At 60.5% G+C, this 56433-nt stretch carries 55 protein-coding genes and 3 pseudogenes (1 of these 58 only partly in view); 30 read left to right on the top strand and 28 right to left on the bottom strand.

Features of this window, described 5'->3' with window-relative positions; all coding sequences use genetic code 11:
- From repC (C8N42_RS16895) to C8N42_RS16880, 4 genes are all read right to left on the bottom strand, one after another.
- Positions 1-959: the 5' portion of a plasmid replication protein RepC gene (gene repC / locus C8N42_RS16895; protein ID WP_074854998.1), read on the bottom strand. Its footprint begins 322 nt before the window's first position; the window shows 959 of its 1281 coding nt (coding positions 1-959); its start codon is at positions 957-959; its stop codon lies beyond the left edge, outside the window.
- Positions 960-1119: 160 nt separating this feature from the next.
- Complete coding sequence (gene repB / locus C8N42_RS16890; RefSeq protein ID WP_038069770.1) at positions 1120-2115, bottom strand: plasmid partitioning protein RepB; 996 nt, start codon at positions 2113-2115, stop codon at positions 1120-1122.
- Positions 2116-2218: 103 nt separating this feature from the next.
- Positions 2219-3430: a plasmid partitioning protein RepA gene (gene repA / locus C8N42_RS16885; RefSeq protein ID WP_038069768.1), complete on the bottom strand. Its 1212-nt coding sequence runs from the start codon at positions 3428-3430 to the stop codon at positions 2219-2221.
- 494 nt (positions 3431-3924) lie between these two features.
- Positions 3925-4263 (bottom strand): DUF736 domain-containing protein, encoded by a 339-nt coding sequence (locus tag C8N42_RS16880; RefSeq protein ID WP_017470241.1) that lies wholly within the window; start codon positions 4261-4263, stop codon positions 3925-3927.
- 636 nt (positions 4264-4899) lie between these two features.
- Between C8N42_RS16880 and C8N42_RS16870 the strand changes: the two genes are divergently transcribed.
- Complete coding sequence (locus C8N42_RS16870) at positions 4900-5241, top strand: type II toxin-antitoxin system RelE/ParE family toxin (RefSeq protein ID WP_038068091.1); 342 nt, start codon at positions 4900-4902, stop codon at positions 5239-5241.
- A complete protein-coding gene (locus C8N42_RS16865) occupies positions 5238-5531 on the top strand; it encodes a helix-turn-helix domain-containing protein (protein WP_038068090.1) in 294 nt (97 codons plus the stop codon). Before C8N42_RS16870 ends, C8N42_RS16865 begins: the two co-directional genes overlap by 4 nt.
- Positions 5532-5539: 8 nt before the next feature.
- On the opposite strand, the gene C8N42_RS16860 is transcribed toward C8N42_RS16865, so the two are convergent.
- The 11 genes from C8N42_RS16860 to C8N42_RS16810 all read right to left on the bottom strand — a co-directional run bounded on the left by C8N42_RS16860 (position 5540) and on the right by C8N42_RS16810 (position 17690).
- Positions 5540-6451 carry a DUF2493 domain-containing protein gene (locus tag C8N42_RS16860; protein WP_038068089.1) on the bottom strand — a complete coding sequence of 304 codons (912 nt, stop codon included), beginning with the start codon at positions 6449-6451 and terminating at the stop codon, positions 5540-5542.
- Between the two features lie 298 nt (positions 6452-6749).
- Positions 6750-7796, bottom strand: coding sequence for a DUF7146 domain-containing protein (locus tag C8N42_RS16855; protein WP_038068088.1), 1047 nt, complete (start codon positions 7794-7796; stop codon positions 6750-6752).
- Positions 7793-12190 (bottom strand): strawberry notch-like NTP hydrolase domain-containing protein, encoded by a 4398-nt coding sequence (locus tag C8N42_RS16850; protein ID WP_107817725.1) that lies wholly within the window; start codon positions 12188-12190, stop codon positions 7793-7795. Before C8N42_RS16850 ends, C8N42_RS16855 begins: the two co-directional genes overlap by 4 nt.
- A gap of 126 nt (positions 12191-12316) precedes the next feature.
- Positions 12317-12616 carry a type II toxin-antitoxin system RelE/ParE family toxin gene (locus C8N42_RS16845; protein WP_038068086.1) on the bottom strand — a complete coding sequence of 100 codons (300 nt, stop codon included), beginning with the start codon at positions 12614-12616 and terminating at the stop codon, positions 12317-12319.
- Entirely contained in the window at positions 12609-12860 is a 252-nt protein-coding gene (locus C8N42_RS16840; protein WP_009827037.1) for a type II toxin-antitoxin system ParD family antitoxin, read from the bottom strand. The genes C8N42_RS16845 and C8N42_RS16840 overlap by 8 nt, the downstream gene beginning before the upstream one ends.
- 50 nt (positions 12861-12910) lie before the next feature.
- The gene (locus C8N42_RS16835; RefSeq protein WP_107817724.1) at positions 12911-13555 is read right to left on the bottom strand and encodes a hypothetical protein; all 645 of its coding nucleotides are present in this window, start codon (positions 13553-13555) and stop codon (positions 12911-12913) included.
- 105 nt (positions 13556-13660) lie between these two features.
- Positions 13661-14137 carry a DUF6915 family protein gene (locus C8N42_RS16830; protein ID WP_107817723.1) on the bottom strand — a complete coding sequence of 159 codons (477 nt, stop codon included), beginning with the start codon at positions 14135-14137 and terminating at the stop codon, positions 13661-13663.
- Between the two features lies 1 nt (position 14138).
- Entirely contained in the window at positions 14139-14522 is a 384-nt protein-coding gene (locus tag C8N42_RS16825; RefSeq protein ID WP_038068105.1) for a DUF6878 family protein, read from the bottom strand.
- A gap of 77 nt (positions 14523-14599) precedes the next feature.
- A complete protein-coding gene (locus tag C8N42_RS16820) occupies positions 14600-14896 on the bottom strand; it encodes a hypothetical protein (RefSeq protein WP_038068079.1) in 297 nt (98 codons plus the stop codon).
- Between the two features lie 115 nt (positions 14897-15011).
- Positions 15012-15392, bottom strand: coding sequence for a DUF3768 domain-containing protein (locus tag C8N42_RS16815; protein WP_038068078.1), 381 nt, complete (start codon positions 15390-15392; stop codon positions 15012-15014).
- 126 nt (positions 15393-15518) lie between these two features.
- Positions 15519-17690: a ParB/RepB/Spo0J family partition protein gene (locus C8N42_RS16810; RefSeq protein WP_107817722.1), complete on the bottom strand. Its 2172-nt coding sequence runs from the start codon at positions 17688-17690 to the stop codon at positions 15519-15521.
- Positions 17691-17795: 105 nt separating this feature from the next.
- Here C8N42_RS16810 and C8N42_RS16805 point away from each other — a divergent pair, with 105 nt between their 5' ends.
- Positions 17796-18737: a hypothetical protein gene (locus C8N42_RS16805; RefSeq protein WP_245739654.1), complete on the top strand. Its 942-nt coding sequence runs from the start codon at positions 17796-17798 to the stop codon at positions 18735-18737.
- A gap of 57 nt (positions 18738-18794) precedes the next feature.
- Here the strand turns inward: C8N42_RS16805 and C8N42_RS16800 are convergent, their stop codons facing one another.
- Complete coding sequence (locus C8N42_RS16800; protein WP_038068073.1) at positions 18795-19211, bottom strand: MerR family transcriptional regulator; 417 nt, start codon at positions 19209-19211, stop codon at positions 18795-18797.
- Between the two features lie 156 nt (positions 19212-19367).
- Between C8N42_RS16800 and C8N42_RS16795 the strand changes: the two genes are divergently transcribed.
- The 4 genes from C8N42_RS16795 to istB all read left to right on the top strand — a co-directional run bounded on the left by C8N42_RS16795 (position 19368) and on the right by istB (position 21124).
- Positions 19368-19676: a mercuric transporter MerT family protein gene (locus C8N42_RS16795; protein WP_236016736.1), complete on the top strand. Its 309-nt coding sequence runs from the start codon at positions 19368-19370 to the stop codon at positions 19674-19676.
- A gap of 18 nt (positions 19677-19694) precedes the next feature.
- Complete coding sequence (locus C8N42_RS16790) at positions 19695-20000, top strand: heavy-metal-associated domain-containing protein (RefSeq protein ID WP_038068071.1); 306 nt, start codon at positions 19695-19697, stop codon at positions 19998-20000.
- Between the two features lie 4 nt (positions 20001-20004).
- Positions 20005-20190, top strand: coding sequence for a mercury resistance system transport protein MerF (merF, locus tag C8N42_RS16785; protein WP_107817721.1), 186 nt, complete (start codon positions 20005-20007; stop codon positions 20188-20190).
- A 169-nt stretch (positions 20191-20359) separates the two neighbouring features.
- A complete protein-coding gene (gene istB, locus C8N42_RS16780; protein WP_038068069.1) occupies positions 20360-21124 on the top strand; it encodes an IS21-like element helper ATPase IstB in 765 nt (254 codons plus the stop codon).
- A 430-nt stretch (positions 21125-21554) separates the two neighbouring features.
- Here the strand turns inward: istB and C8N42_RS16775 are convergent, their stop codons facing one another.
- Positions 21555-22073, bottom strand: coding sequence for an Lrp/AsnC family transcriptional regulator (locus C8N42_RS16775; RefSeq protein ID WP_419247628.1), 519 nt, complete (start codon positions 22071-22073; stop codon positions 21555-21557).
- 130 nt (positions 22074-22203) lie between these two features.
- On the opposite strand from C8N42_RS16775, the gene C8N42_RS16770 reads away from it, so the two are divergent.
- Both C8N42_RS16770 and C8N42_RS16765 read left to right on the top strand, forming a co-directional pair.
- Positions 22204-24576: a 1-deoxy-D-xylulose-5-phosphate synthase N-terminal domain-containing protein gene (locus C8N42_RS16770; RefSeq protein ID WP_038068067.1), complete on the top strand. Its 2373-nt coding sequence runs from the start codon at positions 22204-22206 to the stop codon at positions 24574-24576.
- A gap of 72 nt (positions 24577-24648) precedes the next feature.
- A pseudogene (locus tag C8N42_RS16765) lies at positions 24649-24966 on the top strand (transposase); the annotation flags it as partial.
- 117 nt (positions 24967-25083) lie between these two features.
- On the opposite strand, the gene C8N42_RS16760 reads toward C8N42_RS16765, so the two are convergent.
- The 6 genes from C8N42_RS16760 to C8N42_RS21775 all read right to left on the bottom strand — a co-directional run bounded on the left by C8N42_RS16760 (position 25084) and on the right by C8N42_RS21775 (position 30165).
- Complete coding sequence (locus tag C8N42_RS16760; protein ID WP_038068065.1) at positions 25084-26535, bottom strand: aldehyde dehydrogenase; 1452 nt, start codon at positions 26533-26535, stop codon at positions 25084-25086.
- A 127-nt stretch (positions 26536-26662) separates the two neighbouring features.
- A complete protein-coding gene (hcaB, locus tag C8N42_RS16755; RefSeq protein WP_038068063.1) occupies positions 26663-27496 on the bottom strand; it encodes a 3-(cis-5,6-dihydroxycyclohexa-1,3-dien-1-yl)propanoate dehydrogenase in 834 nt (277 codons plus the stop codon).
- 31 nt (positions 27497-27527) lie between these two features.
- The gene (locus tag C8N42_RS16750; protein WP_107817719.1) at positions 27528-27833 is read right to left on the bottom strand and encodes a non-heme iron oxygenase ferredoxin subunit; all 306 of its coding nucleotides are present in this window, start codon (positions 27831-27833) and stop codon (positions 27528-27530) included.
- Between the two features lie 10 nt (positions 27834-27843).
- A complete protein-coding gene (locus tag C8N42_RS16745; protein WP_038068060.1) occupies positions 27844-28401 on the bottom strand; it encodes an aromatic-ring-hydroxylating dioxygenase subunit beta in 558 nt (185 codons plus the stop codon).
- An 86-nt stretch (positions 28402-28487) separates the two neighbouring features.
- Positions 28488-29852 carry an aromatic ring-hydroxylating dioxygenase subunit alpha gene (locus C8N42_RS16740; protein ID WP_170109352.1) on the bottom strand — a complete coding sequence of 455 codons (1365 nt, stop codon included), beginning with the start codon at positions 29850-29852 and terminating at the stop codon, positions 28488-28490.
- A gap of 67 nt (positions 29853-29919) precedes the next feature.
- A complete protein-coding gene (locus C8N42_RS21775) occupies positions 29920-30165 on the bottom strand; it encodes a hypothetical protein (RefSeq protein ID WP_211309210.1) in 246 nt (81 codons plus the stop codon).
- Here C8N42_RS21775 and C8N42_RS16735 point away from each other — a divergent pair.
- The 8 genes from C8N42_RS16735 (at position 30065) to C8N42_RS16700 (ending at position 38973) form a co-directional block, all read left to right on the top strand.
- A complete protein-coding gene (locus C8N42_RS16735; protein WP_207020159.1) occupies positions 30065-31003 on the top strand; it encodes a TAXI family TRAP transporter solute-binding subunit in 939 nt (312 codons plus the stop codon). The genes C8N42_RS21775 and C8N42_RS16735 overlap by 101 nt on opposite strands.
- Before the next feature lie 81 nt (positions 31004-31084).
- The gene (locus C8N42_RS16730; protein WP_038068056.1) at positions 31085-33025 is read left to right on the top strand and encodes a TRAP transporter permease; all 1941 of its coding nucleotides are present in this window, start codon (positions 31085-31087) and stop codon (positions 33023-33025) included.
- 59 nt (positions 33026-33084) lie between these two features.
- Positions 33085-33795: a fumarylacetoacetate hydrolase family protein gene (locus C8N42_RS16725; RefSeq protein WP_038068055.1), complete on the top strand. Its 711-nt coding sequence runs from the start codon at positions 33085-33087 to the stop codon at positions 33793-33795.
- Entirely contained in the window at positions 33792-34439 is a 648-nt protein-coding gene (maiA, locus tag C8N42_RS16720) for a maleylacetoacetate isomerase (RefSeq protein WP_038068054.1), read from the top strand. Before C8N42_RS16725 ends, maiA begins: the two co-directional genes overlap by 4 nt.
- 66 nt (positions 34440-34505) lie before the next feature.
- Positions 34506-35750: a CaiB/BaiF CoA transferase family protein gene (locus C8N42_RS16715; RefSeq protein ID WP_038068053.1), complete on the top strand. Its 1245-nt coding sequence runs from the start codon at positions 34506-34508 to the stop codon at positions 35748-35750.
- Positions 35747-36655 carry a hydroxymethylglutaryl-CoA lyase gene (locus tag C8N42_RS16710; RefSeq protein WP_107817718.1) on the top strand — a complete coding sequence of 303 codons (909 nt, stop codon included), beginning with the start codon at positions 35747-35749 and terminating at the stop codon, positions 36653-36655. The genes C8N42_RS16715 and C8N42_RS16710 overlap by 4 nt, the downstream gene beginning before the upstream one ends.
- 126 nt (positions 36656-36781) lie before the next feature.
- Positions 36782-38026, top strand: coding sequence for a cytochrome P450 (locus C8N42_RS16705; RefSeq protein WP_107817717.1), 1245 nt, complete (start codon positions 36782-36784; stop codon positions 38024-38026).
- Positions 38027-38115: 89 nt separating this feature from the next.
- A complete protein-coding gene (locus tag C8N42_RS16700; protein ID WP_038068048.1) occupies positions 38116-38973 on the top strand; it encodes a fumarylacetoacetate hydrolase family protein in 858 nt (285 codons plus the stop codon).
- A 58-nt stretch (positions 38974-39031) separates the two neighbouring features.
- Here C8N42_RS16700 and C8N42_RS16695 read toward each other — a convergent pair whose 3' ends face one another.
- Positions 39032-39556 carry a MarR family winged helix-turn-helix transcriptional regulator gene (locus tag C8N42_RS16695; RefSeq protein WP_107817716.1) on the bottom strand — a complete coding sequence of 175 codons (525 nt, stop codon included), beginning with the start codon at positions 39554-39556 and terminating at the stop codon, positions 39032-39034.
- Between the two features lie 383 nt (positions 39557-39939).
- Between C8N42_RS16695 and C8N42_RS16690 the strand changes: the two genes are divergently transcribed.
- From C8N42_RS16690 to C8N42_RS16655, 8 genes are all read left to right on the top strand, one after another.
- Positions 39940-40263, top strand: coding sequence for a 2Fe-2S iron-sulfur cluster-binding protein (locus C8N42_RS16690; protein ID WP_107817735.1), 324 nt, complete (start codon positions 39940-39942; stop codon positions 40261-40263).
- Between the two features lie 45 nt (positions 40264-40308).
- Entirely contained in the window at positions 40309-41373 is a 1065-nt protein-coding gene (gtdA, locus tag C8N42_RS16685) for a gentisate 1,2-dioxygenase (RefSeq protein ID WP_107817715.1), read from the top strand.
- 84 nt (positions 41374-41457) lie between these two features.
- Positions 41458-42453 carry a dihydrodipicolinate synthase family protein gene (locus C8N42_RS16680; RefSeq protein ID WP_037209924.1) on the top strand — a complete coding sequence of 332 codons (996 nt, stop codon included), beginning with the start codon at positions 41458-41460 and terminating at the stop codon, positions 42451-42453.
- A complete protein-coding gene (locus C8N42_RS16675) occupies positions 42450-43046 on the top strand; it encodes a 2-hydroxychromene-2-carboxylate isomerase (protein ID WP_107817714.1) in 597 nt (198 codons plus the stop codon). Before C8N42_RS16680 ends, C8N42_RS16675 begins: the two co-directional genes overlap by 4 nt.
- 33 nt (positions 43047-43079) lie before the next feature.
- Positions 43080-43985: a VOC family protein gene (locus C8N42_RS16670; RefSeq protein ID WP_107817713.1), complete on the top strand. Its 906-nt coding sequence runs from the start codon at positions 43080-43082 to the stop codon at positions 43983-43985.
- Between the two features lie 100 nt (positions 43986-44085).
- The gene (locus C8N42_RS16665) at positions 44086-45291 is read left to right on the top strand and encodes an NAD(P)/FAD-dependent oxidoreductase (protein ID WP_037209922.1); all 1206 of its coding nucleotides are present in this window, start codon (positions 44086-44088) and stop codon (positions 45289-45291) included.
- Between the two features lie 76 nt (positions 45292-45367).
- Entirely contained in the window at positions 45368-46030 is a 663-nt protein-coding gene (locus C8N42_RS16660; protein ID WP_107817712.1) for an OmpW/AlkL family protein, read from the top strand.
- A 67-nt stretch (positions 46031-46097) separates the two neighbouring features.
- Positions 46098-46706, top strand: a complete 609-nt coding sequence (locus C8N42_RS16655; protein ID WP_038068037.1) for a glutathione S-transferase C-terminal domain-containing protein — start codon at positions 46098-46100, stop codon at positions 46704-46706.
- Between the two features lie 45 nt (positions 46707-46751).
- Here the strand turns inward: C8N42_RS16655 and C8N42_RS16650 are convergent.
- Positions 46752-47069 (bottom strand): annotated as a pseudogene (locus C8N42_RS16650) (DDE-type integrase/transposase/recombinase); the annotation flags it as partial.
- A 30-nt stretch (positions 47070-47099) separates the two neighbouring features.
- Here C8N42_RS16650 and C8N42_RS21930 point away from each other — a divergent pair.
- Genes C8N42_RS21930 through C8N42_RS16635 form a run of 3 tightly spaced genes read left to right on the top strand, consistent with a single transcriptional unit; the run spans position 47100 to position 49884 of the window.
- Positions 47100-47270: a hypothetical protein gene (locus C8N42_RS21930; protein ID WP_081856365.1), complete on the top strand. Its 171-nt coding sequence runs from the start codon at positions 47100-47102 to the stop codon at positions 47268-47270.
- Between the two features lie 15 nt (positions 47271-47285).
- A complete protein-coding gene (locus C8N42_RS16640; RefSeq protein WP_038068035.1) occupies positions 47286-47552 on the top strand; it encodes a VirB3 family type IV secretion system protein in 267 nt (88 codons plus the stop codon).
- Positions 47542-49884 (top strand): VirB4 family type IV secretion system protein, encoded by a 2343-nt coding sequence (locus C8N42_RS16635; protein ID WP_107817711.1) that lies wholly within the window; start codon positions 47542-47544, stop codon positions 49882-49884. The genes C8N42_RS16640 and C8N42_RS16635 overlap by 11 nt, the downstream gene beginning before the upstream one ends.
- Here C8N42_RS16635 and C8N42_RS16630 read toward each other — a convergent pair.
- A complete protein-coding gene (locus C8N42_RS16630) occupies positions 49846-52737 on the bottom strand; it encodes a Tn3 family transposase (protein ID WP_096873666.1) in 2892 nt (963 codons plus the stop codon). The genes C8N42_RS16635 and C8N42_RS16630 overlap by 39 nt on opposite strands.
- A gap of 120 nt (positions 52738-52857) precedes the next feature.
- Here C8N42_RS16630 and C8N42_RS16625 point away from each other — a divergent pair, with 120 nt between their 5' ends.
- Positions 52858-53469 carry a recombinase family protein gene (locus C8N42_RS16625; RefSeq protein WP_038148987.1) on the top strand — a complete coding sequence of 204 codons (612 nt, stop codon included), beginning with the start codon at positions 52858-52860 and terminating at the stop codon, positions 53467-53469.
- A gap of 142 nt (positions 53470-53611) precedes the next feature.
- Complete coding sequence (locus C8N42_RS16620; protein WP_107817710.1) at positions 53612-54637, top strand: tyrosine-type recombinase/integrase; 1026 nt, start codon at positions 53612-53614, stop codon at positions 54635-54637.
- A 12-nt stretch (positions 54638-54649) separates the two neighbouring features.
- Here C8N42_RS16620 and repC (C8N42_RS16615) read toward each other — a convergent pair whose 3' ends face one another.
- Together repC (C8N42_RS16615) and C8N42_RS21770 are read right to left on the bottom strand one after the other, a co-directional pair.
- Positions 54650-55930 (bottom strand): plasmid replication protein RepC, encoded by a 1281-nt coding sequence (gene repC, locus C8N42_RS16615; protein WP_107817709.1) that lies wholly within the window; start codon positions 55928-55930, stop codon positions 54650-54652.
- Positions 55931-56164: 234 nt separating this feature from the next.
- Positions 56165-56433, bottom strand: a pseudogene (locus C8N42_RS21770) (hypothetical protein); the annotation flags it as partial.

The following is a 56433-nucleotide window of genomic DNA, read 5'->3' as shown; positions in this document are numbered from 1 at the left end:
GGCAGGTCGAGCGCTGTGCGCTTCTTGCGCACCTCGGCAACCCAGTCTTCCAGCTCCCTGTCAACCCGCTCTTCCGGTGGCGCATTGGGCACCACACCCGCAGCTTCCTCTTTTTCAGAGGAATTACTAGTTACAGGATCAAGTTGGTTTGTAATTAGTATATGAGGTTCAGAAATGACCTCCCTGGGGTTCATTTCTTGAGTCTTCTCCATGACTTGGGCATCTTTATCATCGGTGTTTTCCACAGGTTTCGCCGCGCCCGTCGCTTTGAGATAGGCCGCCTCAACCCGTTCCTGGAGTTCCTTGAACCATGTGAACAAGCGCACCAGCTGTTCGGACGCTTCGTGTCGGCGCGGTAGCCGGTCGAGAAGCTCTTCGAAAAGCCCCGTGAATTGCCTCCAGGGCCCGCGCAACGCGCTGCTGAGAGCTGCCTCGATCCGGGCTCGGATCATCCGGCGCGCCACAGTGATCTGGCGCTTCAGGCGCTGGCAGAGTTCGCGCTCGGCCTGCAAATCGGCATGCAGTTCCTCGAACTCCTCGACACGGGCTGAAAGCGGCGACAGATCGAAGCCATAGGCCTCGACGATCCGCCCCTCTGCGTCCCTGCGGCCCCACCGCTTGCCATTGGGGCTATCCTGGAAGGAGATCACGCCGATCTCAGCAAGGCGCCGCGCGTGGCGCTTGAGGGCAGACAGCGAAAAACCCGTTTGCTCCATCAGATAGGCGTTCGACGCCCAGACGATCGGACGCTGCCCCTCCTCCCAATCCTGGGCCTGAGTGAAGGCCCCCAGTGTATCGAGGAGCATCATGTCGCCGGCTTTCAGGCCGATATGTGCCCCCACGCGCTTGAGTGCCACGAAGGCCCGTGTTTTGGGTACTGCTACCCGTTCACCGGCTTGGGCAAGTTGCTCAGCAACCCCAAGACCCGGTGTCGGCTTGCGCCAACCTGTATGTTTCATGCCTGTATCTCACCTCCGGTTAGTTGGAGGCAAAAGAAAGCCGTTCGCTCAGGAGCGTTCGTCGTTGACAGTGATTCGTGGGAGAGGTATCTTCTAAGCGACCAAACTTTTCAGATTAGCTCTCAGGCCACACTGCTTGGGGGCTTTTCTTTTGCCTAGATCATTGTTCCGACTGCTCCTCTTTTGTCGCGAGGAAATCGCTGTAGAGCTGATCCAGTCGACCGGAGAGAAAGTCCCCGAACTCGGTTGAATCTTGCGCCGTTAGCGAAATACTGAATGCCTTACCGGACCGCCCGATGACGCCTTTGATGCGGCCTTTGCCGGCGGTCCAGGTGCGTTTTTTGGGCGCAGCGCGTGCTTTACGGCGCTTCGGCGCCCTGCCGGCTTCTGCCAGTTTGCTGTGCAAGAACTCGAAGCGAGCATCACTATCGAGATGCTGAAACCCGTCAAACTCCAAGGCTACTTTCAGGATCTTGTCATTCGCGGGCTCCAAAGCCAGCTTTTTGAAATCCTCCCAACGATCCCGTCCGATCTGCTTGGCTGGGCCAATCTGCTCGATAACGTCCCGCGGAACGTTCTGAGCCACCGAGAGCATGCGCGAAAGCAGTGTCCCATCAATGGTCAACGCGGCTTGGATCACATCCTTTGCCTGCCCCATATCCAAGAGATTCTTCGCGAACAGCGCCTTCTCGATGAACGAGAGATCTGCGCGTGCCGTATTTTCCTGCCCTTGAGCAAGAATGTGCGCCACATCGTCCATTGGTTTGACAACAGCGCGAACCTTACGGTTGAGCGCCGACGCAACTCGCACACGGCGATGCCCGAAGACGATCATATAGCGGCCGTCTAATTCCGGATGCGGGCGAAGCAATACTGGTGTGTCCTGGCGGCCGGCAGCGATCGATGCCTTCAGTTCATCGAACGCCTGATCGTCATCACTGAGGCGATCCGAGACAAAGGACACGTCGATCAATTGTGGATCGATCTCCACAATCGTTTCCCCTTCGAGGAGACGCTTCGAGTTCTCCGCGAGGCTGTCGATTGAAACTTTCATCGACTTCGAAGCACCGCGCATTGCGTAACCAGAGCGGCCAGAATCCTTGGGTTGCTCAGGGGAACCGCTCATGACGCTTTTCAGGAGGTCTTTCCGAGCCATCAAGCTAACTCCTTTGCTTTGCGATCCAGCCCACGCTCTGCGCTCATCCGATCAGTTGCAAGGCTGTCAAAATCGGAGATCTGCACGGCTGTCAAAATGTCGGTCATTCGCGCCCCCAGGCCTTGTGAATCAGCTCTGCGATCTCGTCGTTCACGTCGTTCAAAGAAGTGACAGCGCGATCATAGGTGGTCCGGACAAACTGCGACCGCTCGACTTCGTAGAGCGTCTGCTTCGTGATCCCTGCGTCGGATATCGCGGTCGATTTCAACACTGGAGCCGACAGCATCTGATTTGGAAACATTGCCTGGAGGAACCCGACCATCTGCTTTTGGGGGCCGTCCGTCGGTTCAAATCGCGTTACGAGGTAACGGAACCACTTCAGGCGCATGTTCGCTCCAGCGTCACGGATCGTCTTCATGATCCCGCCCAACATCAGAAGAAACTGGCTCATCGACATGACGTCCAGCATCTGAGGATGGACGGTCACAATCACCGAAGATGAGGCCGTCAGAGCGGTGAGCGTCAGGTAGCCCAACTGAGGGGGGCAGTCGATTACGACCACATCATAGCGCTCATCAACCTCGCCGAGCGCTTTGGATATCCGAGTGAAGAAGGTTCGGCCCTCATGGGGGTCGCTGCTCGTCAGTGCAACCGGGGTATCATATTCGTACTCTTGCAGTTCGAGGCTTGCCGGAACGATATCCAGATTTGGAAAGTTTGTCGGTCGGATTACTTCGGAGATGGGCTTGCGCTCGTCATCATACCGTAGTGTCTCATACAACGATGGCACGTTGTCGAGTTCAGGCTGAATACCGTGCAAAGCTGTCAGCGAAGCTTGAGGATCCAAGTCGATCGCAAGAACGCGATGCCCCTTCAGCGCCAAATGCTGAGCGAGATGAGCTGCGGTGGTGGTCTTTCCGCTGCCCCCTTTGAAGTTCACGACAGACACAACGTGCAACTCTTCGCCTGGCTGTCGGTAGGGCACATATCGACGCTTGCCGGGCCGACCATGTTTGTCCAGATAAGCTCTCAGCTCGAGCATCTGCTCCGCAGAGTAGCTACGCCTTCCGGATGACGACGTTTCAGGCTCGGGGCCTTTGCCCTCGAGGTGAAGCTTCTTGATGGTCGACTGGGTTACGCCAAGATAGTAGGCAACCTCCGCCAGCGAAAACTGACGTAGACCTTTCTGGGCATCTGGAGGATACTGTTCTTGCCGCAACATATTGAGACGGTCAGAAATCAACTCTCCCTGCTGAAGGATGATCTCGTCGAAGGGTTGATCCTTCGTATCAGCCTTGAATGACCTATCTCGCATCCGCCTGCCCTCTAAATATCGCTTTTTCAGCGATTTCGCTCTTTAAAGTGTCATCTACACGGAAAAATGAGTCTTAACAACGATTTTCACCCAGAGGTTCGAACCCACTCGATGCACCAGGCGGTTTAGATGCGGCGACAACCTGTAGCGATCACGGAACACCGCGACTCAATATATAGGGACAATAGCGACATCTTCGACGCAGATATTGGGTCATGTCTCGCGGCGATACCTCTGTAACCATCTGTTTTATTTTGAATTTATGCGACTGCACGGCTGTCAAAACACATGCAGATCTAGGACTCGAAACGCCCGACAGCACCTCGAAACCTAGGGTGCCAAAACGAACAGTATCGGCCGGGCCTTACAAACGGACTATGATCATTTGCTGCCGTTCCGCTCTTCAATCACGGCAGACCAACATATAACCAAGTCGTTTCGGGGGCCTAGAAGGCAGCGGAAATCGGCTGGGTTGCCCCAGCCGATTCTTTGCGTCACGCGGCGTCTTTCGGCCCCCAGGGGATGACGGCCTGCAGGGACAGATCGTCCTGGTTCGCGGCCTTGCCGAGGTTGGCGTTGAAGCCATGGTCGCGGATGGTCAGCGTGTAGTAGTCAGCGCCGGTCTCCTTGTTCTGCTTCTTCCAGATGCCGCCGCACTCGACCAGCTTGCCGCGCGGGGAGCGGCCGAGGACGCGGTGCGTGGGGGCCATCGGGTTCGTGCTCGCGACGGGTTCGACCGTGATGTCGAGGTCGAAGGTCAGGGTCGAGATGGAGCCGACGCCCTTGGCGGTTTCGATGTCGGCGCTGGTGAATTTGATGCAGTTCGTGGTCATTGCTCTTCTCCTTGTTTGCGTTGCAATGATGGTCACCTTGCAGCTGGCCAAGGCCCGGCCACACCGAAGGCGAAGCGCAGCGGAGAGGGGCAGGCGCCGGTCTTTTTGCTCCGCGAGGAATGGCCCGCAGGGTCAGGGGAAAAAGATCGGCGACAACCTTTGTGGACGGGACGACAGCTGCGACCAGCATGTCATGCAACTCAGACAAAGGGAGAAGTGCGGGGGCCACGAAGGAAGGTGAGTGAACAGACGAGGGAGATGCCAGGGACCTTGGCACCCTTCTAAACTGATCGCTGATAAGACAAAACCCAGACGTCAAAGTCGCATCCACAGGATCACTACCGCGCCCATTGTCTTCGCGAAAGCGCCCACGATGCAGATGAGTACTCGAGGCGGTCAGAGCGTGGAACGAAAGGCCGGGTCGTCACGTGACACCGCAACCATCCAATCGCCCGAAATGAGAGCCCGGCTGGTCGGTTCGGTCAATACATACGACAGGACACTTGGCCATTGGTCGCCGCAACCAACTGAAAGGGCATACTGCCTGACTCGTGCAACCGTCGCTGACTTGCCCTTCCAGTGTGCATGCTATACGTCATTGACACATACGCCGCCGAAACCTATATGGAACTTAACATGACGCGATTGCAAACAGTGGTCGAACTGCCCGAATTCCAAAGGCGCGCCAAGGCAATCATGTCGGACCAGGAACGTGAGGCGGCGATCAACTTCATTGCCGCCAATCCGGAAGCGGGCATCTCTCTCGGCGGCGGGCTGCGCAAGGTCCGCATTCCGAGAGAGGGGAGCGGCAAGAGCGGCGGCTTCAGGACGGTGTATGTCTTTGGCGGGACCCATATGCCGATCTTTCTGATCACGGTCTTCGCCAAGAATGAGAAAGCCAACCTGTCAAAGACCGAACAGGCTGCTGCGGTAGAGATGAGCAAGGCGCTTGTCGCGAAATATGGAGACGCAACATGAGTGCATTTGAATCCGTATCCAAGGGCCTCGAAGAGGCTCTGGCCTTCGCGAATGGTGATTTGGCCGACGCCAAAGTGCATGAAGTGTCCGTGGCGGAGGTCGATGTCGCCGAAGTCCGGCAACGGACGGGCCTGTCCCAGGCCGAGTTTGCGAAGAGCATTGGCGTCGCGAAAGGTACGCTCCTGAACTGGGAACACGGGCGCCGGCACCCGACAGGCCCAGCACAGGTTCTGCTGGCATTGATCGCCAAGAAGCCTTCCGTCGTACAGGACCTCTTGCGCGGGGCGTGAACCGGGGCCTAAGCCCCGATCCTCTTGATGCGGATTCCGAGCTTGCGGGCCTTGTCGACGATGTTCTCGGTGATGCCCGAACCGGGCGTGGCAATCAGACCCTGCGGCATGGTCTCGAGCATCTTGTCGTTGCGCTTGAAGGGGGCGGCCTTGCCGTGGTTCTTCCAGTCGGGCTTGAAGACCACCTGGGTGACGCCACGGGTATCTGCCCAGCGGGCCGCGATCATCTCGGCGCCCTTGGGCGTGCCTCCGTGCAAGAGCACCATGTCGGGGTATTTCGCATGGGTGGCATCGAGGACGGACCAGATCAGATCGTAAGCCTGATAGTCCCCGCCCGAGAAAGCGATCCGCGTGCCTTCGGGGCAGTGTACCTCGGTCTCCTTGCGGCGCTTGGCCGAGAGATAGGCCCGGCTGTCCACCACGGCGGAGGTGAGACCGCGATGGGAGACCTTTGATCCGGTGCGGGGCAGCCAGGGTGAACCGGTGGCGGCCGAGAAGTGGTCCACGGCCAGATCGCGCATCTGTTCGAAGGCGTCACGATGGTCCCAGAGCTTGAGCCCGATCATCTGGAGGCGCTCGAGCTCGACCGAGGCGACCTCGGAGCCGTCCTGGATTGCCAGACTTTCCCGGACCTCGAATTCGTTGTCGTCGAGGAGCTTCTGGATATGGGTCAGCCGGCGATGGAAGATCGAGGTGAGGGACCAGAGCATCTCTTCGAGATTGTCTTCCAATTGGCTGCCGGTGAGGAGGCCGATGGTGGTGTCGAAGAGGGTCGCCATGGCGAGATCGACCTCATCAGGTTGGGGCAGGGGGCGGTGATCGGTCTCGCCGGGTCCCGGTGTTGCGCCGTGAAGTGCCAGGTGGTCGAGGATGGCGGAGGTGACGCCGGTTTCCTCTTGGATGTCTGTCTGATGGGGCATTGTCTGGTTCCTCTGTTTGATCTGACCCGATTTGGATGGGGCGATACCAGGACCGGCGGCGACCGGGCCGCATCCGTCAGGATCGGAGCGCAGCGGAGAATGCGCCGCGGGCCGGAAAATTGTTCCCGCGAGGAATGAGCCGAAGGCTCAGGGGAATTTTCTGGTTCGGGGCGCATTGCTGCCCGGGCGAGGGGCACTCAGCCCCGACCCGCCGGTCCATCGCTCCCCTTTTCCAAACGGGATCAGATCGAACCTGCGGACCCTTTGCCCAGTCGGACATCCCCGGGGAGGTTGGCGGTCAGCCGTCCTCGATCTCCAGACCTTGTGTTTTCATGGCCTCGAGCAGGGAGCGGCGCAGCGCATCCTTGCCAAAAGCCCGCAGATCGTCGTTGAAATCGCCCATGTTCGGCACGAGATCACCACAGGCAATTCCAATAGATTCCAATTGGTTACGAAATCTCGTTGATGCGTTACGTCCAGCTTCGTCATTGTCTCGCACGATCCAGATGCGCGTGATCCCCGGCGGCGGGATGAAGAGGCCGAGATGGGTGGCGGTGAGACAGGAGGCGAGGTCGAATTCTGGCAGGGCGGTTCCGACCGAGAGGGTGTTCTCGAGCCCTTCGCCGACGATGAGATCGCTGCGAGGTGAGCCGGACCAGAAGCGGATGGCATGGCCGTGCAGCTGCCCGAGGATCCGTTTCGGGCTCTCGATCTCGGCCAAACCGCCGGTGGACGGGTCGAGATAGACCCTTGCGCATCCGGTGATCTGACCCCGATTGTCGGTGATCTTTGCGAGTAGGGCAGGGGCCCGTTCCGGCGGATCGGCGCCGTCCTCGCCCTGCCTGAGGAAGACCCGTGGGTGATAGCGGATCGCGGGACCGAAGCGCGTGATGCCGCGCCCTTGCAGATAGGTGGCGGCGAGGGTTCCAAGGACCGGCTTGCCCGCGGCGAAAAGTTTGCGCGCCCGCGCGATGCGTTTGCTGGAGGCTGCATCCGGGCGCTCAGCCCTTTGGGTGTCTCGAGGTACGGCAGGGCAGGGAGCTTCGCCGAGAAAGGATCGGGCTGCTCTCAGCGTTTCCTTCAACGTGGTTGAACCGAGCCGCTCGTGCAGCAGGTCGATCAGGTCGCCATATTCACCCGTCGCGAAATCTTGCCAGGACCCGGCTTTACGACCACCCTGCGCCTGCAGACGGATGGCGAGGCTCTGGCCCTTTGCACCGGACGTGTCGCCGACCTGCCAATAATTACCCAGCTTGCGCCCCTCGGGGAAATACTGGCGGCAGAAACTCTCGGCATGGTCTGCCAGATCGGCCGAGAGGTCCGCGATACTGTGGCGCGCGCTCATGCGGCGGCCTCCGATGTGCCGGCGCCAACCGGATGCTCGGCAAGGATCCGTGTCAGCACCTCGATGCCGTCGACCGGAATGAACACCCGCGTCTTCCACTGGATCACTTCCGTGAAACAGCCCATTGCCTTCAGTCCGGGCAGGGCCGCGCCTGAAGCACCTATCAGCTCAAGCCTCGGCTGCCCCATGACCAGCGACCGGCGCAGCTGATAGCCGCCGAGGAGGTTCAGGGTCGTTCTGGCTTCCATCACCGCGGCGAAGACCTCCTGCGGTTTCATCTCGATCTGACAATCGAGGCCGAGCCGCGCGTAGACATTGAGAAGCTGCTCTTGGCTGACAAGACGGCCGATGGCGCGTTCCCCATCCTCGGTCTGCAGGCGGTAGATGCGCATGTTGTCAGCGGGAAGCCGATCCCAGATCGGCAGAAGGAGGCCGCAGATCAGCGTGATCTTCGAGGTGGTGAACTCCGGCACCGCGTCAACCTCGGCCTGCCAGAGCTGTTCGAACATGGCATCATCGATCTCTTCCCAGTGCGATTTCGAGAACTCGGTCAGCGCGAGGATCTCGGTGGCCATGGGCCGCAAGAGCTTCACCCGAAGGATTGGCACACCATCCTCGTCCATGAAGGCCGGCGCCTTCACCATCAGGGCCGCGCGTTTGGAGGAGGTGTTCCAGCAGAGCGTCGCACCTTTTGTATCGGAGCAGATGGCTTTGACCCGGGGCAGGGTCAGCGGATCATTGCGATCGGTGCGCTCGACGGTCAGCGCGGTCGCCGTTGCGCCCGTCGCCTCGTGCTCGAAGATCACCTTGCGATCGACGATCTCGAACTTCTCCGCGCGCAAGGTTTCGAGACCGATATCGAGCGTGCCTGCCTGGCGCGCGTCCTCGATGATTGCCGAAAGAAACCCGCCGAAGGCCTCAAAGATCGCGTCCTGCATGTCGATCCTCAGCGCAAGGCAGCGATTCAGGAACTGCTGGATCGGCGGCAGATTCTCTTTCATCGTGCCATCCACCTCATCGAGCGTCAGCCCGGTCATCTCCTGAAACTTCGCGTAGGAGCAGGCATCGATCTTGCCCGCCCGCAGCTTGTAGAAGAACTGGCGCAGCGCAGCGCGGGCGTAGGGGCTTTCGAGATTGTCCTCTGCGCGGAACATGTTCTGGCCGCCCGTCTCGCGTTGCCCCTTGGTGATCGCCCCCAGCGTGTCGAGGCGACGCGCGATGGTGGAAAGAAACCGCTTCTCCCCCTTCACATTGGTCGCAACGGGTCGAAAGAGCGGTGGTTGCGCCTGATTGGTGCGGTTGGTACGCCCCAGCCCCTGGATCGCATTGTCGGCCTTCCAGCCGGGTTCCAGGAGGTAATGCACCCGGAGGCGCTGGTTCTTTGCCCCAAGATCGGCGTGGTAGCTGCGCCCGGTGCCACCGGCATCGGAGAAGATCAGGATGCGCTTGGCTTCATCCATGAAGGCCTGCGTCTCGCCGAGGTTGGAGGAGGCGGGGCGGTTCTCGACCTTGAGCCGCCCCTCACGCGTTTTTACGATGCGCCGCTTGCGTCCGGTGACCTCGGCCACCGCCTCCCCGCCGAAATGCCAGAGGATCTGGTCGAGCGCGCCCTGCACCGGGGCGAGGGCACCCAGATGCTGGACAAGATCGTCCCGCCGCCGCTCCGCCTCGCGGCAGATGATCGGGTTGCCATCGCCATCGAGGGCAAGGCGCGAGCGCAGATCGCCGTTCTCGTCGGTGTAGGGCTCGAAGAGTTGCGTCGGGAAGGAGTGCATCAGGTAATCCATGATGTTCTCCCTGGGCGTAAAATCGACCTGCAGATCATCCCACTCCGAAGGCGGGATATCCTCGAGTCGCCGTTCCATCACCGCTTCGCTGGTCGAAACCACCTGGATCACTGCAGAATGCCCCGCCGCGAGGTCCGCCTCGATAGAGCGGATCAGCGAGGGGCATTTCATGGCGGTGATGAGATGATTGAAGAAACGCTGCTTGTTGCTCTCGAAGGCCGAGCGCGCAGCGGATTTCGCCTGAGGGTTCAGCGTACCGGTCTCGGAGGAAATACCCGAGGCCTGAAGGGCGGCCTCCAAGTTGGTGTGGATGATCTGGTAGGCGTCGGCATAGCTGTCATAGATCGCGACCTGGGCGGGCGTCAGCTCGTGCACCAGCATCTCGTACTCGACCCCGGCATAGGAGAGCGAGCGTGCCAGATAAAGCCCGAGCGCCTTCAGGTCGCGCGAGATCATCTCCATGGCCGCAATTCCCCCGGCCTCCATCGCGGCGACAAACTCAGGCCTTGTCACGAAGGGAAAATCCCCGGTGCCCCAAAGGCCAAGGCGGGAAGCATAGGCGAGATTGCCGACGACCGTCGCGCCGGTGGCCGAGACGTAGAGCACCCGCGCATCCGGAACCGCGTTTTGCAACGCGAGGCCCGCAAGACCCTGCTGGGAGGCCTTTTTGTCGCCGCGGTCGGACTTTTCGCCGGCGGCATTCGCCATGGCGTGGCTTTCGTCGAAAGCGATGACCCCGTTGAACCCCTCGCCAAGCCAGGACGTCACCTGATCGAGGCGGGAGGCTTTCCCGTCGCGTTCAGCAGAACGCAGGGTGGCATAGGTGACGAAGAGGATGCCCTCTGGGAGACGGATATCGCTCCCCTGGCGGAATTTCGACAGTGGCACGATATCGATCTCGCGCCCCCCAAGCGCCATCCAGTCGCGCCGCGCATCCTCGATGAGCTTGTCGCTCTTCGAGACCCAGACCGCCCGTCGGCGTCCCTGCAGCCAGTTGTCGAGGATGATGCCCGCGACCTGCCGCCCCTTGCCGCAGCCGGTGCCGTCACCCAGGAACCAGCCCTTGCGCAGGCGAAACGCGCCTTCGTCGCCCTCGGCCGCCGCCATCAACTGGCCTTCGATCTCGCCGCGCTTGAACCAGCTCTTCAGGTGCGTCTCGTGGGCATTGCCCGCATAGATGACACTTTCCAGCTGCGGCGCAGAAAGAAGGCCGTCCTGAACGAGGTTCTTCGGCAGGATGGGACGATAGGTCGGCACGGGCGGCGGCACCGAGGCCATAGCGGTGGATTGCACCAGCGCGGTCGGATGTTCCGCCGCGCCATCGATCCTGATCGCCTGAAGGTCATAGGCCTCGTAGACCGTGTCCTGCAGCGTGCCGTCGGGTTGGCTCCAAGCCTTCGGCAGGTAGTCGATCGGGGCCGTCGCGATATCGTCAAACGGGTGCCTTGCGCGTTCTTCGGCAAGGGCACGGGTTTCCTTGCGCGCGGCATTGCGCAGGGCCTGCAGGTTGGTGCGGGTCGAAGCGGTCGGAGCCGACAGGGCTGTGCTGGTTGGGCAGGGTGGAGGGCTGCGGCGCACCGGGCAATGGGTCAGAACTGACGCGAGAAGTTCACCCGTGGTCGCGCAGATCGGATGGTAGACGGCCTCGCTTTCGACCGATGCGATCTCATCAGCGCCAGTCGCACGCTTGTCGATCACCGTCAGCCGCGTGTCGATCGTGGTGCCGTGTCGCGCGAAGACCTTGCCGTCGATCGCGGCGGAAAACACCACATCGGCGCTTTGGCCGATCCGCTGAAACGTCGACTGGAAGGATTTCGTCGAGGGGCGAAAACCCTCGCCCGTGATAACGACGAGACGCCCACCTGGCGAAAGGCGTGACAGGGCGGACAGAACGTGCTGACTGGTGGCCTGCCGGAACTTACCCTCGACATGGTTCGCTGCGGAGAAGGGCGGGTTCATCACGATGACAGAGGGCGTGATCGACCGATCCAGCCGGTCGTCGATCGACGCGGCATCGTGATCCGAGACGACGGCACCGGGGAACAGCTGTCCCAGCAGGGCGCGGCGGGTTTCCGCAAGTTCATTCAGCGCCAGGCGAGCACCGGAAATCCGGGCGAAGATCGCCAGCATGCCGGTCCCGGCCGAAGGCTCGAGCACCAGGTCGTCGCCCCGAAACCCCGCCGCCTGCGCAACAATGGCCGCGAGCGGAAGAGGGGTCGAGAATTGTTGCAAGCGCACGCTGTCTTCGGAACGCCGTGTGTGAGACGGGGCAAGAGCGGCAAGACGTTCGATCATGGTGAGGAAGGCCTGGGGGGAGCCGGCTTGACGTTGCATCAGTGCGCCGTAGCGCGCGAGCATCAGGATCTGGGCGACCTCTGCGGCTTCGTAAGCATCCTTCCAGATCCAGGAGCCGCTGGTGTCGCTGGCACCGAAGGCTTGCTCCATCGCAGTGCGAAGGGCGGCGGCGTCGATGGACCTGCCCGCCTCGAACAGGGGGACGAGGGCTTTCGCAACCTGCATCAGGTGTTGGGCGAAGCCCGGAGCCTCTGGCAGGGCAGGGGCGTCGGGCTCGGTTGCAAGTTGGACGGAATGGGGGTGAGCGTTCATCGGCAATCTCCGGGGTTGAGGGTTGGCCCCAAGCCCCGCGCGCACTCTCTCACCCGGGAGGGGTCACCCCTCCCGCCCTGCCTCTTGCTCTTTCATGGCAATGCCCCGCTGCGTGTTTGACCGGTGTCAGAACGGCCGCAGATGCCGCGGCACATCCATGGACTGATGCAGGACCCGGATCACGAAGATCCTGTCCGGGTCCACCTCGTAGAACACGAGGTGCCGACCCGTGATCAGTTTGCGCGCACCCTGCAAGAGATCGGAACAGTCAGACCCAATTTGAGGATTGGCGATCAATCCCTGCAGGGCACGCTCGATGTCGTCGAGATAACGATCCGCCTGCGCCTCGCCCCACTGTCGGTCGGTCTCGACCCAGATGTCGAGGAGATCGGATTTTGCCGCCTGAGAGTGATGAATGTCACGCATCAGAAGCGCCAGAGCGGCTCCGCGCGTCGCGCTTGATCTCATCCATGTCAAGCGGACCGGCGTCACCGGATTGTTTGCCCTCCATCAGCGCAACGCGAAGCCGCGCCCGCTGACCTTCCTGCTCCTCCATCAGGCGCAGAGAGGCGCGGATCAACTCGCTGGTTGACCCGTAACGCCCCTCTTTAAGCATCAGGGCGATGAATTCGTCCCAATGGGGGCCAAGTGTGACGCTTGTGCTTGCCATGCTCACCTCCGTAATACGCATGAATAAGATATATGAGTATTGTGGGCGTTTCAACTCGGGGGTGGGCTTGCGCCCTGTTCCGCAGCGGCGGGTCTTTGTACCTCTCGCAAAATCAGAGGATCTACAACCGCCCGAGCCTCGGACAGGCAGTCCAGCTTATAGTGCTCGAAGAACCCCCAACAGGCGTCGATCTCTTCACCGTCACGCTCGACGACATAGCCATAAACCCGTCCGCCGAGGTAGGCATCGAAGGTGACGATCTCAGCGCGCAGAATGTCCTTGGCCTTTTCGCGCATCGCCTTGGTGACTCGCTTCGCGCCGAACTCCTTTCGAACCGTTTCGAGCGTTACGTATACGAAGCCAACTTGGCCGGAATCCCACGGACAATGGAACCCGATGGTGTTCATCGCGAGGCCGGAATGGTCGTAGAGATACACGGGCAAGATGATTGCCTTGCGCTCGGCGCGCTCGCGGAGGCGATCCAGTGAGAGATCGCTCTGATCCGAGACGCCCGCAAGATCTCGCAGGAACGCCTCGGGGCAGTCGAACCGGTGGCTGTCCCCCAGCCGATAGCGTCCATGCCAGCAGATCAGCGTGCCGAGGTTGGACCACTCCCGTGGGCTTTCTGCATCCGGGTCATGGTAGATTTTGATGGTATGGCCTAGGCGGGCCTCCTCGTAGACGGGGTCTTGCATGTCGATATTCTTTCTTGAAACGCAATCGACCCGCCGAGCCGGTTAAGGCCCATGCGGGTCGATTGCGACGTGGTCAGGTGGTTGGTGAGTTTGCCGCTCGGCGGATCAGGCGGCGGCGCGGTTCTGGCGGTGCTGGACGTGCTCGACAGAGACCTTGAGAAGCCAGTCTTCGAAACCGAGAATTGTCTGGTGATTGGAGACCGCCTCGATCCAGACGGCGCGTGGATCGCTGCAGATCTGCGTCGGGTCGTTGTCGATCCGGCCATTGGCCATCCAAGGCTCAGGCTGAATGCGTCCGAGCCAGTCGGCCAGCGACGGGATGCGCCCCTGGCAGTCTTCGCGCACATGCTGCTCGCCAATCCAGCGGATCGGGACGACCCGGCCCGCGCTGTTGGTCAGGCTGCGACCGAACACCCGCTCGGCATCATAGATCCCGACGGTATGGTGTTTTTGGGCTCTGTGAACGAAAAGGCCTAGGTGCTCTTTGGATGAGTCAAACCAGTCATGCACGAACTGATAGTCGTCTGGAACACCGCCGAATTTTCGGGCAGAGCTTTCGGCGTGGTGGAGGGGATGTGCCATGTCAGAGCCCTTCATGTTCGGTGGTATTGGTTTCGATATAGCGGTTCGAGTGGCTGACATCGATCTTGTCGGTCTCGAGCGCCCAGGTGAGTTCGCCATAGCCGCCCTCGTTGTTCTCAAACCCAGGGCTCAGCGCATAGGCAAAGTCCCAGCCGAAATCTTCGGCCCGGCGCCGCAGCTCTTCCGTCAGGGTGATCGTGTCAGGGGTCACAACGACATCCTCGACATTGCCGGAATCGCCGTAGCCTTCGTATTGCACCTCGATGTTCGTTACGCCGAGGGTGCGCAGTTCGGAAAGAAGCGCCGCGCGGGTTTCTACCCGCTGTTCGGCAGCACGCCTCTGGGATTCTAGTATCTGCGCGTAGAAATCAGTCTCTTGTGTCATGTCTTTGATCCTTTGGAATTGAGGAAAGGGGAGGGCGACCATTACGCGAGGTCGCCCAGGAAGTTTCCTGCGGGGCTTCAGGCTGCCGCCGCGCCGCGCTGCTCAGCCGTCCGGTCAACCAGGTTGAAATAGAGGTTGTCGGTCGCGCGCTTGAACCCCGGCGGTTTGCGCGGGGCGAGACAGCGCACCGAGGCGCTGCAGCTCTCGCCGTGCTCCATCGCGAACTGCGTCACCTGGTCGATCAGGTCGTCCATGCCCGCGGCTTGAATGCGCTTCTCGGGGTAGCTCGCCAGCATCTGGAACTGGGTAACAACGAAGGCGCCATCGCGATGTGCGGGATAGAGGGTGATCTGGTAGTCGAGTGTCTTGGCCATCTCTGGTCTCCTGCGGCGGGCGGGACGCGGGTATCGCGCCCCTTGGAACCCGCCAGCGCGAAAGGACCGCCCTTGGTGCAAGGACGGTCCGAGGAGATGTTGGTGAAGAGGGGCGTCAGTATTCCGACGGCAGAAGCAGGGTCAGGACCCGGCGCGTTTGTTCCGGGTCGGATGGCTCGGGCGAGCCGTACATGTAGTCGGTGTCGAACAGGTCGAGCTTGAACCAGACTGTCGTGCCATCGAGGTCGATGACCCCCATCTCGTGCCAGCCATGAGGATCGCTGTCAGCGTTGAACGCATCAAACGAAGCAACGCGGCGGGTGAGAACAAGCTGGGCTTCAGGCCCAAGTGCTGAAACGCCGCGCGTCATGACGAACTGGCCCTGCGGCGCATCGACGGAGGGGGTGGTCCCGAGGATGGAGCGGCGAAAGGCATCATTATGAGCGGCAATCAGTGCGGCTTCCTTGACGGGATCGAGATCGAGTGTGGTGGTCATGGGATATCTCCGGGACGGGCCAGCCGATCCGACACCGGCTGCGTGAAACCCGTCAGCGGGAAAGGGCCGCCCTCTGCGCGAGGGCGGCCCAAAGTTCATGTCGTGATCAGATCGGTCTTCGCCGCGTCAGGCCGCATCCTCGCTCAGGAAGGCGGGCAAGGACGACGGTTCATCGCTCTCGGCGTCGGTCAGAGAATCTTCGGCGGACAAATCCCCCTCCTCGGCCTCCGGCGCATCGTTGCCCAAGTCGGCACCGGCCTCCGTCGCACCGGCAAACAGCAGCCCGTCAGGCAGCCAGCGCGTCGTCCTGGCAACCGTTGCGGCGTCGAAGCCTTCCGTCTCGCCGGCCGTTTCCGCGAAAGCCCGTTCCATCGCGGCTGCGATATCGCCCTTGCGCTCGCGATTGCGATCCTCGGCGTAATCGTCACCAATCAGTTTGCGCGCCGTGGCCACGGCATGGCCCTTGTTGACCCGACCCCAGTAGTTCTGCGCGGTCGGGCGCCAGCATGCCGCCACATCGACGTCAAGCCGCCCGCCGATCTCCTCGATGATCGGGGAGGGGCGATTGTCGGAGGAAAGCTGCGGCTTGACTGCCAGACCCGTCGCCCAGGCGAAAAGCGCTTGCTTGTCGGCAAGAGGCAGCGCCGACATCGCCTGGAAGTCCTCTGGTTTCTCCAAGGTCATCCAGTCGGTGGCGAGGTCCTGTTCCAGCGCCTCGAGCATTTTCTGGGCGACGGTATCCGCATGCAGTACCTCGCGGTTTTGCGCCTGGAAAGGACGGATCGAGATGTCGAGCGCCTCGTTGTTGTAGGACCGCCCCAAAGCCTGTTCGCAGAGCGCATAGAGCATCGCATCGAACGCCACCTCGAAATCCGCCGCCAGATGCGCCCTGAGGATGTACTGGCGCGTCGCGCGCAGATCGTCGGCCAGGCTCGCCGAAATCCCGTCCGCCTTGCGCAACGTCGCGGCCGGGTTCGAGCTCGGCACCGGCGTGGAGGAGGTCGGCGGCGTCACGTGTGGGCGGGCAGGGGATGGGGCATCACCCGCATCTGCAGTGATCTCTTCGGGCTCGGGCGCGGCGGGAATATCCTCGGGACGCACGAGGCCCTTCTCGACGCGTAACGCCCCGTCATGGCCGATTGTCAGAACGACACCGGCGATAGCGCGATCTTCGTTTGCGTAAGGTTGCCGTTCGCGCTGCAAGGCCTCGATCTCGCGGAGCCGCGGCTCGATGGCGTAGTATTCCTCGGTTTCGGCGTCGGTCCAATCCTCGCCGTCATTCTGCGCCGCCAGTTCTTCCTCGCGCGCGATGAGGCGTTCCTCTTCAGCGAGCAGGTCCGGATCAGGATCGATATCCTGCGGATAGACCCGCCCGAAACTGCGAAACGCGCCGTAATCCACCGAGAGATGCACTTCGACCCATTTCCACGCGGCCTCAAAGGGCTTGGCCGCGGCCTGCAGCTTCTCGATGGCCAGACGCTCTAGGAGCTCGGGGTTTTCCATATGGGCGCTGGCGCGATCGTCGAAGAGATCGCGCAAAAGAACGCCACCTGCAGCTTCGTAGGCCTTGATGCCGACAAAACGCCCCAAGGCCGAGTTCGCTGAATGCGCGGTCTCGGTCAGCTGGCGTTTAATGCTCTGCGGATGGATGTGATAGCCGCCCTTCATCGCGTTCCAGACCGCAAGCTGGCGATCATGATCGTCTGTCAGCGTGAAGGCCATGACGCATTCGAGGGTAAGGCCACCCGCACGGAACTGTTCGATGATCTCGGGCGCGACACGGGCGAGTTTGAGGCGGCGGCGCACCAGGTCGACGGAGACACCGAATTTCAGCGCGATCTCGTCCTCGGTGCGACCCTCACCGATCAGCGCCTCAAAAGCCTCGAACTGGTCTGCTGGGTGCATCGCAGCGCGCTGGAGGTTCTCCGTGGCAGAGGTGAGGATGGCGTTGCGCTCGTCCTCGACGAGGCAAGGCACCGGGTGGTCTGAGGGGATCACGCCGTCTTCGGCAAGCTGCTTCAGCGCCTTGAGGCGACGGCCGCCGGCATCGACCGCAAATCGTGTCTCTGACAACACATGAACCACCAGGTTCTGCTTAATGCCTGTCTCGCGGATGCTGGCGAGCAGTTCAGCGTCGTCGCTGGCACTTGCCGCAACTTTTCGAACGTTGAGAGGGCTCGGTTCCAGTTGATCGAGCGGGATTAGACGGATGTCGGTAGCGCCGTCAGTCGCGGTCGATCCGGCGGCTCCGGTTTTCTTCGCGGTGGCGGGTTTCGGGCGGGTTGAGGTCTTGGCCATGGTCAGGGTCCTTGTCACGCCGGACCCGGATGAGACTCTCTCTATCCTTTCAAGCCCGGCACCCGGGCTTCCCTTTCTCTGGCTCTATTCCAATTGCGGATCACCTTGCCACCAGGACCACGGGCCGAACTGCGTGAAGGCGAGGTCCTCGACGATTGGCGGAAAGCAGAGGCGGGTCATGCCGCGCGTCTTGCCCGTGTGGCCGGTCGCGTCGGCGCGCTGGACGACCGCCTGAAGCGCAGCCCGGAAGGATGGCGGCACAGGCTTGCCCTGATCGAGGCTGCCGACCTCAGCTGGTTCGCGGGTGACCGCATTGGCCCGGATCGCATTGCTATTTGGATATCCATGCGCCTGTCAGGCGTTCAAGAGGACCCCGCAGCACTGGCGCGTGTCGGTTGGGCGGTACGTCGTCTGACAGGGGGACCAGGCCCAAAGGTGGACCTTTCTGCCTTCCTCGATCGTCGCGATCCCAAGAACATGGTCGATGACGCCGAGCCTTTCGCGGATCGCGCGGGCGGTTGGCTGAACCTGATGGCGCAAGCCGCCGAGCTGCACCCGATAACCCGTGCCTGCGCGGGTTATCACCTCTGGAGCCTTGCGGGCCTTGGGCAGCAGGGCGATCGAATGGAAGCGGCAGTCACAGCCGCGCGGATTGTGGCCAGCGAGGGCGGGGGCGCCGTCTTTGCACCTCTGGCTATGGGCGGGGCAGGGGGGCTGCGCGCCAGCGGCCCACCCGCTGACCGTCTGGCGCGCTGGCTTGACGGGATGGAGACCGCATGCCTGACCGCAATGCGGCACCTTGACGATATCGAGGCATGGTCAGCGCGGGCAGAAACCGAGATGACCGCGCTCTCGGGAAAGACTCCGCGCGCCTTGCGCGCTGTGCTTACCGAATGGCCCCTTGTCTCTGCCCCGATGGGCGAGGTCCTGACCAACGCTAGCCGTGCCGCCGTTCAACGCAATATTGCCTGGATGGAAGCGCGAGGCCTTATCCGCGAGGTGACCGGCCAGGGGCGATTCAAGATATGGGTAGCGGCACGATCTTGAATCTTCCAGTTCGATGCATGGGAGCTTCAAGAGTTCGGGAAGTTCGTGTCATAGTTTTCAGTTTCCAGAAATCGCGTCGAGCACCGGACAGTTGGGGACTTCGGCGCCAGAACACCTGGATGCCGTTGCAGCGAGGACGGATTCGATCCGCCGGAGATCCGAGATCTTCGCCCGCACGTCCGCAAGGTGACGTTCTGTCCGCTCCTTGACCTCGGCGCAGGTCGGCGCGGCACCATCGTTGAGCCCCATCAGCCCGCGAATGTCCTCCATCGAGAACCCGAGCTCGCGGGCGCGCAGGATGAAGCGAAGGCGCGTGGCGTGTGCGGCGGAATATATCCGGTAGCCTGCGGCGCTGCGCGGCGGGTCGGGCAGCAGGCCGGTTTTCTCGTAATAGCGGATCGTCTCGATGTTGCATCCGGTCGCCCGGGCCAGGTCGCCGCGTGTTAAGCTGCTCTCGCTTTCGTGATCGATCATGGGGGTTTTCCTCTTGAGCCTGTAGCTACTACAGACCCTACACCCATCGTCAACCACAGACGAAAGGTGCGCGACATGGCGCTGACAGACGACAGAACTGACACCTCAGCAGCGGATCGCCCCGCCCGAAAGGGCTAGCTTGCGGCGGGCGGGGTGATGGGCGCCTTTCTCGCCTCGGCCTGCTGTGTCGGACCATTGGTGCTGCTGACCCTCGGCATCTCGGGGGCCTGGATCGGCAACCTGACGGCGCTGGAGCCCTTCAAGCCGATCTTCGCCGTGATTGCGCTCGGCTTCATCGGGGCGGGATTCCGGCAGGTCTATTTCCGCAAACCGACCGTCTGCGAGCCCGGTTCCTACTGCGCGCGCCCATCCTCGGCGCGCATCACCAAGTCCGCTCTCTGGACCTCCCTGATCCTCGTCCTCGCTGCACTCACCATCGACTGGTGGGCTCCGCTTCTCTACTGATCTCGAAAGGACACCCTCATGAAGACGATCCTTGCCCTTGTTCTGTTCGGCCTGACCGCCACAGCACCCATCACGGCCATCCCTGCCGTCGCGCAAACCGTCGCCGCCGAGCAGACCCTCACCTTCGCGGTGGACAATATGACCTGTGCGCTGTGTCCGGTCACCGTGAAGCGCGCGATGGAGGGCGTCGAAGGCGTGCACGCGGTCGAGATCGACTTCGAGGCGCGCACCGCTACTGTCGTCTTCGACACCGCCGCGACCAGCGCCGAGGCGATCGCGACCGCGTCGGCCAATGCAGGCTACCCGGCGCGCGTCTCGGGTTGACGGGATGACCGAGCGGACAGACCGCAAGCTGATTGCAACAGGTGTCGTCGGCACCGTCATCGCAGCGCTCTGCTGCTTCACGCCGATCCTGGTCGTTCTTCTCGGCGCCGTGGGCCTGTCGGCCTGGCTGGGTTGGCTCGACTATGTGCTGCTGCCCGCGCTGGCGTTTTTTATCGGCCTGACCATCTAGGGGTCTGATGCCGGAGGGGGCAAAATAGTACGCTCTCATGAGCGTTTTTGATTTTCCCGGCATCAGACCCCCCGAAGCTGGACCTCGATGTCTACCCCTACGTGCCTCGGGCGAACGTCGAGACCACGTCCGCGGCCAGCTACATGTCCCTGCTGTCGGAGGATGCAGCATGACCGTGGCCCCGAAGATCCTGCTCGCGGATCATCTCAAGACGCTGAAGCTGCCCACCTTCCTTCGGGAATACGACAAGCTTGCCCGCCAATGCGCCGCCGAGGGTCGGGATCACGTCCAGTTCCTGGCGCGTCTCGTCGAGCTGGAACTGATCGACCGCGAGCGTAGGATGATCGAACGGCGGATCAAGGCTGCGAAGTTCCCAGCCACAAAGAGCCTCGACAGCTTCGACTTCAAGGCGATCCCGAAGCTCAACAAGATGCAGGTGCTGGAACTTGCCCGCTGCGAATGGATCGACCGACGCGAGAACGTCATCGCCTTGGGGCCCAGCGGCACAGGCAAGACCCATATTGCCCTCGGGCTGGGGCTGGCCGCCTGCCAGAAGGGGCTGCCGGTCAGCTTCATCACCGCCGCCGCGCTGGTCAACGAACTGATGGAGGCCCGCGACGAACGTCGCCTGCTCTGCCTGCAAAAGCAGCTGGCCGCCGTCAAGCTGCTCATCATCGACGAGTTGGGCTTCGTGCCGCTCTCCAAGACCGGTGCCGAGCTACTGTTCGAGGTGATCTCGCAGCGCTATGAGCGCGGGGCCACGCTGATCACCAGCAACCTGCCGTTCGACGAATGGACCGAGACCTTCGGCACCGAACGCTTGACTGGCGCACTGCTCGATCGACTGACGCATCACGTCAACATCCTCGAGATGAACGGCGACAGCTATCGGCTCGCCCAAAGCCGCGCCCGAAAGGCCGAAGCCCCAACCTGATCATCCGCCACAGGATTGGCCCTGCGGGCCAAGCGCCATGGCACGCGCCAGCTATGTGACAAGCGCGCGCGCCATGGCGCCTGGCGCCCGTCATTGGCCTGATTTTGCGCCGCCACGTGGCTGGTTTTTACTCCGCCGTTGACACGCGCTCCCCGAAAGGTTGCAACAACTGGCAGGAGATGGTGAAAGGGTCACCCTGATCGCTTCTTGAACCTGATGTGTGGACCGGCGCGGCGAAAGCCGATGCCTTGGAGCCAATGAGGAAGAAGCGCGCGGAAATCCATCGGGGCTCGCGGCGACGAAACATCGGGCCGCTCAAGGAAGCCGGATATACGTCTGCAATCGTGATCGCCGAACCAGACCAAGTTAGCCTGTTGCAATCAGGCGGGGTCCATATACGTCCACAAATGACAGTGCCAAGAGATCTCGTTTAGGATCCACCACGCCCAGTTGTTGTTTGCCTTTGATATCCTTTGGCATCAAGTTTCAGCGTGCGTGACAAGCCTGCCTTGACGCGTCTCAGTGGGATTGAGCTTTCAATAGATGCTACACCTGAAACTTTGGTGAAGGTGCTGGTTAGGAAGCGTTCAAAATCGGAAGGCCCGCGCGTTGCAATGCGCAGCAGATAGTCGCGGTTGCCGGTCATCAGCCAACAATCGACAACTTCAGGAAAGCTGCACACCGCGGCTTCGAAGCTGGCCAGTGCGTCGTCCACTTGACGGTCAAGTTTGACCGAGACAAACACGGAAAATTCATAACCCAAAGCAGTTTCGTCGATCAGCGCAGCATAGCCTGTGATCACGCCCGCATTCTCTAAAATGCGCAGCCTGCGGGCCACCGGGGATGGACTAAGTCCGACGGCTTCGGCCAGTTCGTTGATTGTGGCACGTCCGTTACGCTGCAGGACATGCAGAATACCCACATCGTAAGAATCAAGGTTGGTGCTAATCATCAAGTTTTTCCGAAATAGTGGCTACTGTCACCACATAACACATAAAATCTTCGTAAAATAGGCGAGAAGCGTCAGACTATTGTTGCTAGTCTCGCAACACTTCAAGCTTTGAATGCGAGGGCCGAAAATGACATCTGACACAGTCCATCTCAAAACGCTTCAGGACCGTTTGTTGTGGTTGTCGCATTGGATGATTCATCACGCCAACCACATCCGGCCAAAGGTAGACGGAATCAAGGTTGGTGGCCATCAAGCCAGCTCGGCCTCGATGGTGTCGATCATGACGGCGCTATACTTTTCCGCGCTGCGACCCGAAGATCGCGTAGCGGTAAAGCCGCACGCCTCGCCGATCTTTCATGCCATGCAATACCTGATGGGTCATCAAACGCTTGATAAGATGAAGAACTTTCGCGGGTTCGAGGGCGTGCAAAGCTATCCCAGCCGCACCAAGGATGTGGACGACGTGGATTATTCGACCGGCTCTGTAGGGTTGGGCGTGGCGATTACCGCTTTCGGGTCGATCGTACAGGATTACTTGATGGCCAAAGACTGGAGCAGCGACCTGGCTGCTGGCCGCCATGTGGCGCTGGTCGGCGATGCCGAACTGGACGAAGGTAATATCTATGAAGCGTTGCAAGAGGGCTGGAAGAACGATCTGCGCAACTGCTGGTGGATCATCGACTACAACCGCCAGTCATTAGACGGTGTGGTGCGCGAAGGCCTGTTTTCGCGAGTAGAAAAAATCTTCGAAGCTTTCAGCTGGAATGTCATTCGCGTGAAGTACGGCGCTCTGCAGCGCGCGGCCTTTGAAGAAGAGGGTGGCAACGCCCTGCGCGATTGGATCGACGCCTGCCCGAACCAGCAATATTCCGCCCTGACCTATCAGGGCGGCGCGGTCTGGCGCAAACGGTTGATGGATGATCTTGGTGATCAGGGGCCGGTGACGGCGCTGATCGGCAAGCGCAATGATACGGAACTCGCGGCGCTGATGGAGAATCTTGGCGGCAACTGTGTCGAGACCATGGCCGAGGTGTTTGCCAATGTCACCGACGACCGTCCCACATGTTTTCTTGCTTATACGATCAAGGGCTGGGGCACACCCATTGCGGGCCACAAGGACAACCACGGTGGCTTAATGACCAAGAACCAGATGGCCGACTGGCAACAACATATGGGCGTGCCGGCGGGGCAGGAGTGGGACAAGTTCGCCACCGTGCCAGACGCCGCCGCGCTGCAAAAGTTCCTCGACAAGGTGCCCTTTTTTGCCAAAGGTCGTCGCCGCTTCACCGACGCGGTATTGCCGGTTCCCGAGATTGCCCTGTCATCTGACCGCGAGATATCGACACAGATGGCATTCGGCAAGATCCTTGATGATTTGTCCAAAGGCGACAGCCTTATGGCGGAGCGCATCGTGACGATGTCGCCCGACGTGACCGGCACCACCAATCTCGGCCCCTGGGTGAACCGGCGCAAGCTGTTTGCCCGCACTGAGCAGGCCGATGCCTTTATCGAGCATCGCATCCCCTCAACCGCGAAATGGGAATTCACGCCGAAAGGTCAACACATCGAACTTGGCATCGCCGAGATGAACCTGTTTCTGTTGCTGGCGGCGGCGGGGCTGTCGCATTCACTGTTCGGCAAGCGGCTGATCCCGATCGGGACACTCTACGATCCTTTCGTGGCGCGCGGGCTCGATGCTTTGAACTACGCTTGCTATCAGGACGCGCGGTTCATGGTGGTAGGTACGCCCTCGGGCGTTACGCTGGCACCCGAAGGCGGTGCGCATCAATCTATCGGCACACCCTTGATCGGGATGAGCCAAGACGGACTGGCCGCCTTTGAGCCCGCCTTTGCCGATGAATTGGCAGTTATCATGGAGTGGGCCTTAGGCTATCTCCAGCGGGACGGTTCAGGCAATCCTGACGAGCGCACCTGGCTGCGCGATGAAGCCGGCGGCTCCGTCTATCTGCGGCTCTCGACGAACCCGGTGGAACAGCCCGGCAAGCGCCCGAATGGGGATTGGCAGCAAGGAACTATAGACGGCGCTTATTGGTTGCGTCGGCCCGGACCCAACTGCGAGGTGGTGATCGCTTATCAAGGTGTCATTGCGCCCGAAGCGATCCGCGCCGCAGGCGCGATGGCCGATGCGAGGCGTGACATCGGCGTGCTGGCCGTTACCTCGGCGGATCGGCTGAGCGCGGGCTGGACGGCGGCACAGCGCGCTCGGGCACGTGGCCAGCAGGGCGCGACTAGTCATGTTGAACGCCTCTTGCAAGATTTGCCGCCGCATTGCCGCCTTCTCACGGTAATTGACGGACACCCCGCGACATTGTCATGGCTCGGTGCGGTTCAGGGCCACCAGACGATTCCGTTGGGTGTGGAACGCTTTGGGCAGACTGGGACTATTGGCGAGCTGTACCAATACTACAAAATTGATGCGCAAAGTATGATAGAGAAGATCAATGGCTTGACAACAGGGCGCAAGATTGCCGTTGTTTAAGGAACGTCTGAAAAACCCACCACTTTTGGCGTGATCTGGTAGACTTGGGTGTCCCTGCAAGGAGTCCTTGCGATGCCGAAACAGCCCGCTCTTCCCGGCCTGCGCGACGCCATGAAGAAGAAACGGACGCGGCGGGAGTTGTTCTTGGCGGAGATGGATGCGGTGGTGCCGTGGGTTCGGCTGCTTGCGCTGATCGTGCCGCACTATCCCAAGGCCGGGCCAAAGGGCGGTCGGCCACCGATGGCTCTGGAGGTGATGCTGCGGGTCTATTTCCTTCGGAACTGGTATGCTCTGAGCGACCCGATGGCCGAGGAGACCCTCTACGACAGCCAGGCGATGCGCCGCTTTGCCGGGATCGAACTGGGCGATGACCGCATTCCGGATGAGACCCACCAGCTTTTGCCCACTCCAGCCGACAGATTCTGACCGGGCGGATGCGAATAGGATCATCACCATCACCGATGGCAATCATTTTCCCAACCTCATCCGCCCGGTTTCTGGCCTGCCTTACAGGGGATACTGTTGGGACGGCTGTTCGATCGTAATCCACTTCAGCTCGGTGAATTCATCAATCACCGCAGTGCTGTCGAACTGGCCCCAACCGCTGGCCTTCGTGCCGCCATAAGGCGCTTGGGCTTCATTCGAGACGGTGGAGCCGTTGATGTGCACTGAACCCGTCTGAAGGCGCATTGCGACATCAAGTGCGTGGACCATGTCTGTCCCGAAGACAGCAGCAGACAGGCCGTATTCAGTGTCATTGGCCACCCGAACAGCTTCGTCCGCGCCGTTGACACGGATCACCTGCAAGATCGGACCAAAGGCTTCCTCGGAGTAGATGCGCATCTTGGATGTGACACCATCGAGCACAGTCGGCGACATCAGGGTGCTGTCTGCAAGCCCGCCAGTCCGTATCTTCGCACCTTTTTCGGTCGCGTCGGCAAGCAAACCGTTCAGGTGATTAACTGCGCCCTGGCTGATGATCGGACCAAGCGCGCAAGCCGCCTGAGTGCGTGGATCGCCCGCCTCCAGCTGTGCTGCCCGCGCGGCGAGTTTCTCGACGAACGCATCGGCGACAGACTCATCGACGATGGCACGCTCTGTCGTCATGCAGATCTGGCCCTGATAGAGGAAGGCACCGAAGATGGTCGCATTCACTGCGCCGTCGATATCCGCATCCGCGAGGACCACCATGGGGGACTTGTCGCCGAGTTCCATCAGGCTACGCTTGAGATGGCGGCCACAAGCCGCAGCAATGATCCGGCCAACATGCGTCGAACCGGTGAAGTTGACACGCCGCACGGCTGGATGCGCGATCATTGCCTCTACGACTTCGGGTGCGTCCTTTGGGTCGTTGATCACGAAGTTGAGCGTTCCTGCGGGAAAACCGGCCGCATGGACGGCCTCAGCAACCAGCACATGGGTCTTGGGAGAGGTTTCCGAGGCGCGGAAAACAACGGTGTTGCCGCACATCAGCGGATAGGCAATGGCCCGCGCTGCCAGCACAATCGGCCCGTTCCAAGGCACGATCGACAGGATCACACCTACCGGCTGTCTCACGGTCATCGACAACGTGCCCGGCTTGTCAGACGGGATAGTGCTGCCCTGAATCTGCGTGGTCATCGCTGCGGCTTCGCGGAAAACATTCGCCGCGAGCATGACATTGAAGCGTGCCCAGAGTTCGCCTGCCCCGACTTCGGCTTTCATGGCGACAACGAAATCTTCCGTGCGCTTTTCGATCTCTTCCGCGGCCTTCATGAGCAGGGCGCGGCGATGGCCCGGACCAGTCTGCGACCAGGACGCAAAGGCGCGTTCGGCAGATTCGATCGCGGCCACGGCATCCCCTGGCGTGGCAGCTGCGCCACGCGTCACGACTTCGCCACTTACAGGTGAGCGGCGTTCAAATGTGGCGTTGCCTGTGGCATTCTGCGCCTCATTGTCGATATAGAGCTGAATAGTCATTCCATGTCCTCTTAAGTTTACTTCTCTGTTCTTGAAACCTGCGTCAGCCAAAAGCCTCGCGAGGATTCGTCCAGAGAACGACCCAGTTTCAACTGTGCGCACGGCCTATCCGTGCGCACGGCTATGGTTAAATTGCGCCGAACTTTGCAACGAGCTCTGCGCCCATATTCGGAGACCCAAAGCCCCGCATGCCGATACCGCCGTCGAAATTCAGTACGGCACCAGTGCCCGGCGTATTGTCGCGACGATTGGCGAAGAAGGCGTAGGCGCCAGCATATTCCCGCGCATTGAATGCACGTTCAAGCGGCAGCATTTGCTTCATCAGGTCGTCGAGCGGAATATCGGAAAACTTGATTCCCTCTTGCGAAAGGGCACTGGTTCCGGCGAGGTTGCTGCCACCGATACCACCTGGCGCGACGCCATTGACCCGTACGTGCGGTGCAAATTCATGCGCCATCTGCTTGATCATGCCGACCACCGCATGCTTCGTTGCCGTGTAAAGAACACCGCCACCGCCTGGATAAAAGGCAGCGTTCGACGCGGTAAAGATCATGTGGCCCTTGGTCTTGTAAAGCTCTGGCAATGCCGCCTTGGCTCCAAGGACATAGCCCTTGACGTTGATGGCGAACATCTCGTCGAAAGCAGATGACAGTTCGTCATCTTCTGTCGAGACCATGGTTTTCGAGTAGTCCCAGATGCCCGCATTTCCGACGAACGTGTCGAGCTTGCCGAAGGCGCTGACGCACTCGGCCACCGCCCGATTGTTGTCGTCCACTTTGCGAACGTCGCCCGCGATGCCGACGACCTTGTCGCCAAACGCTTTCACCGCGTCGTCGATGCGCTCTTGCGAGCGGTCAAAGATTGCAACACGTGCGCCTTCCTCGACGAAGCGTTCCACGATGGCGAGTCCAAGACCGGACCCTCCGCCCGTCACGAGCGCGACTTGATCCTTGAGTTGCATTGTAATTCCTCCCTGTTTTTGACGCTGTTTTTCAGCAGTCGATGTATATGAAGTCGCCGTCAACCTTTGCGGGGAACACCTTGAGTGCCTCACAAGCAGGCAGGGCCTTCACCTTGCCGGTTCTGACGCAAAATTTCGCGAAGTGCAGACTGCACTCGACAACTCCGTCCTCGATAAAACCGTCCGCGAGTGACCACGTGTCATGCGTACAGGTGTCCTGGACGGCGTGTATTTCGCCGTCCACCCGGCACACCAGTATCGGCTCAGGTCCACCTTCGAATACTTTCATATCCCCCTCCGGCACATCTGCCGAAGGGAGCGCCTTGATCCATGCCATATTTGTTCCCTTAGAAGAAAAAGCTGAGATTGTTCGACAGGATTGTGCTCTGGTCAATCAGGATCGTGCGGCGCACAATCTCGAAGCCCGCTTCGGTTTCAACCCGACGCAGAACATCCCGGCGCTCGCAGGCGAAAACGTCAAGTTGGCGTTCTTGCCGCGTCCTGTACACCATCGACGCCGAAACGACATTGATCGTATTCTCGTTTTCCGGAACGACCATGACGTTCCCGATCAGATAACGCACGCGAGAGGCCGGGTTTTCGGACCAGCCCACATCGGACATGATCTTGCGAATCCGGCCTTTCATCGTGTACCAGTTGTCGTCGAAATGGGCAAAGCCTTGCTCATCGGTATATTCCTGAGCGACTTCGCGCATGATCTTCGTCGAGCGGATCGGCATCCAATAGTGAAGGTCCTCAGCCAGCAAGCCGAACCACTCTTTGTACCGGCGATCCGTCAGAAGCTTGGATTCCCAATACAGGAACTGTTCGACTTCATGCTGAAGCTCCAGAGAAACGGCCTTGGGCTTGCTTTCGAAGGCAGCCTTGAAAGTATCATCGAGCATCTTATTCCTCCCTCATCGTAAAGTGTCTGCCGAGGCGTATCGGCAGACGTTTGATACATAAGCGGACATTTGCCGCCGATTGAACGTTACTCTGCCGCGAGCGGCCGTTGCTCGATCCGGCGGATTGCATCCCAATCCGGTGCGGTCATGATCTGCGTCCAATAACGGTACACGCCTCGCGCCGACTCCTCACTATAGGTGTAGGCGAAGCTCAGCCCGGGGAAGCCCTCAGGATTATCGGCCGTCACTGTATGCGAGCCCATCTCGATGTTGAACTTCTGGTTTTGGGCAACATGGCCGCGCAGCACTTGCTGGATGTCGCACCAGTTTTCGCCATCATCCTGCTCGAACACGCCGCCCGCCGAGAAAGTGCGCGATGTATGGCGACGCCATTCATCCTTGATCTCCTGCGGGGCAGTTTTGTCAACGAGAGTGAAGGTCCAGACCTCGATCTCGTTCGGACCGCGAGGCTGCCACATCCGGACCGTGTTGATCCCTGCCAGGAACGACAGGTTCGGGAAGACGTTGGTATGGCAAAGGTTCACGTCCGCTCGTCCCTGACCCAAACGCCGCACTGCCTCCTCGTATGCTGGCCCGGTCGTCAGGTATTCCGTCACCTTCGGCCCAACAATAGTCATGTAGAACATCGGGTTGCGCAAGAAGAGGCCGCAACCATGGCCGTTCTCCAAATGGACATTCAAGCCCTCCGTCGGAGGGGCAACCTGGGTAATATCCACATCTTCCGGCACACCGGCCATGATGCCGGACAGGTGTGAGGTGGTGCCTGCATGATAAGCGTCCGAAGCGAACTGCTCTGCCGCGAACTTCCAGTTGCAGGGAATGACCCACTTCTGGATGCCGGGGATCGCCTCGGTCCCCTCCTCACAGCGGTCGAGCATAATGTCCATATAGAATTTGACGTCACCCAGGTATTCGTCGAGCGGAGGCGCGTCGGCGTCCCAGTTGGCAAAAATCAGGCCCTTGTAGGTTTCGACGCGCGCCTGCTTCGGTCCCCACTCCGCCTTGTTCAGGCAACCACCGAAGGCTTCCTTCTCCATCGGGACGCTTACCAGATCGCCACCCTGATTGTATGCCCAACCATGGTAGGTACATGTAAAGGACTTAGCGTTGCCCGAATCGGCCCGGCAGATCCTCATTCCGCGGTGCTGGCACTGGTTTAGGAACACCCGGATGCTGGCGTCCTTCTGGCGCACAACGACCACAGGATCCTCGCCAATGTAGGCGGTCGTGAAGTCGCCCGGCTTCGGGATCTGCGATTCGTGACCCATGCAAATCCAGGTGCGCGCAAAAATGCGCTCAAGCTCAAGACGATAAAGAGCCTCGTCAACATAGATCTTAGGGTCGTACTTGCCGTTCTTCTCGTCAATCATTGCAAGAATTTCGGCATCAGAATAAGCGCCCGTCGCGCCAACATTTGCCTTTACGTTCATCGTAGGCTCCTCCCTCTGGAATCGATTTCCGCCGCACCAGCTCCTCGCAGACGCGTGGGAAGGAGTGTTACCGCTTTGCGGGGCCGCTGGCAATATGAAAAGCATGCTTTCCAAGCAAGGCCGTAACTGGTAAGAAGAAGCGCTTGCGGAGGAGCGAGTTCAGCATAGGGGGCGAGAAGATGAGGATGTTTTTGACGCGCGTTTTTGGCGCGATGGTATTTGCAGTGACGGCGGCTGGCGGTGCCTCCGCACAGGTTACATCGATCACGACACCTCCTGCGGGTTCGGTGTGGAATACGATGGCTTCGGTCATTGCGGCCGAGGCCCAGAAAAGCGGCGGCGGGCGGCTGGTTGTTCAGGCATATAGCGGCAACGCGCAGATGCTTCAGGCCGTCGACAGCAAAGACGCCGAATTCACGATGACCGACATCAATGACATGATCGTAGCGGTCGCCGGGGAGGGTGACTACTCGGCGGCTCTGCCGAATCTGCGTGTTGTGGCCAAGATCAATCCCTTTGCGGTAGGGCTGTTCGTCCGGGCAGATTCCGGCATGACGCGGGTCTCCGATCTTGCCGGAAAGCGTGTGCCCTCGGGCTGGGAGGCTTTCCCGCTGAACCGTCCGCTGGTGAGTGCGCTTCTCGAGGCGGACGGGATCAGCTATGGTGAAGTGGTTGAAGTGCCGATCCCCGATATCATTCGCAATGTCGATGCTCTGGCCTCGGGTCTGACGGATGCGGCCTTCTTCGCTGTCGGCGGGCCGAAGGTCGCTGAGGTCGGCGCAATGGTGGGCGGGGTCCGCTATCTTCAGGTCGCCTCGGATGAGCAGGCGCTCGAAACGATTCGCAAGTTTCGCCCGGCCTATTACTTCTCAGAGGTGACGCCCTCGCCGGTGCGGGTGGGTGTCGATGCGCCGATGATGATGCTGACATGGGACAACGTCCTTGTTGCTGGTGAGCATGTGTCCGACGAACAGGTCAAGGCGCTGCTGGCCTCGATTTTCGACAATGTGGGTGCGATCGGCGATGCCTATCCTCCGCTTCGCGTGATGAACATTGAAACCGCCTATGTCGATTATCCGGGTGTGGAATATCACCCTGGTGCAGCGGCCTTCTTCGCCGAGCGGGGCGTCGCCATTCGCGCTGTTGACTGACACGGTTATGACGGAGGGCTGGGCCGGGAGATTTCCCGGCGCAGTCCTTTTTGCATTCGCTCATTGTGGAGGAAACAGGCTTTGACTCAGACAACTGGCAGTCGGCTGCCAACATTTCGTCGGATTGCCGTCCAAACCCAGGCGGTGGCACTTTCGCTGCTGGCCGTCGCTGTGGGGTTCGACGCGCCGAGCCGCCTCGGGCTGAGCGTCTATGTCGAGCAGATATTGGCCGTCGCCCTGGGGCTTGGGCTGGGCCTGGTGTTCCTGATCGACAGAAGCAGCGTCGGCGAGAAGGATCCACGCGGCAGCGACGAGAATGTTCCGGCGGACGGTGGTAGAACCATCGACTGGATTCTTGCCGTCCTGGGGCTTGGTCTTTCGCTATATGTTGCCATAAACTATGCCGATATCGTCTCGCGGGTGATGTCCGCCCCGGTCGATATCGTGATCATGTCCGGGATGCTTGTCCTGCTGGTGCTTGAGGGGCTGCGGCGGGTGGTGGGCTGGGCGCTCGTCGTGGTGGTGCTTTTCATCGGGGGCTACGGGATGATCGGCCACATGATTCAGGGTGCGATGCAAACGCGGCAGGTCTCACCGGATCGTCTGCTTTCCTATATCGGGTTCGATGCCAATGGCATGCTCGGCCTTACCATGAACGTGTCGGTAACGGTCGTCGCCGCGTTCGTGCTGTTCGGGCAGATCCTCGTGCGGGCGGGGGGGGGCGAGTTCTTCAACGACATCGCGCTTGCCGCGCTGGGGCGCCGCCGCGGCGGAGCGGCCAAGATCTCGATCCTGGCCTCGACGCTTTTCGGCACGATCTCCGGGGTTGTGGTGTCCAACATCGTCGCGACCGGCGTCGTCACCATCCGGCTGATGATCCGCTCGGGATATCGGCCCCGGATGGCTGCCGCAGTCGAGGCCGTCGCCTCGACCGGAGGGCAGATCGCCCCCCCGGTCATGGGCGCAGTCGCTTTCCTTATGGCCGATTTCCTGGGCGTTTCCTATGCGCAGGTCGCGATTGCAGCGATCATCCCGGCCGCGCTCTATTACTTTGCGGTGTACTGTCAGGTTGATCTTGAGGCCGCCAAGGCCAACATCGCCCCCCTGCGTGAGGATGAAATTCCTTCTGCGCTCGACACTCTGCGTCGCGGGGGTATCTTCATCCTGCCGTTTGCAGTGATCGTGGTCGGCATGTTCTGGCTGGGCCAGCGACCGGAAACGGCGGCCCTCTGGGCGGCCGGCGTTGCCCTGATCTGCGGCGTCGCATACGGCTATGGTGGCCGGCGCATCACTCTGCGCATGATCTGGCAATCGCTCGCCGAAGCCGGCATCTCCATGACCGAGATCCTGATGATCGCCGCTGCCGCCGGCTTCATCATCGGTGTTCTCAACATCACCGGGTTGGGCTTTGCCGGCACGTTCGCGCTGGCCGAGATCGGTCGGGGCAGCCTTCCGCTGCTCTTGCTCCTCACGGCCATTGCCAGTGTTGTTCTTGGCATGGGGATGCCGACGGTTGCCGTCTATCTTTTGCTGGCGGTCCTTCTTACCCCGCCTCTGGTAGAGGCCGGGATCACACCGATGGCCGCCCATTTCTTCATCTTCTACCTCGGCATGATGTCAATGGTGACCCCGCCTGTCGGCATCGGCGCCTTCTTTGCCGCCGCGCTGGCCGGGGCCCCGCCGATGCAGACAGCATTCGTTGCGATGCGGCTAGGCTGGACAGCCTACATCATTCCCTTCATCTTCGTGGTCTCGCCCGCCCTGCTGATGCAGGGAACCCCGGTTGAAATCTTTCTGGCCACGTCTGCTGCGGCAATTGGGGTTTATGCCATATCCGCCGCCATGGTTGGCTGGTTCGGGGGCATGTTGTCAGGCTACGAACGCGCAGCTCTGGGCTTTGGCGGAGTGCTGCTTCTTATGCCGGAAGCATTGGGTGGCGGATACACCCTCATGCTCCATGGCCTGGGTGTCGCAATCATGGTGGCACTTCGGTTTCTGCGCAGGGCGATAGTGCCGACATGACTGCATCCTACGATGCCACATTACTGAATTACGACCACGAGGAAAGGACAATAACCTCCATGAATTACAGTTTCCCGCTGCCGCCTGCCGTCAGCCTGCCTATCGCCGGTCGGGACGAGCGTTTCCCTGTGCGTCGGATCTTCTGCGTCGGACGCAACTATGCCGAGCATGCACGAGAGATGGGCAAGGACCCGGATCGCGATCCGCCGTTTTTCTTCACCAAACCCGCCGATGCCGTTGTCGAAGATGGGCAGGTCGTCGCCTATCCGCCCGAAACGCAGAACTTCCACTATGAAGCCGAACTGGTGATCGCCATCGGCAAGGCTGGCACGGATATTCCCGAGGAACAGGCGCGCGACCACATCTTCGGCTACGCCATCGGCAACGACCTGACGCGACGGGACTTGCAGCTTGCTGCCCGTGCGGCAGGACGGCCCTGGGACTGGGGCAAGGCGTTTGATCGCTCGGCGGTGATCGGTCCGATCCACACTGGCGCGCCGGTCGGCAAGCCCGAGCAGGGCCGGATCCAGTTGACGCTAAATGGTGCCGTCAAGCAAAGCGCCGATCTGCAAGACCTGATCTGGTCGGTGCCAGAGATCATCTCGATCCTGTCGCAGTCAATGGAGATCCGGCCCGGCGATCTGGTGATGACAGGCACGCCTGCGGGCGTCGGCGCGATGCAGGTGGGCGATGTATGCGTCGTCTCAATCAGTGGGCTTGGAGAGATTACCACGACCATCGGGCCGCGCGCGAAGGGACACGTCGAATGACCTTCCGCCTTCATAATTTCTTCCGCTCATCGACCTCGACGCGGCTGCGCGCTGCCCTCAACCTCAAGGGCATCGCCTATGAATATGTGCCCTATGCCCTGCGCAAAGGTGAAACCCGTACGCCCGAATTCCTGGCGCTGAACCCCGCCGGACTTGTGCCGGTTCTGGAAAGCGACGATGGCCAGGTTCTTGTGCAGTCGCTTGCCATCATCGAATGGCTCGACGAAACCCAACCCGGACCGCGGCTCTTGCCTGAGGGGGCAGACGGGCGGGCACGTGTGCGCGCGCTTTCATACATGATCGCCTGCGAGATCCACCCCCTGAACAACCTGCGCGTCCTGACTCGCCTGACCGAGCAATTCGGTGCCGACGAGGCTGCTCAGAAAGCCTGGTTCACGGAATGGGTCGAAACCACCTTTGATCCGCTTGAAATCATGCTGGCGCAGGACAGTCGCACCGGGCGTTTCTGTCATGGTGATACGCCGGGGCTCGCGGATTGCTGCCTCTATGCCCAGGTCTGGAACAACCGACGTTTCGACATTGATACAAGCCGTTGGCCCACCATCGCGCGGATATTCGATGCAGCCGATGCGCTGCCCGCTTTCCGTGAGGCCGCGCCAGCACACCAACCAGATGCGGTATGACGCAACACCAACAGAAGCCGGACTCTCCTGAAGCGAGCGAGACGCCGGATATCTCGACGAGGACACATGAACACCAGACCAGAAGCCCCGCCACCCCTTAGCGGCCTCCGCATTGTCGAAATCGGCCACTTCATCGCCGCTCCGTTCGCCACTCGCATTCTCGGCGATCTTGGCGCCGAGATCATCAAGATCGAACCGCCCGATGGGGATCCTGTGCGGGGCTGGGGCGCGCAATCCAACGGCGCGTCACTGTGGTGGAGCGTTCATGGCCGCAACAAGCGTTCGGTCGCGGTTGATCTCAAAAGCCCCGAAGGAGTCGAGGCCGTGGGACGGATCATCGCGCGCTCTGATGCGCTGATCGAGAATCAGCGCCCCGGGGGCCTGGCGCGTCTCGGCTTCGATCGTAAAAGGCTGCAGGAACTGCGGCCAGGTCTCGTAGTGGCCCATGTCTCGGGTTACGGACAGACTGGCCCATTGCGTGACCGCGCCGCTTTTGGCGTCATTGGCGAGGCGATCGGCGGATTGCGTCACCTGACCGACCATGCTCCCGGCACCACCAATCTGCCGCCGCCACGCGTCGGCATCAGCATCGGCGATTCCGTTGCCGGACTTTACGCCGCGATCGGCGTTCTCGCCGGTCTTTTGCGCCGAGACGGCCGGACGGGCAGCGGCGGAGCCGAGGATGGGGACATCAACACCGTCGATGTAGCGCTTACAGAAGCCGTGCTGTCGCTCACGGAAGGGATCGTCACGGAGTACGGTGCGCTCGGCCTTGTGCGCCAACCCGTCGGCGCGCGCATCGCGTCGGCGGCTCCCACCAGCGCCTATCCCTCGGCAGACGGCCGTTGGGTCATTGTCGCTGCGAATTCAGATCTTCTGTTTCAGCGGCTGACAGCGTTGATCGGGCGCGAGGATCTGGCGGTACGACCGGAGTTGCAGACCAATGCGGGCCGCCTCAAGCACGTCGACGAACTCGACGAGGCCATTTCCGCCTGGTCCCGGCGGTTCGATGCCGGACGACTGACAGAGCTTCTGGCCAAGGCAGACATCCCTTCGACGCTGATCTACACTGCCGCAGAAATTGCCGATGATCCGCAGTTCCGCGCGCGTGGCATGGTGCGCGAAGTCAGCGACCCGCTACATGGCGACCTGCTTCATCCCGGCATTGTGCCGCATTTCCCCGATTCCCCCGGCACGATCCGCTGCACCGGCCCGGAGGTCGGACAAGATACCGCAGCCGTTCTGGCAGAGATCGCGGGCTACTCGCAGGATGAAATCAAGTTGCTCTACCAGAAGGGAGTAATAGCATGACTGCCGTCCAGATCGTCGAAGTCGGCCCGCGCGACGGGTTCCAGAACATCGGCCCCTTCATCCCGACCGAGACCAAGATCGCCGTGATCCGCGACCTTGCCGCTGCAGGATTGAAACGGATGGAGATCACCTCCTTCGTCAGTCCGCGCGCCATTCCTCAACTCACCGACGCCGGCGAGGTTCTGGCCGATGTTCTGGCCCAGGGTCATGTCGTGCCGCAGGTCCTGGTTCCCAATGCCCGCTATGGCCTGAAGGCAATCACGGCGGGAGCGGAGTTTCTGTCCTATGTCATCTCGGTCTCGGAAAGCCACAGCCGTTCGAACGTGCGCGCCACGCCGGATGAGGCCCTCGCCGATTACGCCCGGCTTGTCGCCGAGGCGCCCGATGGGCTGCGGCTGCGGTTCAACCTCGCCACCGCATTCCATTGCCCGTTCGAGGGGGTGACACCTGCCAACGCCGTGCTCGATCTTCTGGAACGCGCGCTGGAAATCTGCCCCGATGCCGAGATCTGCCTATGCGACACGACTGGCCGCGGCGAACCGGCGCAGGTCGCGGAATTGTTCAGGGCGGCGATGGCGCGCTTTCCCTCCGTTTCCGCTTGGGCGATGCATGCGCATGATACCTACGGCCATGGCACGGCGAATGTGCGCGCGGCCTATGATCAGGGTGTCCGCGTGTTCGATTCCGCGATCGGCGGGCTTGGTGGCTGCCCCTATGCCCCCGGCGCCAGCGGCAACGTCGCTACCGAGGATGTCGTGAGCCTGTTCCGGGATTGCGGCGTGGAAACCGGCGTTGACCTAGCAGCATTGGCGCCGATCGCTGCGCTCGTCCAAGCGCTGCCGGGCGCGAATTGCGGCCGGAGCGTGATCGCGGCAGGGGAAGGTGCTGCGCCGGTGAGGGCGTAGCGCAAGAACGACAAGCCATCCCGAACGACAGCAAAAGCGAAGCTGCGTTCAAGTTGAAAATTGACAGCATGCTTATCACCGCTTACATTTTGAGCTACTCACGATGTAGGGGTCAGGGAGGACAGAATGACCGGAACCGCTAAAATCGATCAGACAATTTCAGAGAAAGCCAAAGCTTTCAATCTGTTGGCACCGCCGGATGACTATTTCGACGATCCCAGCCCCTATTTTCGCCTGTTGCGCGACGGCGATCCTGTTCACCAACAGGAAGATGGCACTGTGCTTCTGACGCGTTACGACGACGTACGCCAAGTATGGCGAGACCTGTCCGGTCTTGTTTACAAAGGTGAGTTTTTCGAGAAAAAATTCGGCAAGGGCCCCCTGCTGGAGCATCACACATCGACGATGCTCTTCCGTGACAACCCCGATCACGACCGGTTGCGCGATATCGTCAACCCCTTTTTCTCTCAGACATCCATCAAGTCTCTGACGGACTTTACCCAAGACGTGATTGACCGTGAGATCAAGAAGGTCAAGCAAATGGGCGAGTTCGACTTCGTGCGCGATTTCGCTTTCCGCATCCCGGTTGCACTCATTTGCAGGGTCATCGGCATTCCGGTTGAAGATGCTGACTATATCCAGGGCGTGGGGCGCAAGGTGCTTTTCCCGCTCAACCCGCAGGTGTCGGTCGAAGCGATCAAGCAGGGCCATGAAGCAGTAACGGAATTCATGGGCTATCTCCTGCCATTTCTCGACGAGATCAAGGCGCGCCGCACGATCGACCCGAGCGAGAGCATCCTCTGCGCAATGGCTGCGGCGCAGCGAAATGGCGTTGAGGTCAGTGACGCCGAAATTCTTCACATGTGCATCGTGACGCTCAATGGCGGCCATGAGACCACGACAAACCTCATCTCTCAGTCGATGCATTTCCTGATGGATGACCCCGAGAGCAAGCGTCAGCTGGTCGAGGGTGAGGTTGCTCTGCCCACGGCACTCGAAGAGTTGATCCGCTTCATCACGCCGCTCCAGCTTCAGGGGCGGCGAACGACGAACGATGTGGAACTTGCCAGTGGTAATGGCACGATCCCGGCGGGCACCGAGGTGGTTCTTGCCCAGGCTTCGGCGAACAGGGACGAGCGTGTGTTCGAAGACCCCGACAGGCTGAATTTTGCGCGCCGCCCGAACAATCATGTCGCGTTCGGTGCGGGGATCCATGTCTGCCTCGGTCGGCCGCTTGCCAGGATGGAGGCCCCGATCGCCCTTGCGTCCGTGCTGAAGGAACTGCCGACCTTGGTGCGCAACGGCGAAGCTCGCTTTCAGCACAACACACGGTTCAGAGGTCTGGAAGAACTCCCCGTGCGTTTGGCTTGATCCGCGACGACCGCTGAGAACTAGTCACCCCGGCCCGGCGACCCGACCCCAGGATCGCCGGGCCGGGTGTCCGTTGATAAGGAGAAGAAATGAAGATTTGTCGCTTCCACAAGGACCGTATCGGTCTTGTTCAGGACGATGAGGTTGTCGATGTCACCTCGGCCCTCGACCTTTTGCCGCAACTGCGCTACCCGTTGCCGCGGCATGACCCGTTGATCGCACATCTCGATCAGCTCAAGGAGGCATTCCTTGTGGCTGCCAGGACCGGAGAGCGCAGACCAGTCCGTGAACTGGCCTTCGATTCACCGGTTGCAAACCCCGGCAAGCTTGTCGCGGCGCCTGTGAACTACGTCAAGCACCTGGAAGAGGCGCGCGCGCAGAAGGATCTGCACCAGGGCAATGCAGCCCAAGTGCGGGTGATCCACGAGACCGGCCTGTTTCTGAAGGCTACCAGCAGTCTTATCGGCCCCTCCGAGCCGGTGACACTGCGCTTCCCTGATCGGCGCAGCGATCACGAAATCGAACTTGCGGTCATCATCGGCAAACGCGCCGACAGGGTGTCAGCGGAGCGCGCGCTGGAGTACGTCGCAGGATATGCGATCGGGCTTGACATGACGGTGCGCGGCGCCGAGGAACGCAGCATGCGCAAGTCCATAGACAGCTATTCGGTGCTGGGACCGTGGCTTGTAACAGCCGATGAAATCACCGATCCGTCCCAGCTCGACTTCGAACTGAAGGTGGACGGCGTCACCAGGCAGAAGGCCAATACGCGTGATCTTGTGCTGAGCGTGCCGGAACTGATCGAGATGGCCAGCCGATTCTATACACTGGAAGTGGGCGACGTCATCTTCACCGGGACGCCCGAGGGCGTCGGGCAGATTGAGCCGGGCAACAAGATCCATGCCTGGATCGACCGGATCGGCTCGATGGAAATCGACGTCACCTGACGCCAAGAAAAGCTGGCCATCTGCTTGTGGGTGGCCAGCTGCAATCGCTATGACTGTCTCAATCCATGTCGGCGTCACGTGCGGTCGGAATTGACGGTCGTGTGTTCTTGCGTGTTGCATAAACAAACGCTGCCATGGAAGTCAGGAACTGACGCTGCACCTCTGGATCAATTTCATCCAAGAGCAGCGACTTCAGCTTCATGACCTGAATAAACGCCTTGCCGTACAATTCCTCGCCAGCAGGGGTGATGTCGAGCAGTTTCTCTCTGCCATCCGTATCACTCTTCTTGATCGAAAGCAGCCCGCGCTTCTCAAGCGCGCTTGCAGTTCGTCCACAGCTCGCCTTGTCTATTGCGGCGCGCCGGGCAACTTCAGTCACGGACAGGCTCGGGAAATTTCGCACTGTTGCGATAATGATCCAGCTCACAGGCGACAACGGCAGGCCAGCCATAGCCTCGTCGAAGGCACACAAGAAGACTTGGTAGCTACGCCGAATCAGATGCGCGGGATGGTCCTTAATGATCCGAAAATCGGCGTCGCCACCTAGGGTTTCGGGCGGTCTCCGCTCGGTATCATCTTTCATTCGCCGACCATCTTCTTTTTCATTGTTGATTGCTTATAGCATAACACCCTTCGATACCACCGACAACCTCGGGCAGCAGATGGACGTCTTTTACCCTTGGAGCGCGTTACCGGAAAACCCGGGCTCGGGTTTGGTCATGTCTGAGTCAGGGCCTTGGCCATCAATCGCTTGACTACCAGCAGCAAGATATGCATATAAGGTAGTATGCATGCTTAGTTTATGCCATTGATCCGCCTGAATGACCATGGTCAGGCGGGATTAGGCACGAAAAAGGCAGCCAAACGGAGGAATAAGTTCGTCGTTATTGTTCCCAAATGGGTGGGCAAGCCTGCCTTGAGTGGAGCAGTTTCGATTGTAACGACGTGCTGGGAGGGAGAATTTCTATGTCGATCCAAGTGGTGTTCATTGATTCGATGGGAGAGCGACGTGATGTATCGTCGCGCGAGGGGCAGTCTCTGATGGAGGCTGCGACGATGGCTGGCGTGCCGGGAATTGATGCGGATTGTGGCGGCGCTTGCGCATGCGCGACCTGTCAGGTCTATGTTGACCCCAAGTGGCTTTCTCTGCTTCCGCCGACCAGCGAAGGTGAAGCCAGTATGTTGGAGTTTGCGGCCAACAGGCAGGACAGCAGCCGGCTTGCTTGCCAGATTCGCCTGACAGCAGATCTTGATGGTCTCACCGTCACCACCCCAGAGTTCCAGTTCTGATATATGTGACGCTTTCTATCTGATCGCGTCAAACGGAGGATAAATATGTCGCTGACCGAAAAGCCTGTGGAAACAGCAGAACGAAAGATGTTCTACGACAAGATCGATAGCGGGTCCTATACCCCACTTTGGACTGTTTTGTCGAACATCATCACTCCTGAGCCCAAAAGCGGTTGCTTGCCCCACCTTTGGCATTTCGACGAGGCGAAATCCTACCTGCTGGAAGCAGGCGGTCTGATCACGGCGAAGGAAGCCGAGCGGCGCGTCCTTGTGCTTGAAAATCCAGGCCTGCGCGGTCAGTCCCGGATTACCACGTCGCTTTACGCTGGCCTTCAGATCGTCCTGCCGGGCGAAGTTGCCCCCGCGCACCGCCACAGCCAGTCAGCTTTGCGCTTCGTGATGGAGGGCAGTGGTGCGCATACGTCGGTCGATGGCGAGCGCACAGTGATGAACTTTGGCGATTTCGTAATCACTCCGCCGGGAGCCTGGCACGACCACGGCAATGACAGCGACGCGCCGATGATCTGGCTCGACGGTCTGGATATTCCAATCGTGTCGGTGTTCGACGCCTCTTTCGCAGAAGAGCATCACGCGGATCAGCAGCCAATTACCCGCCAGCCCGAAGACAGCAGCTGGCGCTACGGTGCCAACATGCTTCCGGTCGACTACGAAGCGACCAGAGTAGCGTCGCCGATCTTCAATTACCCTTACGAACGCTCGCGCGAAGGCCTCGAGCATCTTTTGAAGCAGGGTGAGGTCGACCCCTTCCACGGTATCAAGATGCGCTATGTCAACCCGGTCGACGGCGGCTGGGCGATGCCGACGATTTCGCCCTGCCTTCAACTGCTTCCGAAAGGCTTCAAGTCGCGGCCGTATCGGTCGACAGACGCAACGGTCTTTGTCGTCACTGAAGGCACCGGTCGCAGTGTGATCAATGGAAAGACTTACGAATGGGGTCCGAAGGATCTGTTCGTCGTTCCGAGCTGGCATACCGTCACGCATGAGGCGGACGGCGATGCAGTGCTGTTCTCTTACTCCGATCGCGTCTGCCAGGAGAAACTCGGGCTTTGGCGGGAAGACCGTGGAAACGCGGTTCCGCTCGGCGCATAGTGACACTGTCCGGCATGGTGCGCCCTAGCTGCGCACCATGCCAATCCACGCAAAAAAAACTCACATAAATCGGGACTTCAAGCCATGAAACATGAACTGCTCACGGTCGATGACGTGACAGGTTGCTGGGCGATCATGCCCACGCCGTCCAAGCCCAACGCGTCGGATCCGCGCGCTGAAGACACGGTCGATCTGGACGAAACGGCCCGTGTCGTCGAGGCTCTGATCGCCTCTGGTGTGAACGGGATTCTTTCTCTCGGCACCCTGGGAGAGGGAGCCACGACAACATGGCAAGAGAAGCAAGCCTTCATGCGCACGCTGGTCGAAGCCGGTCGCGGTCGCATTCCCATCTTCGGCGGGGCGACCGCCCTTAACACCCGCGACTCCATCAGCATGACCCGTGCCGCGCGCGAGATCGGGCTTAACGGGGTGATGATGGGGCCGCCGATGTGGGTTCAGCCTGATGTGCCGACAGCAGTTCAGTTCTTTCGTGATGTGGCCGAGGCGTGCCCGGACATGGCTATCTGTGCATATGCCAACCCCGAGGCATTCAAGTTCGAGTTCCCGCGTGCTTTCTGGGCGCAGATCTCCGAAATTCCGCAGATCGTATCTGCCAAGTACATAAACACGGCAGCGCTCTATACGGACCTGAACCTGACCAAGCGCCGCATTCGACTGATGCCGCTTGATGTGGACTATTACGCCGCCGCCCGGCTCGACCCCGAACACTGCACGGCGTTCTGGACCAGTGGCGCGGTTTGCGGGCCAGCACCTGTGATCCAGCTTCGCGACCTTGTGGCCAAGGCGGTAGAGACTGGCGATTGGACCCAAGCCAAAAAACTGACCGACAGGATTGGTTTCACCTATCGGACCCTCTTTCCCAACGGCTCGTTCAAGGAATTCTCGGTCTATAACATCGGCATCGAGAAGGCCCGTATGGATGCGGCAGGTTGGATGGTCGCTGGACCTTGCCGTCCGCCCTACCACCTGGTTCCCGCAACGGCTCTGGAGGGCGCGCGCGAGTCCGGGCGTCAATGGGCAAAACTCGCTGCGGAGCTTGAGACGGAGAGCGGCAAGTGACCAGTCGGCATCTTGACTTCTACTTCGATTTCATGAGCCCCTTCGCTTATCTGGCCTTTCACAAGGTGCCGGGGATCTGCAAGCAATACGGTCTGGAGTTTCGGCCCCATGTCGTGAACCTGCCGCAACTCAAACTCATGGCGGGGAATACCGCACCACCAAATGTCAGCCTGCCGTTGAAGATTCGCTATTTGAGCAAGGATCTCAACCGTTGGGCTGAGGAATATGGTTTGCCTTTGACCTTTCCGAAGTCACTCGCGTCCGAGAAGCTCAACAAGGCTTTTCTTTATGCAATGACGAAAGGCGAGGGAGAAGCCTTCATCCGGACTGCGTGGGACCGGGTCTGGGGAAAGGGTGCAGACTTGGCTGACCCGGCGTTGCTGGATGAATTGGCGAAGCAGTTCGGCTGGAATCCCGATGCTCTGTCGGCTTGGGTTTCATCGAAGGATGCTACAGACCAATACGAGGCGAGCACGCAGGCCGCGCATGAGGCAGGTGTGTTTGGTACGCCCACGATGATTGTGGGTGATCAGATGTGGTGGGGCAACGACCGCCTCATGTTCATGGAAAGAACGCTCCAACAGGGGCTTTGACATCAATGCCATCCATCCAAGGGGAGGAATAGTATGGCTCTTCAAAAACTGTCGCACGCGCACTTGCGGGTTAAGAACCTCGAGGAATCGGTGCGGTTTCACACAACTGTACTGGGGCTTGAGGAAATTGCTCGGCAAGACGGTACTGTTTACCTGACCTGCGGGACCGACGGAACTTTCGATGTGGCCGTGACCGAGGGTGGTACCGGCGTCATCAGCTTTGCGATCGCTGCGGATGATGAGGATGACCTCAATCACTACAGCAAGCGGGTTTCCGATGCCGGCGTCCAGGTTCGGGAGATGACGGACTGCGATCCGGGTGTCGAGAAGATCATCGAATTCGATCTGCCGCCCCAGAACCAGAAGATGCAGATTGCATTGCTGCGGTCCGAAGCGCGCAAGCACTACTATAACCCGGCTGCTCGCAAGGCCAACCACCTGAGCGGTCTGGCGCCGCTTGACCTCGACCATATCACGCTGCGCGTCGGTCCGGATGCGACCCAGACGATCGAATTCCTGCGCAAGCATGTCGATTTCTATGCCTCTGACATTGTCGAGTTCCCCGGAGGCGCAGGGCGTCTTGCGGCCTGGATGCATGTCGGCGACTATCACCATGACGTCGCAATGTTTGCGGGCGCGCCGCATGAGACGCTCGACCATCTCGCATGGACGATCCCGAACATGGAATACATGAAGCTCATGCTCGATCAGGTCGCACGCGGTGGGGTCATGACGGAAGCAGGCCCGGGTCGGCACGGTGTAGGCTCGAATCTCTACTCCTATTTCTTCACGCCGGATGGCAACAGGTATGAGCTTTCGGGGGAAATGCCGCGTTGTGTGGACCACAAGGCAGGCCCGTTCATCTGGAGCGCGGACAAGCCGGGCATCTTCAGCTCGTGGGGGGCTCCGTTCCCCGAGAGCTTCAAGGTGGGTTCCTAACTCAGGACAGGAACGCGCCATAGGCGCGGACAAGTAATCAACAGATGACGCGCGGCACAGGTCTGCGCGTCATCCGCATTATTGACTGAGGAAGACCCCGATGGAACGTATCATCATCATAGGCGGCGGCTTGGCTGCAGTGACCGCGGCGAAAACGCTACGAACAGAAGGCTTCGAGGGCGCCGTCACGATCCTCTCGGAGGAACGGCACCTTCCTTATGACCGACCGCCGCTGTCGAAGGCGGTGCTTCAGGGTGCGGCGGACGCACAGAGCACTTGCTTGCTGAACGCCGAGGCCGCGCAAAATCTTGGCATAGACCTTCTGCTCAACCAACGCGTCGAAGCAATCGACCGCGACGCGCATGTGGTACGGCTCTCCTCGGGAGCAAGCCTGCCCTATGACCGCCTGCTGATCGCGACCGGTAGTCGCGCCCGCACGCTTGATGGCCCCTTCGAGGGCAAAGGCAATGTTTTCTATCTGCGTACGATTGCTGATGCCGAGCGTTTGCGCGCGCAAATGGTGCCTGGAAAGCGGCTTTTGTCGATTGGCGCGGGTTGGATCGGTCTTGAAGTCGCAGCAACAGCCCGAAAAAGCGGGATGGAAGCGGTGGTCGTCGAACTCGCCGACCGGCTTTGCGCCCGCAGTCTGCCACCGGATGTCGGCGTCGCTTTGGCTGCTGTCCACCGTAGCAATGGCACCGTGATCCACTTGAATACCTCGATCGTGACGGTAGGCGGAGAGGATCAGGTTGAAAGCGTGACGCTATCAAACGGGGAAATGCTGGCGGTCGACGTGGTCGTTATCGGGATCGGCGCGATAGCTAATGATGCCATTGCGAGGGAGGCTGGCCTTGAGACCGGCAATGGTGTCATCGTTGACGAATTTCTGCGTACGTCCGACCCGCTGATTTACGCGGCCGGGGATGTGGCGGCGATGCGTGTTGGCGATGGCCAGCCGACACGGATGGAATCCTGGGCCAATGCGCAGGACCAGGCCGCCGCCGCCGCACGAAACATGCTGGGGAAGAAGGAGCCCTATGCAATCAACACTTGGTTCTGGTCTGATCAATACGACCTCAACATCCAGATGATCGGGGATAACCAGCCAGAGGGGGGAACTATACTTGTGCGGAAGGGCGAAGGAAGGTCGTTCACCCGTTTCGCGGTCATCGGCGATGTGCTGGTCGGTGCCATCTGTTTCGGTGCGCCCCGCGACATGGCGATCGTTCGCCGTCTCATCTCGAAGGGCTACGCAGTGACTGACGACTCGCTGATCACAGCACCAGACCTTCGTAAGCTACTGTAAGCACAAAGAATACCCAACCAGGCGAAGACCTGGGCAACGCCATCAACAAGAAGTCCAACACATAGGGAGGAAACACATGTTTAAAACTTACTATACGGCAACACTCAGCGCTTGTCTGGCTCTAGCCCAAACTTGCGCTGCCCAAGCACAGGATGCAGACCAAAACGGCTGGTATCTCCGGGGGGGGCCCGTGGGGATATTCTTCAGCCCCGGTGCCGAACTGTCGGTCGGAGGTGAACCATTTCCGGGCGCCGATGTTTCGGTCGACGACAACTACTCGTTGAGCTTCGATGTCGGCTATCGCGTCAACGAGCAGATTTCCGCCACCTTCACATTCGGAATCCCACCTACCGCAGAGATTCGCGGCGAAGGAAGCCTTGCTGGGGCCTATCTCGGGGATGTGACTTACGCACCTGCGATTCTCGCACTCCAATACCGCATTCCGACCCGTAATCCGAAGTTCGAGCCCTATGTCGGCGCGGGCATCAACTATACCATCATTCTTGATTCGGAAGGGCAAGATGTGGCCGGCTTCGAGGCGGAAAACGCTTGGGGTGCCGTTCTACAGGTCGGTTTCGAAAGCATGATCAATGAGCGGATGGGTATGTACTTCGACGTCAAGAAAATCTGGCTCGATGCCGACGTCAAGGGCACATTGGGCGTCGGCGGGCCGTCAGCGACAGGTAGTGCGACGCTCGATCCTCTGCTTGTCGGAACCGGTCTGGTCTGGCGCTTCTGAGGCATATACTCCGTCTGCAGTTTCGGGGTACCTGTGCTGAAACACAAAGGAAGGAAACACTGTGAGAATGGAACTCTACTACATACCTGCGGCCTGTTCGTTGGCTGCTCACATCAGTTGTCTGGAGGCGGAGATACCCACGACTTGCCGAATGGTCGTGATGGACCCGGCGGGAAACAAGGTCGATGGTGAGGACTATAGCAAGATCAACCCACTGGGTCTGGTCCCCACCATCGTCGATGGCGAGACCAAGATCTCTGAGGCTGCCATTGTGCTGCAATACATTGCGGACAAGGCAGACGGAAAACTCGGCAAGGTGACGGGAGATGAGCGTTGGAAGCTTCTTGAAACCCTGAACTTCATCTCTACAGAGCTTCACAAGACAATGGCGCCGTTGTTCCGTCCTGATCTGCCGGTCGAAGCCCGTCCTTTCTTCGAAAAAATGGCTGCCAACCGTCTGACCGAAGCAGAGAAGCGCATTGGAAGTGCCGGCTATCTTGTCGGCGACAGCTTCACCGTCGCCGACGCCTATCTCTTCACGGTGCTCGGTTGGTGCAACTTCCTCAAGATGGACATGTCTCCTTGGCCGAAGCTCGTCGAATACGCGCAGCGGATCGGTGGACGACCGGCTGTCCTGCAAGCTCTGAAAGAGGAAGGGCTCTTGTCCCCCGCCTGACGTAGGCTTGGGGTCAGGGTCTATTGATTTCGCCCGTGCAGCGTGATTCAGCCTCCGCAAGGAGGCTGAATTATGACCAACATATTCTGACTGACGGACGCGCAAATTGTCGATGACCACCCGGTCTGGCACGCCGTTGGTGGCAATCGCACGATGCAAGAACCGGCGCGCTGCCGCTAAGTCCCGATGCTCTGACAGTAAGAAATCAAGGGTTTTTCCGTTGCGATCCACGGCCCGGTAAAGGTAACTCCACCGGCCTTTCACCTTGATGTAGGTCTCGTCCACTCGCCAGGACTTAGCGGTCTGCCGCTTGCGGGCTTGCGCCTGCGCCGCGATCAGCGGTGAGAACTTTACTAGGTATTGTCACGTTAACGGGCTTGAGGTTGCGGGTTCATGGATCTGTGCGTAAGCGGTGTCGATGCAGACATTGAAAATCAGCTACAAGCGCCCCGTCTTGGTCTGACGACTGCCGATTTGGACGTTATCGAACTAAACGAAGCCTTCGCCGCGCAAGGCATCGCCGGTCCCGCCATCGTCGCAAACCTGCGCTCGTCCTTTAGCTGAAGCAGGGCAGGAACCATGGAGAAAAGCGCGGTCATCCTCGGGCTCTCGCGGCAAGCCAAGTTTCTTGGCCTGCCGATGCCCTATGCCATGGCAGTGGGAGCGATGACCGTGCTGCCCTTCATTCTGTTCAAGCCAGTCTGGTGGTTCCTGACCGCCCCGATCTGGTACGGGCTTGCGCGCGTAGCCACCAAGCTGAACCCGAATGGGCATCATGTCTTCGCGGTCATGATGCAGGTGACGCCGATGGCCATCCTGCGGAAAGGTCGGCGTCATGTTTCTTGAACGGGAGGGTCTGCGGGGCAGGGCGCGGGCATTGATCCCGGTGGACCCGAAGATCTATGCGCACCTGCCCTATGTCATCGAGCTTGATGACGAGGTGGTGCGTACGCGAGACAACGGGCTGATGATCTCGCTGGAGGTGACCGGCATCGACGGGATCACATCCGGGTCTTCGGCCATCACCGCCCTGCGGGCCGGATTCGCCCACTTTCTCGACACGCTGGATGAGCGTTTCAGCTTCTATTTGCACCGGATGATGCGTTCGGCCAACGCCCAGCTGAAACCCATCCACGGCCAAAGCTTTGCCGCCGACATCGACCGAGCATGGGGCGCCGAGCTGCAGCGCCGCAATCTGCAGGAATCGGTGCTCATCCTGACAGTGGTCCGGCGCCAAGTTACGCCGCTGGTCGTGCCGTTCTTCGGCAAGGCGGCAGCAAAGGTCTGGGGCGAGGATACCGACCGCAGGTTGGAAGAGTTGCGCGAAGTGGTTTCGATCCTCGAGACCGGTCTTGGTGTGAAATCCCACCGCCTCAAGATCAGCGATGGCAGCCTGATTGGTTTTTGTGCCTCTCTTCTGACGGGCGAGTTGCGCGGCAAATCCCGCAGCCCCTTTGGGATCATCGCTGAAGATGCCAGCGATGCCGCCATCCATTTCGGCAAAGGCCAGTTCACGGTGGAGGAGGGGGCAGACACGCCGCGCGTCGGCGCCGTCCTCTATGTCAAATCCTACGCCACCTCGACTTGGCCCGGCATGCTTGATGCACTTGGGGCCAGCCGCGACACCATCATCACGCACAGCTACACGCCGATTGAGCGCGGCAGTATCACCGAGCGCGTGAAACGCCGCATGGCCCAAATGCGGGCCTCCGAAGACATTGCCGCGACGATTGAGGCGCAACTCTTCGAGGCTGCCGACAAGTCGGAAAACGGCGAGCTCGGGTTTGGCATCCACCAGATGACGATCACGGTCTTTGCTGGCGATCAGGCAGCACTCGATACCGAGGTCGCCCGCATCCGCGGCATCGCCCATCAGAACGGCATGCGCTTGGTCCGCGAGGTCACGGCACTCGAAGCTGCGTTCTTCGCCATGCACCCCGGCAATATGGATTACCGGGCACGGGACATGACGGTCTCGTCCTTGAACTTTGCCGACATGGCGGCACTGCATGCGGCTGATACCGGGACGGAAGCCGCACGCTTGCCGTGGCAAACGCCGCTGACGCTGTTCCAGACGCTGCAAGGCTCGCTGCACCGGTTCAGCTTCCATGAACCCGGCGATCCGATGGCGGAGCCGACAAACGGCCACACACTCGTCCTGGGCAAGTCCGGCGGCGGCAAGACCACGACTGTCGCCTTCCTCGCAGCCCAGGCCCAACGAGCAGGGGGCCGAACGATCATCTTTGACAAGGAAGCCGGCCTCAAAATGGCTGTGCGCGCCCTTGGCGGTCGCTATGCCGAAATCCGTGCCGGACGTCCGACCGGGCTGAACCCGCTCGCCACGGAGTCTGGAGAGCGAGGCGAAGCATGGTTTCTGGATTGGCTGGTCGCACTTCTCGAACAGCGCAGCGGGCCGATGACACCCTTGCAATCCGAAGCCCTCAAGTCAGCGATTTCCCAGAACGGCAAAGCCCGGCAAGGGTTGCGGAATTTCCGCGCGTTTCAGGAACTCTTCGGCGATGTCGGCGACGGCCTCGATCTGGCGCAGAGGATCAGCGAATGGGAACCCGAAGGGCGGTATGGCTGGGTCTTTGGCGAGGCAGACGAGCCGGTGGTGGATTTCACCAGCCACGATGTGACGGCCGTCGATCTCACAGAAATCCTCGATCTCGGCACCGAGCGCACCGCGATCCTCGGCTATCTCTTCCGCCGCACCGAGATGCTGATCGAAGAAAAGCGCCCGACGCTAATCCTGATCGACGAGACCTGGAAGGTTCTCGACGACGAATACTTCGCCAAGAAACTCGCGGAATGGTTGGTGACCGCGCGAAAGAAGAACGTCGTCGTGGTGATGATGACCCAGTTTCTAAGCCAGATCCGGGGCTCGAAAGCCCGATCGATTCTAGACGCGCTACCGAACCAGCTTCTGTTCCCGAACGGCGAAGCGGCCAGTGCCGATTACGACGGCTTCCGGCTGACCGACGGCGAGTTGGATTTTGTCCTCAGCCCAATCCCGGGCCAGCGCATGGTGCTGTCGCGCACACCGCGCAGTTCGACCGTACTGAATGTCGATCTCAAAGCTCTGGGGCCACTTTTGACAGCACTTGGGGTCTGCTGCCGGACGGTGCTAAATCCTACGCTAAGCTCTTTTCGGCCACCTGTACTCCCCTGTGAGTAAGATGTGCGCCCATCCGAGGGGCGAGATGTGAGCCAGAAGGCCGGGCGAACAGTCGAGACCGGCGCGGTGGCGGCTTGTGACTGCCTGCCCGAGATGTTTGGTGTTCCAGTAGATGATGATGGCGGCGAGCAGATTGAGGCCTGCCATGCGGAAGTGCTGCCCTTCGGCGGACCGGTCGCGGATTTCCCCTTGGCGGCCGATGCGTAGGGCGTTTTTCAGAGCGTGATGAGCCTCGCCTTTGTTCAGCCCGATCTGTGCGCGGCGCTGCATGTCGGCATCGAGCAGCCAGTCGATGATAAAGAGCGTGCGCTCGACACGTCCGATTTCGCGCAAGGCCAAGGCCAGCTCGTGCTGTCGGGGATAGGCAGCGAACTTCCGCAACAATTGGCTCGGGGGCATGACGCCCGCGACCATGGTGGCAGCGCTGCGCAGGATGTCGGGCCAGTTTGCCGTGACGAGGGGTTCCTTGATCTTGCCGCCGATCAGCCCCTTCAGCTCTTTGGGGCAGGCTGCCGGGTCGAAGAGATAGAGGCGCTTCAATGGCAGGTCCCTGATGCGGGGGATGAACTGGAAGCCCAAGAGGGCTGTTACCGCGAAGACATGGTCGGTGAAGCCGCCCGTGTCGGCATACTGCTCGCGGATATTCTGGCCCGCGCCCGTCATCAGCAAGCCATCCAGAATGTAGGGAGCTTCGTTCACCGTGGCCGGGATGGTCTGGGTGGCGAAGGGGCCGAACTGGTCGGACACATGGGTGTAGGCCTTCAGCCCGGGCTCTTGGCCGTATTTGGCGTTGATGAGGTTCATCGCCTCGCCTTGTCGTGTCGTCGGGAAGAATTGCCCATCACTCGATGCCGTTTGTCCGGCACCCCAGAACCGTGCCATCGGCAGCGCGGACTGCGCCTCGATCACCTTTGCCAGTGCGCGCGACATGGCCTCGCCTTCGACATGCCATCGCGACAGGCGGGAGAGCTGGAAGTAGTCATGGGTGTTGGTAGCCCCTGCCATCTTGCTGAGGCCGAGGTTCAGTCCCTCGGCAAGCAGCACGTTCAAGAGGCCGATCCTGTCCTTGCAAGGCACACCCGTATGCAGATGCGTGAAGGCTTCGGTGAACCCGACCTCGTCATCCACTTCCAGCAAGAGATCCGTGACCCTGATTTCCGGCAGGCGCTTGTAGAGGTCGAGGACCATGGCTTCGGCTTCTTCGGGAACAGCGGCGGTCAGGCGGTCGATCTTCAGCACACCATCTTCGATCGACCCGCCCGGAATGGCCCCGGCCTTTGCAGCCCGCGCCAAGCGACGCAGGGCGTCGGACATTCGTGCCTTGCGGTCGGCGAGCCAGATATCGGGCTCAAACGGCATGGCTAGCTTCGGCGTGGCGCGGGCAACCTCTGCCGGAACAAGCGCCTCCTTCAGGTCGCCAAACCGCCGTGAATGGGCGAGCCACACATCGCCCGAGCGGAAGGATTCCCGCAGATGGAACAGAACCGCGACTTCCCACAGACGGCCTGCATCGCCGCCATCCGCGTTCAGGTGCCGCAACCACTTCGACCCCCGGCGCAGAAACGTCAGCGGCAGGATCTCCGTCGTCTCCGTGCCCGCGATGATTGTGCTCGCCGCCAGCAGCGGTTCCGCCACGGGCGCGGCGCGAATGTCGAGCGTCCGCAGCATGCGCGGTGCGTAGCGGCGGAAGCGATGATACCCATGTCCGACATGCGCCAGAGGGTCGGCGGCCAGGGTGTCTGTCAACTGGGCCGCTGTCGCGACCAGCCCCTTGAGGGATAACCAGCCACCGGCATTGTCGACAGCCTCCTCGAGCGATGCGCGATCTTCATGGGCTTCCAGCAGCGCCGAACCGAGGGTGGCGAAGGACTGCAAGGTGTCCTTTAGCGCTGCCTTGGCATCTTCCGCACGAGCGTCACGTCGGGACTTCGCCTCGCGCCAGGTCTTGCCGACGATCCGGTCATGGGTCTCCACAATGGCGTCGGCAAGGGCGCTGCGCCATTCCAGTACGCAGACGGCAAGGATGGCGAGACGGCGATCACCGGAAATGTCTCGCAAATCGCCCGCGAAGTATCGCTCTCCCTGCCTGCGAAGTCGGGCAATCCGGTGCGGCGGCACCCCAGCCAGAACCGTCTCGGTCAGCCCAAGGCGTTGCAGGAATTCCAGCCGATCCAGAAGACGGTTCATGTCGGCCGAGTTCTGCCCGGCCTCGAATTGACGCAGCCAGACAAACCGCGTGACCGATCCGCCAGCGTCTTCCGTCAGCAAGGCATCGAGGCGGGTCCTCATGGCATCGTCCAGCCGCTCCGCGATCCGGGACTCGATCCGCCGCTCCGCAGCCACAAGCGCGTCCGCGCATAGGCGCTCGATGATCGTGACGCCAGGCAGTATGGTTCGGGTCGCCCGGCACTGCTCGACAAAGCGCCGTGCCAGATCGTCATTGGAACGGGCACCCTCGGCCGCATCCTGCAGCCAGCCCTTCAGGTCGCGCGCCCCTCTCCCAGAAAACATCCTGTAGCCATACTGCTCTCTGAGCGTCGCCAGATGTTCATGGCGGGTCTCTTCACGGGTCGCGTAACCGGCCAGATCATCAGGCTTCAGGCCAACCTGCGCGGCCAGAAAGCGCGTAACTGCCAAGGGAATGACTTCACCGGGTGTCAGCAGACGACCGGGATATCGCAAGGCGCACAGTTGCAGAGCAAAGCCGAAACGGTTGTGTGGACGGCGTCGGGCGCGGATGATTTCCAGGTCATCGTCCGACAGCGTGTAATGATGCAGCATCTCGGCCTCAACGGTCGGCAGATCGAACAATGCTGCGCGCTGCCGGTCGGTCAGAACTGTGCGATGTGCCATATATCTTTTTCTTTCCGCGAATAGTTTGTGATATTCTGTTTAAGATATGGGATAAGGAACAGGGTTGATGCCGAAAAGCACCGGCCGCACGAAAGCACCTCAAACGAACGTTTGTGAAACATGTTGATCGGCTACGCACGCATCTCCAAGGCTGACGGGTCGCAGTCTCTGGATCTCCAGCGCGACGCCCTGATCGCCGCAGGAGTGCCCGCGGAACGCATTTACGAAGATCAGGCATCCGGCGCACGCGATGATCGCCCAGGACTGGAGGCCTGCCTGCGGTCATTGCGGGAAGGGGATGTTCTCGTGGTCTGGAAGCTGGACAGGCTCGGGCGCACGCTGACCCACTTGGTCAACACCGTGCGCGACCTGTCGGATCGCGGCATCGGCTTGCGCGTGCTGACTGGTCAAGGCGCTGAAATCGACACCACCACCTCGGCCGGTCGCATGATCTTCGGCATCTTCGCGACCCTGGCGGAGTTCGAGCGCGACCTGATCCGGGAACGCACCATGGCAGGTCTCGCAGCCGCCCGGGCGCGCGGTCGAAAAGGCGGGCGAAAGTTCGCACTGACCAAGGCTCAGGTCCGCCTGGCCCAAGCGGCCATGTCAAACAGGGACACCTCAGTCGCCGCCCTCGCGGCCGAGCTGGGCGTCAAACCGGTGACCCTCTATCGCTACGTCGATGCCAACGGAAACCTCAGGGACCACGGAAGGCGCGTTTTATCGGCTTAGCGTAGGATTTAGCACCGTCCGGCAGCAGACCCCAGACTGGCGGTGGTTCGGACGCTTCCTGGCATTTTGGCATGCTCTCTCGTCGACCTGCGCGAACCCATGTCCGGCCGAAGGCCTTCAGCTCAACGAGAGAGGTTCTACTATGAGGGAGGATGACGATCGGATTACCCTGCCCGTGCATGTCGCCGGTTCCGGCACACTCGACCGCCTGGTCGACACCGCTCGGGACTACGCCAAAGCCTCGACGGCCGAGAACACGAACAAGGCCTATGCCGCCGACTGGAAGCACTTCGCGCGTTGGTGCAGGCTGAAGGGTGCGGAGCCCTTACCTCCGTCTTCAGAGATGATCGGCTTGTATCTGGCCGACCTGGCCGCGCCGACCAACGGGTCCCCTACCCTCTCGGTCAGCACCATCGAGCGTCGCCTCTCGGGTCTGGCATGGAACTATACGCAACGGGGGTTCACTCTCGATCGCAAGAACCGCCACATTGCTTCGGTCCTGGCGGGGATCAAGCGCAAGCACGCGCGCCCGCCGGTGCAGAAGGAAGCGATCCAGGCCGAGGACATCCTCGCGATGGTCGCCACCCTGCCATATGATCTGCGCGGACTCCGGGATCGGGCGATCCTGCTTCTGGGATACGCCGGAGGTCTGCGCCGCTCGGAAATCGTCAGCCTCGACGTGCACAAAGACGACACGCCGGAGTCCGGCGGCTGGATCGAGATCTTCGACAAGGGTGCCCTGCTCACCCTCAATGCCAAGACCGGCTGGCGCGAGGTCGAGATCGGCCGCGGCTCCAAGGAACAGACCTGCCCCGTGCATGCCCTCGAGCAATGGCTGCACTTCGCCAGGATCGATTTCGGGCCGGTCTTCGTCGGCACCTCGAGGGACGGCAACAAAGCACTCGAAAAGCGGCTCAACGACAAACACGTCTCGCGCCTGATCAAGCACACCGTCCTGGACGCCGGCATCCGGGCCGACCTGCCGGAGAAGGACCGTCTGGCGCTCTTCTCCGGTCACAGCTTGCGCGCCGGCCTCGCCAGTTCGGCAGAAGTCGACGAGCGCTATGTCCAGAAGCAGCTGGGGCACGCCTCGGCCGAGATGACCCGCCGCTACCAGCGCCGCCGCGACCGGTTCCGCGTGAACCTGACCAAGGCCGCCGGTCTCTGACCCGCTGCCCCATCACGCCGCCTGCCCGCTGAGCCTGCCATAGAAGCTGCGCTCGAGATGCAACTCCCCTGCCCCGGCCTTTTCGACCATGCCGCGCAGATAGCCGCCCGGCGAGGACACTTCGCCCGCGCAATGTTTCTCGAAAACGAGCGCCAATGCCGCCGTCGCCACCTGTTTGCCCAAACGGTCCTGCGCCACGTTCCAGGCATGCTCGGACACACCGATCATAGGCCTGAGTTGCCCAGCTACCCGGTGCAGATCGCCCCAATCCTTCAGGAACCCGCCCATATTGCGGGCCCAGGACGCGAATTCGGGACAAGCCTGCATGACAGTGGGCAGATCCAGCGCGGCGCGCTTCTTGCGCACCTCAGCCACCCATTCTTCCAGCTCCCTATCAACCTGATCTTCAGGCTGAGCATTGGGCACCACGACCGCGACTTCCTCATTTTCTGAGGAATTACGAGTTACAGGATTAAGTTGATTTGTAATTAGTATATGAGGGTCAGAAATGACCTCCCTGGGGTTCATTTCTTGAGTCTTCATAGCGACTTGTGCCTTGGTTTCCGGCGTGTTTTCCACAGGTTGGACGACCTCGGTTGCCTTGAGATAGGCAGCCTCCACACGCTCCTGGAGCTCCTTGAACCAGTTAAGCAGCCGTGCAAGCTGCTCGGACGCTTCATGGCGGCGCGGAAGCCGGTCCAGAAGCTCCTCGAAGAGCCCCGTGAACTGCGTCCAGGGCCCGCGCAGCGCGCTGCTGAAGGCCGCCTCGATCCGCGCGCGGATCATGCGGCGTGCCACGGTGATCTGGCGCTTCAGGCGTTGGCAGAGCTCACGTTCGGCCTGAAGCTCGGTGTGCTGCGCCTCGAACTCCTCGACACGGGCTGAAAGCGGCGACAGATCGAAGCCGTAGGCCTCTACGATGCGCCCCTCGGCGTCCCTGCGGCCCCAGCGCTTGCCGTTCGGGCTGTCCTGGAAGGAGATCACGCCAATCTCAGCCAGGCGCCGGGCATGGCGCTTAAGCGCGGAGAGCGAGAACCCCGTCTGCTCCATCAGATAGGCGTTCGACGCCCAGACGATCGGGCGCTGCCCCTCCTCCCAGTCCTGGGCCTGGGTGAAGGCTCCGAGCGTGTCGAGGAGCATCATGTCTCCGGGCTTGAGGCCAATGTATGCACCGACCCGCTTTACGGCCACGAAGGCCCGTGTTTTGGGTACAGCTACCTGTTCACCGGCTTGGGCAAGCTGCTCTGCAATGCCAAGACCCGGTGTCGGCTTGCGCCAACCTGTATGTTTCATGGATAGTTCTCGCCTCCTTTGCTTGATGGAGGGCAAAAGAATCCCGTTCGCTCAGGAGCGTTGCTGTTGACAGTGATTCGCCGGAGAACTATCGTGATAGCGACCAAACTAATCTTGATAAGCTCTCAGGCCCTCAGCTTGGGGGCTTTTCTTTTGCCGTTATCTCAAAGCATATCCGCTCCTGTTTCTTACCTCGTTTGGATCGAAGACCACCGTCTCCGCGGCTCCTGCCTCTTACTTCGATCCGTGTTTCTCCAAATACTCAGCGATGACATCACTCAAACCTCTGAGAATGTCCTCATCCAATGTTAGCCCCGTGGCAGCGACCGAGAGCTTCCCGCCCTGCCCTGTAACACTCAATTTCCGCGAACCGATCTTTCGCTGTACCGTGAGTTTCTTTGGGCTCTGTGAGCTGCTGCCGGTTTCGTGGACACCGAGATAAGGTGTTAATGAAACTGGAGAATCTACATGACAAGAAGGATGTTCAGCCGCGAGTTCAAACA

Origin of the sequence: Celeribacter persicus (genome assembly GCF_003050785.1) — a bacterium.
Lineage (GTDB): Bacteria > Pseudomonadota > Alphaproteobacteria > Rhodobacterales > Rhodobacteraceae > Celeribacter > Celeribacter persicus.
The sequence above is the reverse complement of the archived record's forward strand: the minus strand, read 5'-3'. Positions and strand labels throughout refer to the sequence as shown.

Bases quoted from the DNA above. Each gene is read 5' to 3' on its own strand.
- repB (WP_038069770.1), bottom strand. From the start codon at position 2,115: ATGGCTCGGAAAGACCTCCTGAAAAGCGTCATGAGCGGTTCCCCTGAG.
- repA (WP_038069768.1), bottom strand. From the start codon at position 3,430: ATGCGAGATAGGTCATTCAAGGCTGATACGAAGGATCAACCCTTCGAC.
- C8N42_RS16880 (WP_017470241.1), bottom strand. From the start codon at position 4,263: ATGACCACGAACTGCATCAAATTCACCAGCGCCGACATCGAAACCGCC.
- C8N42_RS16870 (WP_038068091.1), top strand. From the start codon at position 4,900: ATGACGCGATTGCAAACAGTGGTCGAACTGCCCGAATTCCAAAGGCGC.
- C8N42_RS16865 (WP_038068090.1), top strand. From the start codon at position 5,238: ATGAGTGCATTTGAATCCGTATCCAAGGGCCTCGAAGAGGCTCTGGCC.
- C8N42_RS16860 (WP_038068089.1), bottom strand. From the start codon at position 6,451: ATGCCCCATCAGACAGACATCCAAGAGGAAACCGGCGTCACCTCCGCC.
- C8N42_RS16855 (WP_038068088.1), bottom strand. From the start codon at position 7,796: ATGAGCGCGCGCCACAGTATCGCGGACCTCTCGGCCGATCTGGCAGAC.
- C8N42_RS16850 (WP_107817725.1), bottom strand. From the start codon at position 12,190: ATGAACGCTCACCCCCATTCCGTCCAACTTGCAACCGAGCCCGACGCC.
- C8N42_RS16845 (WP_038068086.1), bottom strand. From the start codon at position 12,616: ATGCGTGACATTCATCACTCTCAGGCGGCAAAATCCGATCTCCTCGAC.
- C8N42_RS16840 (WP_009827037.1), bottom strand. From the start codon at position 12,860: ATGGCAAGCACAAGCGTCACACTTGGCCCCCATTGGGACGAATTCATC.
- C8N42_RS16835 (WP_107817724.1), bottom strand. From the start codon at position 13,555: ATGCAAGACCCCGTCTACGAGGAGGCCCGCCTAGGCCATACCATCAAA.
- C8N42_RS16830 (WP_107817723.1), bottom strand. From the start codon at position 14,137: ATGGCACATCCCCTCCACCACGCCGAAAGCTCTGCCCGAAAATTCGGC.
- C8N42_RS16825 (WP_038068105.1), bottom strand. From the start codon at position 14,522: ATGACACAAGAGACTGATTTCTACGCGCAGATACTAGAATCCCAGAGG.
- C8N42_RS16820 (WP_038068079.1), bottom strand. From the start codon at position 14,896: ATGGCCAAGACACTCGACTACCAGATCACCCTCTATCCCGCACATCGC.
- C8N42_RS16815 (WP_038068078.1), bottom strand. From the start codon at position 15,392: ATGACCACCACACTCGATCTCGATCCCGTCAAGGAAGCCGCACTGATT.
- C8N42_RS16810 (WP_107817722.1), bottom strand. From the start codon at position 17,690: ATGGCCAAGACCTCAACCCGCCCGAAACCCGCCACCGCGAAGAAAACC.
- C8N42_RS16800 (WP_038068073.1), bottom strand. From the start codon at position 19,211: ATGATCGATCACGAAAGCGAGAGCAGCTTAACACGCGGCGACCTGGCC.
- C8N42_RS16795 (WP_236016736.1), top strand. From the start codon at position 19,368: ATGGGCGCCTTTCTCGCCTCGGCCTGCTGTGTCGGACCATTGGTGCTG.
- C8N42_RS16790 (WP_038068071.1), top strand. From the start codon at position 19,695: ATGAAGACGATCCTTGCCCTTGTTCTGTTCGGCCTGACCGCCACAGCA.
- merF (WP_107817721.1), top strand. From the start codon at position 20,005: ATGACCGAGCGGACAGACCGCAAGCTGATTGCAACAGGTGTCGTCGGC.
- istB (WP_038068069.1), top strand. From the start codon at position 20,360: ATGACCGTGGCCCCGAAGATCCTGCTCGCGGATCATCTCAAGACGCTG.
- C8N42_RS16770 (WP_038068067.1), top strand. From the start codon at position 22,204: ATGACATCTGACACAGTCCATCTCAAAACGCTTCAGGACCGTTTGTTG.
- C8N42_RS16760 (WP_038068065.1), bottom strand. From the start codon at position 26,535: ATGACTATTCAGCTCTATATCGACAATGAGGCGCAGAATGCCACAGGC.
- hcaB (WP_038068063.1), bottom strand. From the start codon at position 27,496: ATGCAACTCAAGGATCAAGTCGCGCTCGTGACGGGCGGAGGGTCCGGT.
- C8N42_RS16750 (WP_107817719.1), bottom strand. From the start codon at position 27,833: ATGGCATGGATCAAGGCGCTCCCTTCGGCAGATGTGCCGGAGGGGGAT.
- C8N42_RS16745 (WP_038068060.1), bottom strand. From the start codon at position 28,401: ATGCTCGATGATACTTTCAAGGCTGCCTTCGAAAGCAAGCCCAAGGCC.
- C8N42_RS16740 (WP_170109352.1), bottom strand. From the start codon at position 29,852: ATGAACGTAAAGGCAAATGTTGGCGCGACGGGCGCTTATTCTGATGCC.
- C8N42_RS16735 (WP_207020159.1), top strand. From the start codon at position 30,065: ATGGTATTTGCAGTGACGGCGGCTGGCGGTGCCTCCGCACAGGTTACA.
- C8N42_RS21775 (WP_211309210.1), bottom strand. From the start codon at position 30,165: ATGACCGAAGCCATCGTATTCCACACCGAACCCGCAGGAGGTGTCGTG.
- C8N42_RS16725 (WP_038068055.1), top strand. From the start codon at position 33,085: ATGAATTACAGTTTCCCGCTGCCGCCTGCCGTCAGCCTGCCTATCGCC.
- maiA (WP_038068054.1), top strand. From the start codon at position 33,792: ATGACCTTCCGCCTTCATAATTTCTTCCGCTCATCGACCTCGACGCGG.
- C8N42_RS16715 (WP_038068053.1), top strand. From the start codon at position 34,506: ATGAACACCAGACCAGAAGCCCCGCCACCCCTTAGCGGCCTCCGCATT.
- C8N42_RS16710 (WP_107817718.1), top strand. From the start codon at position 35,747: ATGACTGCCGTCCAGATCGTCGAAGTCGGCCCGCGCGACGGGTTCCAG.
- C8N42_RS16705 (WP_107817717.1), top strand. From the start codon at position 36,782: ATGACCGGAACCGCTAAAATCGATCAGACAATTTCAGAGAAAGCCAAA.
- C8N42_RS16700 (WP_038068048.1), top strand. From the start codon at position 38,116: ATGAAGATTTGTCGCTTCCACAAGGACCGTATCGGTCTTGTTCAGGAC.
- C8N42_RS16695 (WP_107817716.1), bottom strand. From the start codon at position 39,556: ATGAAAGATGATACCGAGCGGAGACCGCCCGAAACCCTAGGTGGCGAC.
- C8N42_RS16690 (WP_107817735.1), top strand. From the start codon at position 39,940: ATGTCGATCCAAGTGGTGTTCATTGATTCGATGGGAGAGCGACGTGAT.
- gtdA (WP_107817715.1), top strand. From the start codon at position 40,309: ATGTCGCTGACCGAAAAGCCTGTGGAAACAGCAGAACGAAAGATGTTC.
- C8N42_RS16680 (WP_037209924.1), top strand. From the start codon at position 41,458: ATGAAACATGAACTGCTCACGGTCGATGACGTGACAGGTTGCTGGGCG.
- C8N42_RS16670 (WP_107817713.1), top strand. From the start codon at position 43,080: ATGGCTCTTCAAAAACTGTCGCACGCGCACTTGCGGGTTAAGAACCTC.
- C8N42_RS16665 (WP_037209922.1), top strand. From the start codon at position 44,086: ATGGAACGTATCATCATCATAGGCGGCGGCTTGGCTGCAGTGACCGCG.
- C8N42_RS16660 (WP_107817712.1), top strand. From the start codon at position 45,368: ATGTTTAAAACTTACTATACGGCAACACTCAGCGCTTGTCTGGCTCTA.
- C8N42_RS16655 (WP_038068037.1), top strand. From the start codon at position 46,098: ATGGAACTCTACTACATACCTGCGGCCTGTTCGTTGGCTGCTCACATC.
- C8N42_RS21930 (WP_081856365.1), top strand. From the start codon at position 47,100: ATGGATCTGTGCGTAAGCGGTGTCGATGCAGACATTGAAAATCAGCTA.
- C8N42_RS16640 (WP_038068035.1), top strand. From the start codon at position 47,286: ATGGAGAAAAGCGCGGTCATCCTCGGGCTCTCGCGGCAAGCCAAGTTT.
- C8N42_RS16635 (WP_107817711.1), top strand. From the start codon at position 47,542: ATGTTTCTTGAACGGGAGGGTCTGCGGGGCAGGGCGCGGGCATTGATC.
- C8N42_RS16630 (WP_096873666.1), bottom strand. From the start codon at position 52,737: ATGGCACATCGCACAGTTCTGACCGACCGGCAGCGCGCAGCATTGTTC.
- C8N42_RS16625 (WP_038148987.1), top strand. From the start codon at position 52,858: ATGTTGATCGGCTACGCACGCATCTCCAAGGCTGACGGGTCGCAGTCT.
- C8N42_RS16620 (WP_107817710.1), top strand. From the start codon at position 53,612: ATGAGGGAGGATGACGATCGGATTACCCTGCCCGTGCATGTCGCCGGT.
- repC (WP_107817709.1), bottom strand. From the start codon at position 55,930: ATGAAACATACAGGTTGGCGCAAGCCGACACCGGGTCTTGGCATTGCA.